The organism is Streptomyces sp. NPDC003393 (assembly GCF_053589015.1).
This window is the reverse complement of record NZ_JBSFRB010000033.1, coordinates 1-56,733: the sequence shown is the minus strand read 5'-3', so window position 1 is coordinate 56,733 and position 56,733 is coordinate 1. Positions and strand designations below refer to the sequence as shown.

47 protein-coding genes and 1 pseudogene (1 of these 48 only partly in view) are annotated in these 56,733 nt (G+C 71.3%); 21 read left to right on the top strand and 27 right to left on the bottom strand.

The genetic code is table 11. The features are described 5' to 3' along the window. The 10 genes from ACWDUZ_RS27205 to ACWDUZ_RS27160 form a co-directional block, all read right to left on the bottom strand. A protein-coding gene (locus tag ACWDUZ_RS27205; RefSeq protein WP_451634434.1) for a SpoIIE family protein phosphatase crosses the window boundary here: on the bottom strand, positions 1-1,529 show its 5' portion. 1,063 nt of this gene lie to the left of the window's left edge; 1,529 of the gene's 2,592 nt are visible here — the first part of the coding sequence; the start codon lies at positions 1,527-1,529; its stop codon lies beyond the left edge, outside the window. Positions 1,530-2,073: 544 nt separating this feature from the next. Then, positions 2,074-2,481 (bottom strand): PIN domain-containing protein, encoded by a 408-nt coding sequence (locus tag ACWDUZ_RS27200; RefSeq protein WP_451634433.1) that lies wholly within the window; start codon positions 2,479-2,481, stop codon positions 2,074-2,076. Next, positions 2,478-2,714, bottom strand: coding sequence for a type II toxin-antitoxin system VapB family antitoxin (locus ACWDUZ_RS27195; RefSeq protein WP_432940520.1), 237 nt, complete (start codon positions 2,712-2,714; stop codon positions 2,478-2,480). Before ACWDUZ_RS27195 ends, ACWDUZ_RS27200 begins: the two co-directional genes overlap by 4 nt. A 104-nt stretch (positions 2,715-2,818) precedes the next feature. Next, on the bottom strand, positions 2,819-3,052 hold the full coding sequence (locus tag ACWDUZ_RS27190; protein ID WP_451634432.1) for a hypothetical protein: 234 nt from the start codon (positions 3,050-3,052) through the stop codon (positions 2,819-2,821). A 71-nt stretch (positions 3,053-3,123) separates the two neighbouring features. After that, entirely contained in the window at positions 3,124-4,119 is a 996-nt protein-coding gene (locus tag ACWDUZ_RS27185; RefSeq protein ID WP_451634431.1) for a Gfo/Idh/MocA family protein, read from the bottom strand. Further along, positions 4,116-5,504: an NDP-hexose 2,3-dehydratase family protein gene (locus ACWDUZ_RS27180; protein WP_451634430.1), complete on the bottom strand. Its 1,389-nt coding sequence runs from the start codon at positions 5,502-5,504 to the stop codon at positions 4,116-4,118. Before ACWDUZ_RS27180 ends, ACWDUZ_RS27185 begins: the two co-directional genes overlap by 4 nt. Positions 5,505-5,549: 45 nt before the next feature. Continuing rightward, entirely contained in the window at positions 5,550-6,854 is a 1,305-nt protein-coding gene (gene rfbH, locus ACWDUZ_RS27175) for a lipopolysaccharide biosynthesis protein RfbH (protein WP_451634429.1), read from the bottom strand. After that, positions 6,851-7,846 carry a dTDP-glucose 4,6-dehydratase gene (gene rfbB, locus ACWDUZ_RS27170; RefSeq protein ID WP_451634428.1) on the bottom strand — a complete coding sequence of 332 codons (996 nt, stop codon included), beginning with the start codon at positions 7,844-7,846 and terminating at the stop codon, positions 6,851-6,853. The genes rfbH and rfbB overlap by 4 nt, the downstream gene beginning before the upstream one ends. Beyond that, a complete protein-coding gene (locus ACWDUZ_RS27165) occupies positions 7,843-8,910 on the bottom strand; it encodes a glucose-1-phosphate thymidylyltransferase (RefSeq protein ID WP_451634427.1) in 1,068 nt (355 codons plus the stop codon). Before ACWDUZ_RS27165 ends, rfbB begins: the two co-directional genes overlap by 4 nt. A gap of 31 nt (positions 8,911-8,941) precedes the next feature. Then, positions 8,942-10,231 (bottom strand): nucleotide disphospho-sugar-binding domain-containing protein, encoded by a 1,290-nt coding sequence (locus tag ACWDUZ_RS27160; RefSeq protein WP_451634426.1) that lies wholly within the window; start codon positions 10,229-10,231, stop codon positions 8,942-8,944. A 245-nt stretch (positions 10,232-10,476) separates the two neighbouring features. On the opposite strand from ACWDUZ_RS27160, the gene ACWDUZ_RS27155 reads away from it, so the two are divergent. From ACWDUZ_RS27155 to fdxA, 3 genes are read left to right on the top strand one after another with little or no spacing between them, the layout of a single operon-like run. Further along, the gene (locus ACWDUZ_RS27155; RefSeq protein ID WP_451634425.1) at positions 10,477-12,384 is read left to right on the top strand and encodes a 2-oxoacid:acceptor oxidoreductase subunit alpha; all 1,908 of its coding nucleotides are present in this window, start codon (positions 10,477-10,479) and stop codon (positions 12,382-12,384) included. Next, positions 12,377-13,471: a 2-oxoacid:ferredoxin oxidoreductase subunit beta gene (locus ACWDUZ_RS27150; RefSeq protein ID WP_451634424.1), complete on the top strand. Its 1,095-nt coding sequence runs from the start codon at positions 12,377-12,379 to the stop codon at positions 13,469-13,471. Before ACWDUZ_RS27155 ends, ACWDUZ_RS27150 begins: the two co-directional genes overlap by 8 nt. Continuing rightward, positions 13,468-13,791, top strand: coding sequence for a ferredoxin (gene fdxA, locus ACWDUZ_RS27145; RefSeq protein WP_451634423.1), 324 nt, complete (start codon positions 13,468-13,470; stop codon positions 13,789-13,791). Before ACWDUZ_RS27150 ends, fdxA begins: the two co-directional genes overlap by 4 nt. Positions 13,792-14,001: 210 nt before the next feature. Here fdxA and ACWDUZ_RS27140 read toward each other — a convergent pair whose 3' ends face one another. Together ACWDUZ_RS27140 and ACWDUZ_RS27135 are read right to left on the bottom strand one after the other, a co-directional pair. Further along, positions 14,002-15,153, bottom strand: coding sequence for a DegT/DnrJ/EryC1/StrS family aminotransferase (locus ACWDUZ_RS27140; protein WP_451634422.1), 1,152 nt, complete (start codon positions 15,151-15,153; stop codon positions 14,002-14,004). A gap of 108 nt (positions 15,154-15,261) precedes the next feature. Then, positions 15,262-17,451 (bottom strand): MMPL family transporter, encoded by a 2,190-nt coding sequence (locus tag ACWDUZ_RS27135; protein ID WP_451634421.1) that lies wholly within the window; start codon positions 17,449-17,451, stop codon positions 15,262-15,264. Between the two features lie 214 nt (positions 17,452-17,665). On the opposite strand from ACWDUZ_RS27135, the gene ACWDUZ_RS27130 reads away from it, so the two are divergent. The 13 genes from ACWDUZ_RS27130 to ACWDUZ_RS27070 all read left to right on the top strand — a co-directional run bounded on the left by ACWDUZ_RS27130 (position 17,666) and on the right by ACWDUZ_RS27070 (position 31,887). Beyond that, on the top strand, positions 17,666-19,156 hold the full coding sequence (locus ACWDUZ_RS27130) for an MFS transporter (RefSeq protein ID WP_451634420.1): 1,491 nt from the start codon (positions 17,666-17,668) through the stop codon (positions 19,154-19,156). 497 nt (positions 19,157-19,653) lie between these two features. Continuing rightward, positions 19,654-20,442 carry a thioesterase II family protein gene (locus ACWDUZ_RS27125; RefSeq protein WP_451634419.1) on the top strand — a complete coding sequence of 263 codons (789 nt, stop codon included), beginning with the start codon at positions 19,654-19,656 and terminating at the stop codon, positions 20,440-20,442. A gap of 15 nt (positions 20,443-20,457) precedes the next feature. Then, positions 20,458-22,233: a fatty acyl-AMP ligase gene (locus ACWDUZ_RS27120; RefSeq protein ID WP_451634418.1), complete on the top strand. Its 1,776-nt coding sequence runs from the start codon at positions 20,458-20,460 to the stop codon at positions 22,231-22,233. A 247-nt stretch (positions 22,234-22,480) separates the two neighbouring features. Further along, entirely contained in the window at positions 22,481-22,756 is a 276-nt protein-coding gene (locus ACWDUZ_RS27115) for an acyl carrier protein (protein WP_451634417.1), read from the top strand. Further along, entirely contained in the window at positions 22,753-23,943 is a 1,191-nt protein-coding gene (locus tag ACWDUZ_RS27110; RefSeq protein ID WP_451634416.1) for an acyl-CoA dehydrogenase family protein, read from the top strand. Before ACWDUZ_RS27115 ends, ACWDUZ_RS27110 begins: the two co-directional genes overlap by 4 nt. A 5-nt stretch (positions 23,944-23,948) precedes the next feature. After that, complete coding sequence (locus ACWDUZ_RS27105) at positions 23,949-25,151, top strand: acyl-CoA dehydrogenase family protein (protein ID WP_451634415.1); 1,203 nt, start codon at positions 23,949-23,951, stop codon at positions 25,149-25,151. Next, positions 25,151-25,912: a bifunctional 2-polyprenyl-6-hydroxyphenol methylase/3-demethylubiquinol 3-O-methyltransferase UbiG gene (ubiG, locus tag ACWDUZ_RS27100; protein WP_451634414.1), complete on the top strand. Its 762-nt coding sequence runs from the start codon at positions 25,151-25,153 to the stop codon at positions 25,910-25,912. The genes ACWDUZ_RS27105 and ubiG overlap by 1 nt, the downstream gene beginning before the upstream one ends. 14 nt (positions 25,913-25,926) lie before the next feature. Beyond that, positions 25,927-26,406, top strand: coding sequence for a hypothetical protein (locus tag ACWDUZ_RS27095; protein ID WP_451634413.1), 480 nt, complete (start codon positions 25,927-25,929; stop codon positions 26,404-26,406). Beyond that, a complete protein-coding gene (locus ACWDUZ_RS27090) occupies positions 26,403-27,518 on the top strand; it encodes a type III polyketide synthase (RefSeq protein WP_451634412.1) in 1,116 nt (371 codons plus the stop codon). Before ACWDUZ_RS27095 ends, ACWDUZ_RS27090 begins: the two co-directional genes overlap by 4 nt. A 43-nt stretch (positions 27,519-27,561) precedes the next feature. Beyond that, positions 27,562-28,458, top strand: coding sequence for a methyltransferase domain-containing protein (locus ACWDUZ_RS27085; protein ID WP_451634411.1), 897 nt, complete (start codon positions 27,562-27,564; stop codon positions 28,456-28,458). A gap of 3 nt (positions 28,459-28,461) precedes the next feature. Continuing rightward, positions 28,462-29,955 (top strand): aminotransferase class III-fold pyridoxal phosphate-dependent enzyme, encoded by a 1,494-nt coding sequence (locus tag ACWDUZ_RS27080; protein WP_451634410.1) that lies wholly within the window; start codon positions 28,462-28,464, stop codon positions 29,953-29,955. Then, positions 29,952-31,229, top strand: coding sequence for a phytoene desaturase family protein (locus ACWDUZ_RS27075; RefSeq protein ID WP_451634409.1), 1,278 nt, complete (start codon positions 29,952-29,954; stop codon positions 31,227-31,229). The genes ACWDUZ_RS27080 and ACWDUZ_RS27075 overlap by 4 nt, the downstream gene beginning before the upstream one ends. A gap of 55 nt (positions 31,230-31,284) precedes the next feature. Then, the gene (locus ACWDUZ_RS27070) at positions 31,285-31,887 is read left to right on the top strand and encodes an NADPH-dependent FMN reductase (RefSeq protein WP_451634408.1); all 603 of its coding nucleotides are present in this window, start codon (positions 31,285-31,287) and stop codon (positions 31,885-31,887) included. On the opposite strand, the gene ACWDUZ_RS27065 is transcribed toward ACWDUZ_RS27070, so the two are convergent. Further along, positions 31,849-32,058, bottom strand: coding sequence for a DUF6059 family protein (locus tag ACWDUZ_RS27065; RefSeq protein ID WP_451634407.1), 210 nt, complete (start codon positions 32,056-32,058; stop codon positions 31,849-31,851). The two genes, ACWDUZ_RS27070 and ACWDUZ_RS27065, sit on opposite strands and share 39 nt — an antisense overlap. A 541-nt stretch (positions 32,059-32,599) precedes the next feature. On the opposite strand from ACWDUZ_RS27065, the pseudogene ACWDUZ_RS27060 reads away from it, so the two are divergent. From ACWDUZ_RS27060 to ACWDUZ_RS27050, 3 genes and pseudogenes are all read left to right on the top strand, one after another. Beyond that, positions 32,600-32,824 (top strand): annotated as a pseudogene (locus ACWDUZ_RS27060) (BTAD domain-containing putative transcriptional regulator); the annotation flags it as partial. A gap of 52 nt (positions 32,825-32,876) precedes the next feature. After that, positions 32,877-33,947: an AfsA-related hotdog domain-containing protein gene (locus tag ACWDUZ_RS27055; RefSeq protein ID WP_451634406.1), complete on the top strand. Its 1,071-nt coding sequence runs from the start codon at positions 32,877-32,879 to the stop codon at positions 33,945-33,947. 41 nt (positions 33,948-33,988) lie between these two features. After that, the gene (locus ACWDUZ_RS27050) at positions 33,989-36,715 is read left to right on the top strand and encodes a BTAD domain-containing putative transcriptional regulator (protein ID WP_451634405.1); all 2,727 of its coding nucleotides are present in this window, start codon (positions 33,989-33,991) and stop codon (positions 36,713-36,715) included. Between the two features lie 72 nt (positions 36,716-36,787). Here the strand turns inward: ACWDUZ_RS27050 and ACWDUZ_RS27045 are convergent, their stop codons facing one another. The 14 genes from ACWDUZ_RS27045 to ACWDUZ_RS26980 form a co-directional block, all read right to left on the bottom strand. After that, positions 36,788-37,801: an alpha/beta fold hydrolase gene (locus tag ACWDUZ_RS27045; RefSeq protein ID WP_451634404.1), complete on the bottom strand. Its 1,014-nt coding sequence runs from the start codon at positions 37,799-37,801 to the stop codon at positions 36,788-36,790. Further along, entirely contained in the window at positions 37,798-37,980 is a 183-nt protein-coding gene (locus tag ACWDUZ_RS27040) for a hypothetical protein (RefSeq protein WP_451634403.1), read from the bottom strand. Before ACWDUZ_RS27040 ends, ACWDUZ_RS27045 begins: the two co-directional genes overlap by 4 nt. Positions 37,981-38,037: 57 nt before the next feature. After that, positions 38,038-39,084, bottom strand: coding sequence for an alpha/beta fold hydrolase (locus tag ACWDUZ_RS27035; protein ID WP_451634402.1), 1,047 nt, complete (start codon positions 39,082-39,084; stop codon positions 38,038-38,040). An 81-nt stretch (positions 39,085-39,165) separates the two neighbouring features. Continuing rightward, the gene (locus ACWDUZ_RS27030; protein WP_451634401.1) at positions 39,166-40,044 is read right to left on the bottom strand and encodes a 4'-phosphopantetheinyl transferase family protein; all 879 of its coding nucleotides are present in this window, start codon (positions 40,042-40,044) and stop codon (positions 39,166-39,168) included. Beyond that, the gene (locus ACWDUZ_RS27025; RefSeq protein WP_451634400.1) at positions 39,950-40,816 is read right to left on the bottom strand and encodes a 2-oxo acid dehydrogenase subunit E2; all 867 of its coding nucleotides are present in this window, start codon (positions 40,814-40,816) and stop codon (positions 39,950-39,952) included. The genes ACWDUZ_RS27030 and ACWDUZ_RS27025 overlap by 95 nt, the downstream gene beginning before the upstream one ends. Further along, positions 40,813-41,058, bottom strand: a complete 246-nt coding sequence (locus ACWDUZ_RS27020) for an acyl carrier protein (RefSeq protein ID WP_451634399.1) — start codon at positions 41,056-41,058, stop codon at positions 40,813-40,815. The genes ACWDUZ_RS27025 and ACWDUZ_RS27020 overlap by 4 nt, the downstream gene beginning before the upstream one ends. Then, the gene (locus ACWDUZ_RS27015; RefSeq protein ID WP_451634398.1) at positions 41,055-42,089 is read right to left on the bottom strand and encodes a 3-oxoacyl-ACP synthase III family protein; all 1,035 of its coding nucleotides are present in this window, start codon (positions 42,087-42,089) and stop codon (positions 41,055-41,057) included. Before ACWDUZ_RS27015 ends, ACWDUZ_RS27020 begins: the two co-directional genes overlap by 4 nt. Next, a complete protein-coding gene (locus tag ACWDUZ_RS27010; protein ID WP_451634397.1) occupies positions 42,086-45,103 on the bottom strand; it encodes a type I polyketide synthase in 3,018 nt (1,005 codons plus the stop codon). Before ACWDUZ_RS27010 ends, ACWDUZ_RS27015 begins: the two co-directional genes overlap by 4 nt. Next, positions 45,103-45,378, bottom strand: coding sequence for an acyl carrier protein (locus tag ACWDUZ_RS27005; RefSeq protein ID WP_451634396.1), 276 nt, complete (start codon positions 45,376-45,378; stop codon positions 45,103-45,105). The genes ACWDUZ_RS27010 and ACWDUZ_RS27005 overlap by 1 nt, the downstream gene beginning before the upstream one ends. A 57-nt stretch (positions 45,379-45,435) precedes the next feature. Next, entirely contained in the window at positions 45,436-47,220 is a 1,785-nt protein-coding gene (locus ACWDUZ_RS27000; protein ID WP_451634395.1) for an acyl-CoA dehydrogenase, read from the bottom strand. A gap of 9 nt (positions 47,221-47,229) precedes the next feature. Beyond that, entirely contained in the window at positions 47,230-49,005 is a 1,776-nt protein-coding gene (locus ACWDUZ_RS26995) for an acyl-CoA dehydrogenase family protein (protein ID WP_451634394.1), read from the bottom strand. 1 nt (position 49,006) lies between these two features. Further along, positions 49,007-50,791 (bottom strand): fatty acyl-AMP ligase, encoded by a 1,785-nt coding sequence (locus ACWDUZ_RS26990; RefSeq protein ID WP_451634393.1) that lies wholly within the window; start codon positions 50,789-50,791, stop codon positions 49,007-49,009. Between the two features lie 319 nt (positions 50,792-51,110). Beyond that, positions 51,111-53,051 (bottom strand): HAD-IIIC family phosphatase, encoded by a 1,941-nt coding sequence (locus tag ACWDUZ_RS26985; protein WP_451634392.1) that lies wholly within the window; start codon positions 53,049-53,051, stop codon positions 51,111-51,113. A gap of 56 nt (positions 53,052-53,107) precedes the next feature. Further along, a complete protein-coding gene (locus tag ACWDUZ_RS26980; protein WP_451634391.1) occupies positions 53,108-53,797 on the bottom strand; it encodes a hemerythrin domain-containing protein in 690 nt (229 codons plus the stop codon). A gap of 1,043 nt (positions 53,798-54,840) precedes the next feature. Between ACWDUZ_RS26980 and ACWDUZ_RS26975 the strand changes: the two genes are divergently transcribed. Continuing rightward, entirely contained in the window at positions 54,841-55,281 is a 441-nt protein-coding gene (locus ACWDUZ_RS26975; protein ID WP_451634390.1) for an SRPBCC family protein, read from the top strand. Between the two features lie 98 nt (positions 55,282-55,379). Continuing rightward, a complete protein-coding gene (locus ACWDUZ_RS26970) occupies positions 55,380-56,630 on the top strand; it encodes an FAD-dependent monooxygenase (protein WP_451634389.1) in 1,251 nt (416 codons plus the stop codon). Positions 56,631-56,733 lie beyond the last annotated feature (103 nt).

Here is a 56,733-nt window from a genome sequence, read left to right as displayed (position 1 = left end):
AGAGCCACCCTGGCGCCCGGCAGCTGGATGACATCGAACCAGTCGCCCCCGACACCGTGCTCCGTATCGGCCGGCACGTAGCGCGCGGCCACCTCGACCGCTACCCCGGTGCTCAGACCGTGCGGGAGCAGGTCACGCTGGAGAGCGAGGGCCTCGGTGTGCTCACAAGCGAAGTGACGGGCGTCGTCCAGCGACAGCGTCGCACGGCGGACGAGCTCTTCGGCGAGGAGCAGGTCGAACTCCTGGAACGGCACCGGGTTGTCGGTGCGCAGGAACAGGGCCACGCCCAGCAGGGCGCGCCGCGCACGGATGGGCACGATCATCACGGAGTGCACGCCGTTGTCCCGGATCACCCGCGCCCGGGCCGGATCGTCGTCGACCCATGTGCCGGGTCCGCTCTCCAGGACTGGTTCCAGATGCGGCCTGCCGGTGCTCAGGGCATCCATGAAGGGCGATGAGTCGGGGGGCGCAGGGACGGGCTCACCGCGCGCCCAGGGGGATTCCGGGACACCCTGGTGGATCGAGGTCAGGCCGGCACGGCGGAACGCGAACGGGCGCTCACCCATCCGACCGGCGCGGCGTGGGGTGCCCTCCGTGAACGGGACGGCCTGCTCGAGGTCGACGGCGGCGCAGTCGGCGAGCAATGGTACGGCGAGGTCGGTCAGTTCCTGGCTGGTCTGCATCACGTCCAGTGAACCGCCCAGCCGAGCACTGGCCTGGCTGAGCACGGCGAGGCGCTCGCACGCCTGTCGGCTCTCGGTGACATCGACGCTGATGGAACACACCCCGAGCGCTTGTCCCTCGGCGCCCTGCAGGCGGAGGAACGAAACCTCCATCGTATGCTCGCGGCGCGGATTCGCGGGGGGCCGCATCTGGTAGCGGTGGACCTTGATACTGCCGTCCTTCAGCACCTGACGCATCATCGTCTCGACCGTTTCGGCTTCGGCGTCGGGCAGCACATCACCGAGTCGGCCCCCGAGCCGTCGGCCGCGGGCGATGCCGTCGTGGTCTTCCACCGTGTCGTTCACCCACGTGCACCGCAGCTGGGGGTCACGAACGACGATGCCGATCGGTGCGCGGGTAAGGAGCGACTCCCGCACCGATCCGTGCATCGCTTCCCGGGAAAGCATGCCGATGTCGGTCACGGACACGAGCCACCGGACCGGACCATTCAGTCCTCGCAGCATCGAGATCCGCAGGTCGGCGCTGAGCATGTGGCCGTTCCGATGGCGCACCGCCGTCGTACCCGCCCAGCCGTTCCGCGTACGGGATCGCGCAAGGAGCTCCGATACCGTCGACGCCCGCTCGGAAGGGAGCAGTACGGCTGCGGCGGAGCGGCCCACCACATCCCTCGCCGCGTACCCGACCAGCCGCTCGGCGGTCTGTGTCCAAGCGAGCACCATCCCGTGCTCGTCGCACATCACTACCGCAGGCTGTGCCGCACTGTAAGCAGCTTGATCGTCGCTGAATGCAACGTTAGGGCTGGCAGTCATCGGGCCTCTGTCCTCACATGCAGAAACGGGCAGCACGGAGCATCGAAGCTCGAACCCAGGACGATTGGGGCTACGCCTGGATCGATCGAGATCACGGAGGGCAGGCACCCGGGGGTGCCGGGCGCAGATGCCCGCGCGACCTCGATCCGATTTGCACCTTTTACGTAAGAGACCGGATGATGCCGCGATCTGTGACAGGGCCGAAGCCACAACCGCCGGGTCGGTCACCAACGCCGTAGTCGACCTACGTGGCGGACGAGGTGAAACGGACAGCACTATCGCGGCAGCCGCAGGTCTGGCGCCCTTGGCCGGCGCGCCGAACTCGCACGCATCCGGCGCGGCACCCGTGGACCGGCGGGATTGGCTTGTCCGGTCGTTCGCCTTGGCGATCGAGGCGTTGCCGCCACAGGAGCTCATCAACGAACTCCTCAATGACTCGGGCACGGCAGCACGCATTGCAGGATCCGCAAAGGGTGAACAATTCCACAGGATCATGAGCACCGCCTGAGCATTTCCAGGCGATCATGAGCGCCGGCGTGGAACGGGCGGCCACGTATCGACGCGATGCGCATCGTGGGTGTCAGCGTCGTACGTCGTGCTGATCCACATCAGTCAGGACGCGGGCGACAGTCGCGAAGTCGTTGTCGCGGTGCAGGATGGTCAGGCCGTGGTGCGCGGCAGTCGCGCAGAGTACAAGGCCGATGACTCCAGCTGCCCTGTGCTGGCCGGTCTGCGTCAGCTTGTACTGTGCGCTCTCCACCCAGCGCCATACGTCCTTGGGAACGTGCACCGTACCGAACAGGTCAGCCAGGTCGGCCTCCATCGAGTCTCGGTCAGCCGGCCCGGTGGCGCTGAACAAGACCTCTGCCCGTGTGGCCTCGCACATGCCAAGGGCCCCGGTTTCTATCTCGGCCTCCCAGCGGCGCATGTCGGCCGGATGGGTGGCCAGGTGGATGTATGCGCTGGTGTCGATCAGGTAGGCGATCACTCGGCGGCCTCGGCGCGCTGCGCGGCCTTACGTGCCTCCCGTACGCGCCGGGTGGGTTCGAAATCTCCGCGTGCTCCGCGCTCGGCCAGCCGCTCGGCTGCCTGACGGCGCTTGTAGCGCTTAACAACCTCGGCGAGGGCAGCGTTGATCGTGTCCTTCTTGGTCGTGGTGCCAAGGAGCGCGGCGGCCTCGGCGAGGGCCTGGTCATCCAGGTCGACGTTGGTCACGCTCATACATGCCCCTCCGCCCATGTGGCTCAGGTGGGAAGTCAACCCATAGCTCATACATTGTAGCGCGTGTCCCCACTCAACGGCCCCTCATTCTTGCGCAGGGCCGGCTACAAGGTGGTCGAGGCCGGGCGCCCGGACCGGCGGCTGCGGCGCATGAACGGAAAGTCCGACACCCTGGACACCGAGAACGCCGCCCGCGCGGTGCTGGCCGGGTTCGCGACGGCCACGCCGAAAACCGCCGACGGCGAGGCCGAGAGGATTCGCCAGCTCAAGATCGCCCTGACCAGGCCGTTGAACAGCGTGTGGCGGCGATGGTCACCATCAAGGCGATGCTCGTCCACGCCTCGGACACCCTGCGTCGGGAGACTGCCGGCACACAGACGTGATTCCGATTCCGTTCCCGCGCCACACCTCACAGGGCGAAACGCTCAGTAAGAAAACCCGGCATCGCACCAGAGGTACTCATCCTGCTGAGGAGCTCTGACTGCCGCAGGGTGTCACCGGCATCCGGCGGGGTTCCGGCACGCACTGCGGCGGCGAAGGTCGCTACGGTGGCCGCCACCTGATCGTGTGGCTCCAGGCGGATCTCTTCGGTCTTCGCGCCGCGGTGGAGGCCGATTACGGGGACGTCCCGGGCGGGCGGGGTGAACGCCCGGTCAACGGTCAAGCTGCCCTGGCTGCCCCACAGTTCGTATGCCGAGCGGTAGGCGTGCTCCATGCCGAAGGTGATCTCGGCCGTGACGCCGCCGGGGGTGCGCAGCAATGCGGCGCCAGAGGTGTCGACCTGCCGTCCCGCCCCCCGGACGAGGCAGGCGCCGATGATGTCGAGTTCGGGGCCCAGTAAGTGCAGTGCGGCCCGCAAGGGATAGATCCCGACGTCCATCAGGGCGCCGCCACCGAACTCCGGCCTGTACCTGATGTCACCGTCCGCAAGCGGCGGGATGGTGAATGCCGCGTGAAACGAGCGCAGTTCGCCCAGCGCCCCGTCCGCGATCAGGTGCCGCACGACTTCGTGCCGGCGGTGATGGACGAACATGACGTTCTCCATGAGCACCAGGTCACGAGAGGCGGCGAGCTCGAACAGGTCACTGGTACAGCCGTATTGGATGGACACGGGCTTCTCTGCGAGTACGTGTCTGCCTGTGCGCAACGCCGCCTCGACCCACCGGGGGCGCAGGGCAGCGGGCAACGGCACGTAGACGGCATGGATGTCGTCCAGTTCCAGGAGTTCTTCATACCCGTGGACGGCGCGGCAGTCGAAACGCTCGGCGACCCGCCGCGCCTTGGCCAGGTCGCGGCTGGCCACCGCCGCGACCTCGGTGCCGGGACTGGCGGCGAAGGCGGGAAGCATCCGGCGTACCGCGATGTCCGCGCATCCGATCACTCCCACCCGGAGGGGGGCGGTCATCGGGTTCCGGTCTTCGTCGCGTTGAGACAGGCAAGCATGGTGCGGGCCTGGACGTTGAGGTAGTGGCTGTGCCGGGCCAGGGAAGTGAGCTGCGCGGGGGTGACCCAGGCGTAGCCGGGCGGAGGATCGAGCGGAACGTCCGCCTCGACGATGAGGCAACGGCTCTCGGCATTGAGGAAACGGCCTCCCTCCTCGGCATGCACGACGTCGTAGCGGACGCGGTCGCCGGCGGCTCGAAGCACCGATTCAGCGAAGGGAGGGCGCTCCTTCTCCTGAAGGTGGGCGTAGTTGTGCGGGGTGTACTGCACGGTCGGTCCCAGCTCGATGGTGTCGACGAGTCCGGGCTCGGTGCGGGCCTGCACCAGCACGTGCGGGGTGTCCTCGATCTCGCGGGTGAGGAAGGCGAGGACGCCCGGGCCGGCCGGCTCGAACAGAGGCTGGGTCCAGCCGGTCACCTCACGGTTCTCCCCTTGTGCGGACACCGCCACGACGTTGAAGTAGCGGCCCGTTTCGTGTTCGATCGCGTCGGCGCCGCGCTTCCAGCCGGGAAGGCCGCCCAGCGGGGCCGGCTCGGTGCGCACACAGTGCCGGGTGCGCTCGCCGGTGATCCACGAGAGCAGTTCGGTGTCGGACAGCAGGGCGTCGCCCGGCACGTCCCCGACGGGCAGGCACGACAGCACCGTGCGCGAGTCCATGTTGACCACGTTGTCCCGCCGCAGCAGTTCATTGATCTGTCCGAGAGTCAGCCAGCAGAAGTCGTCCAGCAGCGGCACATCGCCCGCCGCCTCCACCACCATGTTGCGGTTGGTCTTCCGGAAGAACCACGAGCCGTGCTCGGACTGACGCACGTCCACGACGACCCTGCCGCGGTCCGGCCCGACGAAGTACTCGATGTACTTGACGTCCCCGCCCTTGTGGGCCTTGGTGTAGTTGCTGCGGGTCGCCTGGACCGTGGGCGAGAGCTGGAGCAGGTTCGGGTTGCCCGGTTCCATCTTCGCCTGCATCAGAAGGTGCAGCACCCCGTCGAACTCCTTGACAAGGATGCCGAGGACACCCACTTCGTGCTGCCGCATGATGGGCTGGTACCAGTCGCTGTACAGGCCATCGCCGTAAGGCCGGCCTTCTTCCGTGAAGTGCAGCCCTTCGACGGTGAAGAAGCGGCCGCTTCGATGCACCAGGTTCCCGGTGTGCTCCTGAAACGACCAACCGTCCATGTCCGCGAACGGTATGCGGTCCACGCGGAAGGTATGGGCTGCGCGCCGTTCGGCCAGCCAGGCGTCGAAGTGCTCGATGGGCAGCTGCACTCCGTGAGTGGTTGCGGCCGATGCGGCGAGACGTGCCGGCAGGCTCTGGGCCTCACGCCGCTGGAGGACTTGGGACGGCATCGACGTAACTCCCTGGCTTTGCGGTGATGTGGACGCGGTGGGTTCTCAGCCCCGCGCGGCTACGAACTCCTTGATGGTGGCGACCACGTAGTCCAGCATTTCGTCCGTGAGCCCTGGGTAGACGCCGATCCAGAAGGTGTGCTCAGTGATGATGTCGCTGTTGGTGAGGTCGCCGACGACACGGTGAGGACGCCCGATGTAGGCCGGCTGCCGGGTGAGGTTGCCGGAGAACAGCCGCCGGGTGCCGATCTTCCGTTCCTCCAGGTGCGCGACCAGTTCGGCGCGTGTGAAGCGGGCCTCGGGGTCGACGGTGATGACGAAGCCGAACCAGCTCGGCTGGGACCGCGGGGTCGGCTCAGGAAGCAGCAGGCCCGGCAGACCGTCCAGGCCTTCGCGCAGGCGGCGCCAGTTGCGGCGGCGTGCCTCGATGAAGCTGCCGAGCTTGGCGAGCTGCGTCAGGCCGAGCGCCGCCTGGATGTCGGTGCCCTTCAGGTTGTAGCCGACGTGGGAGAAGATGTACTTGTGGTCGTACCCGGCGGGCAGGTTGCCCATCTGGTACTCGAACCGTTTGAAGCAGGTGTTGTTCTTGCCCGGTTCGCACCAGCAGTCCCGTCCCCAGTCGCGCAGCGACTCCACCACGCGGGCCAGGCGGAGGTTGTCGGTGAGGACGCAGCCGCCCTCACCCATGGTGAGGTGGTGCGCGGGGTAGAAGCTGACCGTGCTCAGGTCGCCGAAGGTGCCGGTGATCCGGCCGTCGTAGGTGGTGCCGACCGCGTCGCAGTTGTCCTCGACGAAGAAGAGGTCGTGGTCCTTGGCGAGTTGGGCCACCTCGGCCACCTCGAAGGGGTTGCCGAGCGCATGGGCGATGATGATCGCCCGTGTCTTGGGGCCGATCGCCTGTGCCACCCGGTCGGCCGTGGTGTTGTACGTCGTCAGGTCCACGTCCACGAAGACGGGTATGAGCCCGTTCTGCAGAATCGGGTTCACGGTGGTGGGGAACCCCGCCGCGACGGTGATCACCTCGTCCCCCGGCTTCAGGCGCCTGTCACCGAGCGTCTCCGAGGTCAGGGCGGAGACGGCGAGGAGGTTCGCCGACGAACCGGAGTTCGTCAGATGGGCCTTTCGCCGCTTCAGGAGCTTGGCGAAGCCGGACTCGAACTGCTTGGAGCTGGGTCCGGCGGCGATACGCAGGGTGAGTGCGGCCTCGACGACGGCGACCCGGTCCTCTTCGTCCAGAACCGCGCCCGACGGCCAGATCTCCGTCACTCCGGGCTTGAAGCCTTCGTCCGACGCGGTCTCACGGTGGTACCTGCGGACCGCGTCCAGCACGATGTCCTTGTCGGCGGTCATCGTCGTTCCCTTCCCGCACCTTCGGTTCCGTACTTGACCGACTTCCACCAGTGAGGGTTGTCGCGGTACCACTCCACCGTGGCGGCCAGGCCGTCGTCGAAGCCGGTCAGCGGCGCATAGCCCAGTTCTTCCCGGATCTTGGAATCGTCGATGGCGTACCGCAGGTCGTGCGCCTCGCGGTCGGCCACGTGGCGGATCATCTCCTGCCCCTGGCCGGTCAGATCCAGGAGGCGTTCGGTGATGGCGCGGTTGGTCCGGTCGTTGCCGCCGCCGATGTTGTAGATCTCGCCGGGCCGGCCGTTGTCGAGCACGAGATGGATGCCGCGGCAGTGGTCGTCCACGTGCAGCCATTCACGGATGTTGCGCCCGTCGCCGTACAGCGGCACCTGCTTCCCCTCGAGCAGGTTGGTCACGAACAGCGGGATGAGCTTCTCGGGGTGCTGGTACGGCCCGTAGTTGTTGGAACAGCGCGTGATGGAGAGGTTCAGGCGGTGTGTGGTCCAGTACGTGCGGGCCACCAGGTCGGAACAGGCCTTGGAGGCCGCGTAGGGGCTGTTGGGCAGGAGCGGGCAGTCCTCGGTCCAGGAGCCCTCTTCCACCGATCCGTACACCTCGTCGGTGGAGACGTGCACCACCCGCTGGACACCGCTGTCCAGCACGGCGTGGAGCAACGTCTGGGTGCCCAGGACATTGGTGCGGTAGAAGTCTCCCGGGTCGGCCAGCGAGCGGTCCACGTGGGATTCCGCGGCGAAGTGCACCACGGCGTCGTGTCCGGGCAGCAGTTCGTGCAGCAGCCTCGCGTCGCAGATGTCACCCCGGACGAACTCCAGACGCGGGTGCGCGGCCGGCAGATTGCCGCGGTTGCCCGCGTAGGTCAGCTTGTCCAGGACGGTGACCTGGGCGTTCTCCCAGCCCGCGTAGGTGTTCGCGAGGAGGTTGCGGACGAAGTTCGAACCTATGAAACCGGCTCCACCGGTGACCAGGATCTTCATGCCGCGACTTCCACTTGGGTGTGGTCTCCGACGACCAGGCGGTAGCGGTCCGTGCTCTGCGTGGTGATGCCGATGGAGGCGGAGCGGCCGACCAGGGAACTGTGCAGGCCCCGAACGCCGGTGACCGTCGCCTCGTCCAGGACGATGGAGCGCGTCAGCCGGCTGCCGACGACCGCGCAGCCGCGCCCCACGGACGTGTGCGCGCCGATGTGGCTGTCCTCCACCACGGTGCCCGCACCGATGATCGCCGGTCCTTCGATGCGGGAGCGCACGATGCGTGCCCCCTTCTCCACGACGACCGGCCCCACGAGCACGCTGGTGTCGTCGACCACGCCATCGACACAGGGACGGAAGCCGTCCAGGATGCGCGCGTTGCACGCCAGGACGTCGCCGACCTTCCCGGTGTCCTTCCAGTAGCCCTCGTACGTGCTGGCCCGTACGTCCGCGTCGTGTGCCACCAGCCACTGGATCGCATCGGTGATCTCCAGCTCGCCACGGGCACTGGGCGTGATGGCGGCGATCGCCTCGTGGATCGCGGCGGTGAAGAAGTACACCCCGATCAGGGCCAGGTCACTGCGCGGCCGCTGTGGCTTCTCCACCAGGCGCAGTACCTCACCGTCGGGCCCCAGTTCGGCCACGCCGAAGGCAGTCGGATCCTCGACCTTGCACACCACGACATGAGCTGCCGGGCGGCCGGCGATGAAGTCCTCGGCGATGTCCGATATCCCGTCGGGCAGCATGTTGTCGCCCAGATACATCACGAAGTCGTCGTCTGCGAGGAAGTCCCGGGAGATGGTGACCGTGTGAGCAAGACCGAGCGGATCCTCCTGGCGGATATAGGTCAGCTGGGCTCCGAACCGCGACCCGTCCCCGAGGGCCCGCTGGATCTCGTTGTCGTGGCCGTTGACGATGATGCCGATCTCGTGCACGCCGAGATCCAGGATGTTCCGTACGACGTATTCCAGGACCGGCGTGTTCGCTATGGGGATGAGCTGCTTGGGCATCGAGTAGCTGAAAGGCCGTAGACGGGTGCCCGATCCGCCGGCCAACACCAGGGCTTTCATAGTGGTCCTCTCCATTCGTGCGGGCTGCTTTTCAGCCACGATGCTCCGCGGTCAGCCTCTCCACTATCGGGATGACGTCCTTCGGTGCCGGGGCGGCCAGCATGTCCTCGTACAAGTCGCGGGCCCCGGCACGGAACGAGGGTTCCGTGATCAGCCGGACGAGGTCCTTTCGCATGCTGTCGACGTCGAGCGCCACGGGATCGAGGATCAGTCCCCCGCCTCGGCGGCTGATGTACTGCGCGATGACCTTCTCGTCCCACAACGGAATAGGCACGATCAGCTGCGGTACCTGGAACGCCACGCAGGCACCGGAGGTGCCGCCACCGCCGTGGTGGATGACTGCCGAGCTGGTGGGCAGGATCTGGTTGAGCGGCACGTATCCGATGGCGCGGACATTGTCCGGGAGCGCACCCACGGTGGCCAACTGGTCGCTGTTCAGCGTGGCGACCATTTCCAGGTCCAGGTCGGACACCGAGTCGAAGAACTCTCCCAGCGGGAAGCCGCCCTGCGGGCCGTCGAGGAGCCGACGGGTCTGACCCAGTGTGAACACCACCCTGGACCGCTCGGGCCGGGTGTGCAGCCACTCCGGAAGCGCGCTGCCACCGTTGTACGGGATCCAGCGGACCGGTACGTACCGAAGATCCAGCGGATACTGCATCCGCGCCGCGGTCAGATCCATGGTCCACTGGCCGAGCAGCGTCTCCTCGGTGAAGTCGAGACCGTACCGCTCGAGCACCGGCTCCAGCCACGGCAGCCACGGGTCCTGCGTCAGGCCGGAGGACGGATCGGCCAGCTCCTGCCGCGTCTTGGAACGGACCAGACCGACGTTGTCCATGCCGAACAGGAGGCGGGCGTGGGCAGCGCCGCAGGCACGCGCGGCCACCGCACCGGTCGGGGCCAGCGGGTCCCACAGCACCAGGTCCGGGCGCCAGCCCCGGGCGAACTCCACCAACGTGTCCAGGACCGGCCGGCGACCGCCGCTGACCGACTCCCGCGGATAGTGCGCGCCGAGCAGGTCGATCAGGATGTCCCGACAGGTGCGCCAGGTGTTCTCGTCGTCCGGGTCGATCTCCGCGGTACGCCGGTTGGGGCGGTTCGCATCGGCGAGCAGGGGTGCCAGCGAGTCGGCGAGTTCCTCCTTGCCGCCCAGTGGCACTGCGGTAAGGCCGGCCGAGGCGATGTTCGTGAACAACTTCGGGTCGATTCCGGCCTCAGAGGTGGCCATCACGACTTCGTGACCGGCGCTCTGCAGTGCCCATGCCAGTGGGACTACTGGATATACATGTGACGATGCCGGAAAGACGTTGAAGAGGATGCGCATCGATGACCTTCCTTGAGGTTGTCCATACGACGCTGGCGGCTGCCGTTCGCCAGCAGCGTGCAGCCCTGTTCTAAAGGTCTACTTGCGCTGTGCACCCGCCGACGGTGCCCCGCGCGGACGCGCGGTAGCGGGCCACGTGGTCGGCGGTTGCTTTGGCCAGTCACAAGTCCTCCTTCCTAACGTGCGGTGTCCGTCGGCTTCGCTGCGCGTGCGCCGTCCGCGATGTCTAGGAAAGGGGGCCGCCGGTGGTCGTTCTGGCACTGGAAGGCAAAGGGAAAGACGGAGAGGTACCTAGGAAGACAGTGCGCCGACTGGACCGGGTGATCATCCGGTTCGCGGGTGACTCCGGTGACGGTATGCAGCTGACGGGTGACCGGTTCACCTCGGAGACGGCGTCGTTCGGCAACGATCTGTCGACGCTGCCGAACTTCCCGGCCGAGATCCGCGCCCCTGCCGGCACGCTGCCGGGTGTCTCCTCGTTCCAGCTGCACTTCGCCGACCATGACATCCTCACGCCGGGCGATGCGCCGAACGTTCTGGTGGCGATGAACCCGGCGGCGTTGAAGGCGAACATCGGCGATGTGCCGCGCGGGGCCGAAGTCATCGTGAACACCGATGAGTTCACCAAGCGGGCGATGCAGAAGGTGGGCTACTCGCAGAGTCCTCTGGAGGATGGTTCGCTGGAGGCCTACAACGTGCATCAGGTGCCGTTGACGACGCTGACGGTGGAGGCGCTGAAGGAGTTCGACCTCTCGCGCAAGGAGGCCGAGCGCAGCAAGAACATGTTCGCGCTTGGCCTGTTGTCGTGGATGTATCACCGGCCCACCGAGGGCACGGAGAAGTTTCTGAAGGCCAAGTTCGCCAAGAAGCCCGAGATCATGAAGGCGAACCTGGCGGCGTTCCACGCGGGCTGGAACTTCGGCGAGACCACCGAGGACTTCGCGGCCTCGTACGAGGTGGCGCCGGCTCGCCCGGGTACGTTCCGCCAGGGCCGGTACCGCAACATCTCCGGCAACCTCGCGCTCGCCTACGGGTTAATCGCCGCGTCCCAACAGGCGGACCTGCCGCTGTACTTGGGCTCGTACCCGATCACTCCGGCCTCGGACATCCTGCACGAGCTGTCCCGGCGCAAGAACTTCGGGGTGCGGACCTTCCAGGCCGAGGACGAGATCGCCGGCATCGGCGCGGCACTCGGGGCGGCGTTCGGTGGCTCGCTGGCCGTGACGACCACATCCGGCCCCGGTATGGCGCTGAAGTCGGAGACGATCGGCCTTGCGGTCTCTCTCGAACTGCCGTTGCTGATCGTGGACATCCAGCGCGGCGGGCCCTCGACCGGCCTTCCCACCAAGACCGAGCAGGCCGATCTGTTGCAGGCCATGTACGGCCGCAACGGCGAGGCACCGGTGCCGGTGGTGGCCCCCAGGACCCCGGCGGACTGTTTCGACGCGGCACTGGAGGCGGCCCGGATCGCGCTCACCTACCGCACTCCGGTCTTCCTGCTCTCGGACGGCTATCTCGCCAACGGCTCCGAGCCGTGGCGGATCCCGGAGATCGATGAACTGCCTGATCTTCGGGTGCAGTTCGCGCAGGGCCCCAACCACACGCAGGCCGACGGCACCGAGATGTTCTGGCCCTACAAGCGTGACCCGAAGACCCTGGCGCGGCCGTGGGCGATCCCGGGCACACCAGGTCTTGAGCACCGTATCGGCGGCATCGAAAAGCAGGACGGCACCGGGAACATCTCCTACGACCCGGCCAACCACGACTTCATGGTCCGCACCCGGCAGGCCAAGATCGACGGCATCGACGTACCGGATCTGACCGTCGTCGACCCGGACGGCGATGCCAACGCCCTTGTCCTGGGCTGGGGTTCGACCTACGGACCGATCACCGCCGCCGTCCGCCGCCTGCGGACGTCCGGTGAGCGGATCGCGCAGGCCCATCTGCGCCACCTCAACCCGTTCCCCCGGAATCTGGGTGAGATCCTGAAGCGTTACGACAAGGTGGTAATTCCCGAGATGAACCTCGGTCAGCTCGCCACCCTCATCCGGGCGAAGTACCTGGTCGACGCCCACAGCTACAACCAGGTCAACGGCATGCCGTTCAAGGCTGAGCAGCTCGCCACGGCTCTCAAGGAGGCCATCGATGGCTGAGACGACCACGGAAGGAAACGGGGGCGGCAGCGTGGAGACGCTTCTCTCCCTCGTCCCCAAGGCCGAGACCAAGCAGTCCATGAAGGACTTCAAGTCCGACCAGGAAGTGCGCTGGTGCCCCGGCTGCGGTGACTACGCGGTCCTGGCCGCCGTGCAAGGGTTCTTGCCCGAACTCGGCCTGGCCAAGGAGAACATCGTCTTCGTCTCCGGTATCGGCTGCAGCTCCCGCTTCCCGTACTACATGAACACCTACGGGATGCACTCCATCCACGGCCGCGCCCCCGCCATCGCCACCGGCCTCGCCTCCTCCCGACGCGACCTGTCCGTGTGGGTCGTCACCGGTGACGGCGACGCCCTGTCCATCGGCGGCAACCACCTCATCCACGCCCTGCGCCGCAACGTCAACCTCAAGATCCTGCTGTTCAACAACCGGATCTACGGCCTCACCAAGGGCCAGTACTCCCCCACCTCCGAACTCGGCAAGATCACCAAATCGACCCCCATGGGCTCCCTCGACGCCCCCTTCAACCCGGTCTCGCTCGCGATCGGCGCGGAGGCGTCGTTCGTGGCCCGCACCGTGGACTCCGACCGCAAGCACCTCACCAGCGTGCTGCGCGCCGCCGCCGACCACCGCGGCACCGCGCTCGTGGAGATCTACCAGAACTGCAACATCTTCAACGACGGCGCCTTCGAGGTGCTGAAGGACAAGCAGCAGGCCGAGGAAGCCGTCATCCGCCTCGAACACGGCCGGCCCATCGTCTTCGGCGCCGAAGGCTCCAAGGGCGTCGTACGTGACCCAGCCACCGGCGACCTCACAGTCGTACCCGTCACCAACGACAACCGGGGCGACATCCTCGTACACGACACACACACCACCTCACCCACGACCGCCTTCGCCCTCTCCCAGCTCGCCGACCCTGACACCCTGCACCACACCCCCATCGGTGTCTTCCGCAACATCGAGCGTCCCGTCTACGACACCCTCATGGCCGACCAGCTCGACACCGCCGTCGAACAGAACGGCAAGGGCGACCTCGCCGCCCTTCTCGCCGGCAACGACACCTGGACCGTGGAGACTTCCTCATGACGTACGTGATCGCCCAGCCCTGCGTGGACCTCAAGGACAAGGCGTGCGTCGATGAGTGCCCCGTCGACTGCATCTACGAGGGACCACGCAAGATGTACATCAACCCCGACGAATGCGTGGACTGCGGCGCCTGCGAACCGGTGTGCCCCGTCGAGGCCATCTACTACGAGGACGCCCTGCCGGATGAATGGGCCGAATACGGCTCCGCCGACCAGGAGGTGTTCGCCATGGCCGACGTGGCGGGCGGCGCGTCAGCGGCCGGGCCGCTGTCCGCGGACCACCCGGTGGTCCAGGCCGAGCCGGTGAAGGAGGCCGGCTGAGTTCCACGGCACACGGGCCGGGGCCCTTCCCAGATGTCTGGGGAGGGCCCCGGCCGTAGTCGAACTATTCGAAGAAGATGCCCTCCGGGCCGTGAACTCCCGCACAAGAGTGAGTAGTTCGCCCTCGCCGCCGACACGTCGGGTGGGGTGGCCGCCCAGCCGCCCGGCCGCCCGGCCGCCCGGAGACAGATCGCGCTGGTGATCAGGATGTCACGCAGAATCCACCGCGTGCCGGTTCTCGATGGCCTTGCGCACGGCCGTCGCAACCGTGTGCACCTCACCGTCGCTCAGGCCGGGATGCAGGGGCAGGCACAGCGTCCGGTCCGCGGCCCAGTCCGAGTGAGGCAGCTGCAGGCTCTGGGAGCCAAACGCGGGGACCTTGTGCAGCGGTGCGTAACGGAAGGTCGTGTAGATGCCGTCCTCATAGAGGTTGCCGGCCAGATTGTCCCGGATCTCCGGCGCGGTCTGCACCCAGTAGAAGTAGTGCGTGGACTCGTGGCCGTCCGGCAAGGCGGGGGGAAGCAACAACCCTGGAACGTCGGCCAGTTCATGGTCGTACAGCGCACAGATCTCCTGGCGCCGGCGGATGAACTCGGGCAGTCGGCGCAGCTGTACCGCGCCGATCGCGGCGGTGAGGTCGTTGCCGATGACACGGCGGCCGGGCTCCGGGATGTCCAGCTCCCACCAGCGGGAGGAGACCTTCGCGTAGCCGAAACCGCTGGGCTGGGCCAGCCCGTGGTAGGCAAGGCGCCTGATCCGTGCGGCTCGTTCCGGGTCCTTGACGTAGATCATTCCGCCGTCACCGGTGACCAGGACCTTCATGGCGTCGAAGCTCCACATGGCAAGGTCGCCGAAGGTCCCCACAGCCCGGCCGTCCACCCGGGACGCCACCGAGCAGGCCGCGTCCTCGACCAGGGTGACACCGAGCTCCCGGCAACGGTCCGCGATGCGCACGATGTCACCCGGCGAGCCGCCGTAGTGCAGGACGATGACGGCCTTGGTGCGGGGGGTGAGCGCCTGCTCGATGTGCTCGACCGTGGGGTTGAGGGTGCGGGGGTCGACGTCGCAGAAGACCGGTCGGGCACCACAGGTGACCACGGCATTCGCGGCGGCGACGAAGCTGAGGGACGGCAGGACCACCTCGTCGCCCTCCCGCAGGTCCAGCGACTCCAGGGCGAGGAAGAGCCCTGACGTACCCGAGTTGAGGAAGACGACGTGCTCGGCGGGCACATCGATGTGCTCCGCGAACGCGGCCTCGAAGGCCAGAGTCCGCGGACCGTGTCCCAACCACTTGTCATCGAAGGTCTCGGCGACCGCGGCAAGTTCCTCCGCCCCGACTTGGGGCTGAAAGAGATTGATCATGACTACCTTTCGTGTCTCCGCCTGGCAGGTCGAGGCTGGCGTCCGGCACAACGCCGCCTTGACCGGGGACCCGCGGCGTCCGTGCCGCGGGCCCTCGGTCGTGGCGGGTCAGGTCATGCTGGTCTCTCGGTGCCGCTGCGGGGCTGTGGACGGCGGGGTGGGGCCGGCCTCTGTCACTGAGGACTCCATGCGGTCCAACCGCAGCCAGGTGTGCAGTCGGCGCAGCGGGCGAGGGGCCCACCAGTTGGCGCCGCCGAGCAGAGCCATCAGGGAGGGCACCAGCAGTGCGCGGACAAGCGTGGCGTCGATGAGTACCGCGAACGCGGTGCCCAGGCCCAGTTCCTGGACGAAGACCAGCCGGGACAGCGCGAGGGCGCCGATCGCGATGCAGAACAGCGCTGCCGCGGAGGTGACGACGGGTCCGGTCCTGGCCAGGCCCTCGGCGACCGCCTCGCGGTCGTCCAGGCCCGCGCCCTTGCCCTCCTTGATCCGCCCGAGGAGGAAGACGTTGTAGTCGGTGGACAGGCCGAAGGCGAGCGCGAAGAGGAGCACAGGGGTGGTCACCTCGATGCCGTTCTGCGCGGTGAAGCCGAGGTTGCCGTCCTGGAAGACCCAGACCAGCAGCCCCAGGGCGGCGCCCGTGGACAGCAGGTTCATCACCAGCGCTTTGATCGGCAGGACCACCGAGCCGGAGAAGGCGAACAGCAGGAGCAGGGTGATCAGGGCGAGAGCGGCCGCGGCGAGCGGCACCTTGTCGCCGATGCTCGCCTGCTGGGCCAGGAAGTCCGCGGTCACACCGGTGTAGCGGGCCTTGGCCGGTGGCGCGATGTCCTGCACCTCGGCCGCCGCGTCCTTGGCCACGGTGCCCTGCGGCTCCCCGCTCAGCACGGCTTCGATCTCCCAGTGCCCGCTGTCGAGGCGGAAGGGTTTGCTGACGGACGCCACGCCGTCGACCGCACCGATCTTCTTCGCGTACGAGGCGAGCTTCTCCCCGGACGAGGTGTCCAGGACGATCTGCAGTGGTGCGGAGGACGGCTTGGCGAAGTCCTGCGCCAAGGCCCGGGAGACCTGCCCCGCGCTGGTCGAAGCAGGCAGGGTGGAGGCGTCGGCGCCGCTGAACTTCAGGCCGGTCACGGGTGCGGCGACCAGCAGCAGCACCGCCGTCGCGGACAGCGCGACCACACCGGGCCGGCGCATCACCGCAGAGGCGATGCGGTGCCAGCGGTTGCCGGCCTCCTGGTGCGCCGTGTCCTGCCGCTGCCAGCGGCGCGGGGCGAGAGAGTTGATCCGACGGCCGAGGACGGCCAGCAGTGCGGGCAGCCCGACCAGGGCGAACAGCGCTGCCGCTGCGACCGTGAGGACGCCGGCCAGTCCCAGGGAGCGCAGGTACGGGTGCGGGAAGAACATGATCGCCGCCAGTGCCGCGGCCACCGTCAGCGCGCTGAAGAACACCGTCCGGCCGGCACTCGCCATCGTGCGCCGGAGGGCTTCGGGGCCGGGTCCGTGGACGGCCAGTTCCTCCCGGTAGCGGGAGACGATCAGCAACCCGAAGTCGACTGACAGGCCGAGCCCCAGAGCGAAGGCGAGGTTGAGGGCGCCCGAGGAGACACTCATGGTCTCGGTGGCCAGCCGCAGCCCGGCCAGCGTCAGCAGCAGGGAGACCGCGGCGCCGACCACCGGCACCAGCGCGGCCACGACGCCGCGGAAGACCAGGAAGAGCAGGATGAGGATGAACGGCAGCGCCAGCCCCTCCGCCTTGGAGAGGTCGGCGCTGGAGACCTGCTCGACCTGTGCCTGACCGGGGGTCGGGCCACCGAGCCAGGCACGTCCCTTCAGCCCCGGTGTGCCGGCGATCGCCTTCTGCAGTTCCTTCTCGGCGGCGGTGGTGTCCTTGTCCTTCATGGGCCCGACCGTGGCCAGGACCACCGTGCTGCGAAAGTCCTCGGAAATCAGGGCCGGGTTGGCGGCGTAGTCGACCACCTGCTTGACCTCGGGTCGTTCCCGCAGCACAGCGGCCGCCGCCGCCACCGCGGCGGGCGGCTTGGCCTTCGGGTCGATCGGCGCACCCATGCGCACGAGGATCGCGTAACCCTGCTGGGTATCAACCCCCGTGGCCTGCTCGATGATGCGGCGGGCCGCTACGTTGGCGCCACCGGGATCTTCGTAGTCGGACAAGCCGTTGGTGAGCCGGCTTTCGACCGTGCCGCCGAACACGGCAGCCACGACGGCCGCGAGGCCAACCAGCAACAGGCTGATGCGCCGCCCCTTGTACAGGGCGGCGCCCAGGGCAGAGAACATGGATCGTCACCTTCCGTCGGGAAGCCCACCGTGACGGCAAGGGCTTTAGCCCCGCTGAAGGCGGCCTGCCGATCCGCGCGAACGCGTGGCGCGGTCTGAGCTGCGGGCGGCCGCCGGGCCACCGCGCAAGCGGGGCTTCAGCGTGCGAGGCCAGGCTCGTCCGGGGCGCGCACCGACGCCGGCCCCGCCTGTGAGCGCGAGGAGAGGACCAGCGATGCAGTCGACGTACGACGAGGATGTGCGCACGTCCCCTCTCGCGGCCCCACCGGACCCGCGCCGCTGGGCGGTCCTCGCGGTCCTGTCCCTCGCCCTGTTCGTGATCATCCTCAACAACGGGCTGCTGAACGTTGCGCTGCCCAGCCTGATGCGGGACCTGGACATCGGCATCAGCACGACGCAGTGGATCGTCGACGGCTACGCGCTGGTCTTCGCTGCCTGCCTGCTCACCGCGGGCACCCTGTCCGACCGGTACGGCCGCAAGCGGGCCACCCTGCTCGGCGTCGCGCTGTTCGGCGTCGGCTCGCTCCTCGCCCTCGCCTCCGGCGGAGCGGGCCAACTCATCGCCGCACGAGCGGTGATGGGGGTGGCCGCGTCGCTCGTCATGCCGGGAACCCTGGCCATTTTGGTGGACGTGTTCCCCGAGCACGAGCGGCCGCGCGCCCTCGCTGTATGGGGCAGTGCGTCCGCGCTGGGAGTGGCCGTGGGACCGGTGCTCGGCGGTACCCTCGCGGGCCACTTCTGGTGGGGTTCGGTCTTCCTGGTGAACCTGCTGCCGGTCGCCGTCGTCCTGGTCGCGGGTCTGCTGTTGCTGCCGGAGTCGGCGGCCCCCGTGCCCCGGCCATGGGATCCGGTGGGCGCGGTGCTCGGCTCCGCGGTCATGGTGGGCCTGGTGTTCGGCGCCATCCACGCCTCGGGTGGGGGATGGGCATCGGCCGCCGTCCTCGGTGCGTTCGGCGGCGCGCTGGTGTGCGGCACCGGTTTTGTGGCGTGGGAACGGCGGCACCCCAGCCCGATGGTCGACTTCACGCTGCTGCGCCACCCTGTCTTCCTCGGCGCGAGCGCCGGCATCATGCTGCTCTTCTGCGGCCTGGCCGGCAGCCTCTTCGTCCTCACCCAGTTCCTTCAACTCGGCTTTGGCTACGGCCCGTTGAAAGCGGGACTCGCACTCGCCCCGGTCGCGGTCGCGGTCGGTGCCGGATCGGCCGTCGCCCCGTGGCTGGCCCGCCGCACCGGCCCGCGCGGCAGCGTCAGCACCGGTCTGGCAGCGGCCGCGGCCGGCGCCCTGACACTCGCGGCGGCCGACGGCTACCCGGACGTCCTGACCGGGCTCACGCTGATCGGCGTGGGCGTCGGCCTGGCCCTCGGACCCGCGACGGACACCGAGCTGTCCCTGGTGGCCCCCGAACGATCGGGCAACGCGGCTGCCCTCAACGACACCATGATGGAACTCGGCAACGCCATCGGCGTCGCCGTCATCGGCACCGTGCTCGCGCATGGCGCGGCCGGCACCGCGGCGCCCGGCGCCCGCGTCGAGGCCGCCGCGCCGGCGGGCTTCGTCACCGCGGCGGTCATCGTTGCGGCCGGCGCGGTGCTCGCCGCATGGCTGCTACCCGGTCCGGCCTGCCCCGCAGCACACGAAGAGACGGGCGAGTCGGTCGTCCGCACCCCGCACACGGGGAAGGATGTGCCCGTCCGGCCGGCCTGAGCCGGATCATGACGACCGATGTCCCGCGCCGCCCCACCGACGTGCCCCGGCTCAGGCCCGCCGGCCCTCACGTCCACGAGGGCGATGCCTCATCGGGCAGGACGCGCCAGGAGCGGGTCGCATATCCGGTGCGTGACACACACTGACCGGCCGTCGACTTGACGATGTGCCATATCGCGACTCCCGACGTACGGGTCGCCACCGCTTCCGCGTTCCGCTGTCACCACACCACGCGATCCTCGACGGCGAACCGGCCCTGCCTCCCCACCCGGCTGATTTGGCTGTCTTTTAGCGGTCAACCGCATGCTCGTGGTGTGCCTGCCGGGACCCGCTCCACCGTGCGTCGAGGTGTCCGGCCGGTCGGGCAGGTGCCCGTGCGCGTTCGCACACCGGGACCCGGACGTCCGCCGCCCCTCCGGTCCGTCCTCCTCGCCGCCCACGGTGCCGCGGCCCCGGCGGGCGTCCAGACCAACCGGACGAGCCCGAGGCGGAACGGAATGACGCGTTACCTGTCCCACACCTCCCCGACGGACGACGCCGAGACCGGGGTGCGGCTGTTCTGCTTCCCGTACGCGGGCGGCGGGGCGTCGGCCTACCGGCGCTGGCAGCGCGGCCTCGACATCCACGCTGCGGGCGCCCGGGTGCTGCCCGTCCAACTGCCCGGCCGCGAGGGCCGGATGGCCGAGCCGCGCTTCACCGACCTGCACGCGCTCGTCGCCGATCTCGACGAGCAGCTGGACGCGGAACTGGAGCACCCGCACCTGTTCTACGGGCACAGCATGGGCGCCCTCGTGGCGTACGCGCTGACCGCCCGGCGGCAGCGCCGCGGCGCGCCGCTGCCCATGGCGCTGGCCCTGAGTTCCTACCGGGCGCCGCACCTTCCGGCGCCGAAGATCGCCGACCCGGGAGCGAGCGACGAGGAACTCGTGGCCTCGCTCGCCGCGTTGGGCGGCATCCCCCAGGTGATCCTGGAGCACCCCGACTTCCTGGCGGCGCTGCTGCCCGTCGCCCGCGACGACCTCATGCTGTGCACGACGTCCTTCGCACCGGACACGGAGGCCGTACGGGTGCCGCTGCATCTGTTCATCGGCGCCAGGGACCGGCTCGTGTCGGTGCCCGAGGTGGCGGCCTGGCGACGCCACGCGGGACGCGGCTACGAGGTACAGGTCGTGCCGGGCGGGCACTTCTTCATCCGCGCCCACGAGGACGTCTTCCTGCAGGAGCTCGCGTCCGTGATCCGCCAGTACGACAGGGTCCCGGTGCTCGCCGACGCCCTGTCCGCCTGACCTACGGAGGTTGTGATGTCGCATCAGGAGACGTACACGGAGCGGGTGCTGGCCCGGGTACACGAGCGGGGCGGGGCCGAAGCCTTCGCGTTCGTCCGCGGCACGGGGGTGGAGCGGCTCGGCTACGCGGAACTGGACGAGCGGGCCAGAGACATCGCTTCCTGGCTCCAGGAACGCGGCTTGTCCGGCCGGCAGGTGCTGCTGCTCTACCCGTCCGACCTGTCCTTCGTGACGGCCTTCGTCGGCTGTCTCTACGCGGGCGCGGTCGCGGTCCCCGCGCCGCTGCCCACCGACCGCACCCGCCACTTCGAGCGCTTGTCCCGGATCGCGGGCGACGCCCGGGTCGGTGCGGTGCTCACCACCGCGGCGGCCGAACCGGACATCAAGTCCGGGCTGAGCGCCGTCCGGTCCGTGCCCGTCGTGGCCACGGACGCCGGCCCGGTGGGCGACGCCTCCCAGTGGCGCGCACCCGCCCTGCGCCCGGACGACCTGGCCTTCCTGCAGTACACGTCGGGCTCGACCAGTACCCCCAAGGGCGTCATGGTCTCGCACCGCAACCTCATGGCCAACGAGGCGGCGATGCAGCGCTCGCTGGGCGCCACCGGCGACTCCGTGTTCGGCAGCTGGCTGCCGCTCTACCACGACATGGGGCTCATCGGGCACGTACTGCAGCCGCTGTGGCTGGGGGCGCGGGCCGCGCTCATGGAACCGGGCGCGTTCCTGGGCCGGCCGGTGGGCTGGCTGGAGATGATCGGGGAGCACGGGGTCACCATCGGCGGCGGCCCCAACTTCGCGTACGACATGTGCGTACGGCGGGTCAAGGACGCCGATCTCGCCCGGCTCGACCTGTCCGGCTGGGAGTCCGCCTGCAACGGCGCCGAGCCGGTGCGCGCCGACACCCTGGCCGCGTTCGCCCGCCGCTTCGCGCCCGCGGGCTTCAGGCCCGAGGCGTTCTTCCCGTGCTACGGCATGGCGGAGACCACGCTGTTGGTGGCGGGGGCGCCCCGCGGGGCCGCGCCCGTCACCCGCCGCGTCGACGCGGCCGCCCTGGAACGCGGCGAGGTCGTCCCGGCCGTGGCGGACGGCTGCGCCCGCACTCTGGTGAGCAGCGGCACGGTCCGCGCCGAGGACTTCGAGGTGCGGATCGTCGACCCGGCCACGTCACGGGCCGTGCCGCAGGGGCAGGTCGGGGAGATCTGGGTGCGCGGGGCGAGCGTCGCCGGCGGGTACTGGGCGCGGGCCGAGGCCACGGCGCAGACGTTCGGGGCCCGGCTCGCCGACGAGGCCGGGCCGTCGGCCAGGGGCTGGCTGCGTACGGGGGACCTGGGTGCCGTCGTGGACGGGCAGTTGTTCGTCACCGGCAGGCTGAAGGAGATGATGCTGGTCAACGGCCGCAACATCTATCCGCACGACGTGGAGGCCGCGGCACGCGCCGCGGACCGGTCGCTGGGCACGGGCGCCGCGTTCACGGTGCCGGCCGGTCCGGAGGGCCGGGAGCGGCTGGTGCTGGTGGTCGAGGCCACGGGTCTGGACGCGGCGCCGGACATCGACGCGGCAGGCCGTGACCTGGTCGGCCGGGTCCAGGCCGCGGTCGCCGGAGAGTTCGGGATCGCGGCGGGCAGCGTCCTGCTCGTGGCGCCCGGCACGGTGCGCAGGACCACCAGCGGAAAGATCCAGCGGATGCTGATGCGCGGGCAGTTCCTCACCGGGCGGACGGCCGCGCTGCACGCCGTGGTGGAGCCCGAGGCCGAGCGCCTCGTGGACCGGTCCGCAGAACTGGTCCGGGGATGAGCGCGCCGGTTGGCGGCTGACGAACCCTGCGGACTGTGCGGCCGCCGTCGTCGCCGGGCCGGCGCCCCCGTCGGGGCGCGTACAGGTCGGCGGCGGCGCCGCGCAACCGCCGCTACAGCCGAGGCCGCCACGATGGCCGAAAGGCACCCCGCAGCCGGCGCACCACCAGGTTCTCCCGCGGTTTCGACCCAGTTTTCTCCCCAGATATCCAGGAGCGGATGTGCAGGACGACCGGGCGCAAGCCTTCATGACGACCTTGACGCAACACCTCGCCGCTGTGCGCCCCGAGACGGCCCGGCGGCAGATCACCGAGCAGTCCCGGCTCACCGGAGACCTCGGTCTGGACTCGGTCGAGCTGGCCGAGCTCTTCGAGCGCATCCGGGAGACGTACGCGGGAGTGGAGATCTCGGACTGGCTGGCGATGGCGACCCGGGCGGAGGGCGACACGGTCGGCAGCCTGGTGCGCTATCTCGCGCTCGCCGTGCCCGAGGAGCGGCCGCTGGTCACGGGGGGCGCCCGATGACCGTCACCCAGGACGCCCCCGCGCGCACCGACTTCGTCGCGCTCGCCCAGGAGCTGGCGCAGCGGTTCGCCGGCCGGGCCGCGGAGCACGACAGGGCAGGCGACTTCCCGTACGAGAACGTCGCCGAGCTGGTCTCCTGCGGCTACACCGCGATGACCGTGCCGCGCGAGCACGGCGGCGGCGGAGCGGGGCTCGAGGAGCTGTGCCGGGCGCAGGAGACCCTCGCGACCGGCTGCGCGAGCACCGCCTTCGCGGTCAACATGCACGTCCACGGCATCGCGATGATCGCGGGCATCGGCGGCCCTGCCGCCGAGCGGGCCTACCGGGCCATCGTCGACGACGGCGCGGTGATCGCGGGCGGATTCAGCGAACCCGGCGTGGGCGGCAACTGGTGGCACCCCACCACCAAGGCCGAGCCCGTGAAGGGCGGTTACCTCCTCAACGGGCGCAAGGGCTTCTTCACCGGGTTCCCGGCCGCCGACCTGCTGTTCCTGTCCGCGGCCCGCACCGACGACCGGGGCCTGCCGGAGCCGGTCGGCTTCCTGGTGCCCAAGCCGGAGCGCGGGGTGAGCGTCACCGCCGAGTGGGACGCGGCGGGCATGCGCGCCACGGGCAGCCACTCCCTGCTCCTGGACGACCTGTTCGTGGCGGACGCGCACATGGTGGGGCAGCCGGGCGCGCTGCCGCTGATGTTCATGCAGGGCGTGCACTGGGCGTGGTGCAGCTTCGCCTCCGTCTTCCTCGGGATCGCCCGCGGCGCCCTCGAGACGGTGGTCCGCGAGCAGCGCGGCCGCACCCTGCACGTCCTGGACCGCACTGTCGCCCATCTGCCGGGCGTGCAGTTCCGGGTGGCCGAGATGCGCACCAGGCTCGCGGCCGCCGAGGCGCACCTGTACCAGGCGGTGCGCGCCGACCACGACACCGCGATCGCCGAGGACCCGCTCGGCCACTACATCGAGATGAGCGTGATGAAGAACAGCGTGTGCCGCCTCGCCCACGAGGTGGTCTCGCTCGCGATGCAGGTCCAGGGCGGCTCCGCGCTGATGTCCGCGCACCCTCTGCAGCGCGCCTACCGGGACGTGGTGGCCGGGCTGCTCGTCCCGCCGAACTCCGACGTGACCGCCGAGTGGGCGGGCAAGCACGCGCTCGGAGTGCCGGTCTTCGCCGAACCCCGCTGGGAGGGCTGAACGTCATGACGACCGCCACGCCGGTCAAGGGCAGTGAACGGGCCCTGCACTGGGCCGAGTTGCAGGACCGTGCCCGCGCCCTCGCCCGCCGGTTCGAGGAGCGCGCCGAGAAGACGTACGCGTCCGGCGAGTTCGTCGGCGAGAACATCCGTGACCTGATCGACGCCGGGATCACCGCGGTCAATGTCCCCGCGGACCTGGGCGGGTTCGAGGCCACCCTGGAGGAGAACACCCGGCTGCTGCGGATCATCGCCGGGGGCTGCGGGTCCACCGCCTTCACGCTGGCCATCCACGCCGTGCTGACCGGTTCGATGCGCAGCGATCTGAGCGTGGCCGTGCGCGAGCGGATGTTCGGCGCGGTGCGCGACGGGGCGTTCGTCGTGGGCCCGTTCACCGACGAGGGCTCCGGCGGCAACTGGGTGCGGCCCTCCACGACCGCCCGCCGGGTGCCCGACGGCTTCGTCCTGGACGGGCTCAAGCACTTCGCCACCGGCTTCGACGCGGCCACCCACCTGGTGGTGACCGCGGGCCTTGACGACGCCCATCTCGAACCTCCCTTCAACCTCGCGGCGTTCTTCGTCGACAAGCCCGAGCAGGGCGTCGAGGTGGTGGCTCCCTGGAGCGGCTTCGCGCTGCCGATGACGGGCTCGCACTCCCTGAAGCTGGACGGCCTGCGGGTCGACGCCGACGACTCGGTCTTCCCCGACGGGCTCACCCCGCTGTTCGTGATGGCCCGTCAGCAGTGGGGGCACTACTGCTTCGCGGCCGTCTTCCTCGGGCTGGCCGAGCGGGCCTACGAGCTGGCCGTCGAGCGCACCCGGGGTCGCGCCACGACGGCCGTCGCCGACCTGGCCCGGCTGCCCGGCATCCAGTTCGCGGTGGCCCGGATGCGCTCCTCGCTCGCCACCATGGACGCCCTACTCACCGAGTACGCCACCCGGCACGTGGACCCGGGCGAGGACCTGCCGGCGTTCGTGGCCGACACCTGCATCCCGAAGTACCACATCACCAACGAGGCCGAGCACGTCGTCGCCACCGCCTTCGAGGTGATCGGCGGCTCCGGCATCCGGGACGGCTCCCGCATCGGCCAGATCTGGCGGGACGTCAAGGCGGGCCCGCTGCTGCCGTTCACCAACGACATGGCCCGAGAGTTCATCGGCAAGGCGACCCTCGGCATCAGCCCGGTCGAGACCCCGAGGTGGGTGTGATGTCCGCGGCGCCGACGATCGACAACGAGTACTACGAAGAGGTCGGCGACGACTGGTGGAACACCGAGGGCCCCCTGCGCGCCCTGCACGAGATGAACCCGGCCCGCACCGCGTACTTCGACCGGATCATCAAGGAACGCCACCCGGGCCGACCCGCCGGCTCGCTGCGCGTCGTCGACCTCGGCTGCGGCGGCGGGCTCGTCGCCGAGGAGCTGGCCCGCCGGGGCTACCGCGTCACCGGCATCGACCTCTCCCCCGGTACCGTCGCCGCCGCCCGCAGGCACGCGGCGGCCTCCGGTGTCGAGGTGACCTACGAGGTCGGATCGGCGTACGGCACCGGCCTTCCGGACGGCTGCGCCGACGCGGTCGTCGCCTCCGACGTCCTGGAGCACTTCCACGACCTGCCGGCCGCGCTCGCCGAGATCGATCGGCTCCTCGTGCCCGGCGGTGTGCTGCTGTTCGACACGGTCAACCGGACGGTGCGCAGCTACCTGCTGCTCATCCTCGTCGCCGAGAAGCTCCTGGGCATCATCAAGCCCGGCACACACAACTGGAAGATGTTCATCCGTCCCGCGGAACTACGGGTGCTGCTCGCGTCCGCCGGACTGCGGCTCGCCGACACCCACGGGCTCGGCCCCGCCCGGCCGCTGCCGCTGCTGCTTCCCGGTCTGCTGCGCCACCGGCGCCTGGGCGCGTTCACCCTCACCGGCGATGTCTCGGCCAGCTACATCGGTCACGCCGTCAAACGAAGCACCTCGTGAAGGACAGGACAACCATGGTCTCCATACGCTCCGCCAGCGTCGCCGGCACCGAGGTGAAGGCCGATCCGGACACCGTGCGCGCGCTCCTGCTCGACGTCGTGGGCTGCGGCCTGCTGATGCCGGGCGTGGAGAGCCTCACGGCCGAGGACGACGACGTCTACCACTACGTGCTGGCCACCATCTCCAACGGTGCCGTCAGCCACACCCCCGACCACCGCACCCGCTTCGACACCAGCGACGCCGCCCGCATCCGCTGGGAGCCGGTCGGCACCCACAACTTCCGCTCCTGGGGCGAGTTCCGCACCGCCCCCGGCAGTGAGCCGGGCACCACCTTCCTGGAGATCGACACCCGCTCCGAGGCGGACGTCGACATCGCGCCCGTGGTGCTGCCGCTGGTCGAACCGTTCGCGCGCCAGCAGAGCGACCAGGTCACCGACGGATTTCTCACCGCCATCAAGGAGCGGGTCGAGTCGGGCGCCGGGGCTGCGTCATGACGACGGTCTCCGAGGCCCCGGCGGCCGCCCGCACCCGCACTTGCGGCGTGGCGAAGCTGCTGGCGCTGCGCACCGCGGCGCCCGACACGGTCGTCCCGCAGCAGGACGCGTTCGAGACGTACTACCGCGAGCGGTACCGGGAGGTGCCCAAGGCCGAGGAGATCTTCCGCGGCTCCGGAGTGCGCACCCGCCACATGGCCTGGGACCCGCGCACCGCCTATGCCGACGGCCACCCGCCCATCAAGCCGCGCATGGCGGCCTGGGAGGAGAACGTCCTGGCGATGAGCCGCAGCACGGTGGGCGCGATCCTCGACGTCGCGGGCGCGGCGGACCGCGACCGGCTCACCGACCGGATCGGCTCGTTCGTCATGGCCAGCTGCACCGGGTACGCGGGGCCCACCCCCGACATCCTGCTGGCCAAGGAGTTCGGGCTGCGCCAGGACCTGCGGCGCACCTTCATCGGGCACATGGGCTGCAACGCCGCGTTCAACGTGCTCAAGACCGCGTTCGACGCGCTGGCCGCCCGCCCCGGCGAACTGGTCCTGGCCGGCAGCGCCGAGGTCTGCTCCGTCCACCACCGGCCCGAGTTCACCGCCGAACAGGCCGTCGTCAACGCGCTGTTCGGCGACGCGGGGGCGATGACGCTGCTGGCGGCGGACGACGGCGGGTCCACGCCGGGGCCGGTGTTCCTCGGCACCCACACCGAGACGCACCCCGAGACCACGCACGCCATGAGCTGGCACATCGAGGACCAGGCGTTCCGCATGACGCTCTCCCCGTACGTGCCGTTCTACATCGGCGAGAGCATCGAACCGTTCGTCGAGCGGCTCATCGCGCCGCACGGCCTGGGCATCGGCGACGTGCGGCACTGGGGCATCCACCCGGGCGGCCCGAAGATCATCGACTTCGTGGGCGACAAACTGGACCTGACGCCCCATCAGCTCGCGCCGTCCCGGGCGGTCCTCGCCGACCACGGCAACTGCTCATCGGCCACGATCCTGCTGATCCTCGACCGGATCCTGCGCGAGGAACGCCCTGCTCCCGGGGAGCACGCCGTGCTCATGGCCTTCGGCCCCGGCCTGACCATGGAGTCGGCGCTCGTCCGCTTCTGACCCCGCCCCGAACCGAACCATTCGAACCGAGGGACATCCCGCCATGACGATCACGACGACGAGCGCGCTCGAACCCCGCTGGACCACCCCCGACCTGCACGCCGCCATCAAGGACCACTACGACGGGCTGATCGAGCTCTACGAGGACCTGTGGGGAGAGCACATCCACCACGGGTACTGGGCCGACGGCGAGCCCGACCCCGGACGGCACGCCGCCCAGGTACGCCTGGTCGAGGAGCTCGTCGCCTTCGGCCCGGTGCCGCCGATGGCGAGGGTCCTCGACGCCGGCTGCGGCATCGGCGCCTCCGCGATCCACCTCGCCGGCCGCCTGGGCTGCACCGTCGACGGCATCACCATCAGCGCCGAGCAGATCACCCGCGCCGAGGCCAAGGCGAGCCGGGCCGGCATCAGCGATCAGACCACGTTCCGGCTGGTCGACGCGATGCACACCGACTACCCCGACGGCACCTTCGACGTGGTGTGGGCGTTGGAGAGCTGTGAACTGATGCCGGACAAGAAGGCGTTCCTCGCCGAGTGCATGCGCGTGCTCAAGCCGGGCGGCACCCTCCTGGTCGCCACCTGGTGCGCCCGCGACGAGAACCTGAATCCCGACGAGACCCGGCTGCTGCACCGCATCTACCGCGACTTCGTCGTCTCACACGTGCTGCCCCTGGAGCGTTACGCGGAGCTGGCCGGGGAGCTCGGCCTCACCGACGTGCGTACGGCCGACTGGTCGGAGCGGGTGTGGGACACCTGGAAGCTGTCCACCGACATCGTCAAGCCGGTGGTCCGCGACCCTTCGATGATCTGGAAGCTGGTCCGCGCCAAGGGCATGGACATCTTCCGGTTCCTCAACTCCGTTCCCCTGATGAAGCAGGCCTACGAGCGTGACGTCATGCGCTACGGCGTGCTGCGTGCCACCAAGCCGGCCGGGAGCTGACCCATGACGACCACCGCCCCCGCCGCGCCCGTCGAGTCGCTCGTCGCCGACCTGCTCACCCAGCCGTGGCTGATCGACCTGTTCGCCGAACTTACCGACCGCCAGAAGGCCTCGAGCGCCGCCACGGAGCAGCTGCGCGCCAAGGACGCGGCCACCCACGTCTTTTGGCCCTTCCACTCGCCGCAGTTCCCTCTGATGGTGACCGAGGCGCACGGCAGCCGCATCGTCGACGCCGACGGCAACACCTACACCGACTGCCACCTGGGCTTCGGCGCGCAGGCGCTGCACGGCCACAGCCCCCAGATGGTCGTGGACTTCGTCCGCGACCATCTGACGACCACCACCGGCAACGGTTACTGCACGCCGATCGAGGCCCAACTCGTCGATCTACTCGGCGAGTTCGTGCCGCACTGCGAGAAGTTCGCGTTTCTCAACTCGGGCACCGACGCCACCGCGGCCGCCATCCGGCTCGCCCGGGCGCACACCGGCCGCCGGATGGTTGCCAAATTCGAGGGCTCCCTGCACGGCGTGCACGACCTCGGCATGCACAACACGGCCTTCTGGTACCACGGCCACCCGACCCAGCCCTTCCCCGGCGACACCGCGGACGGCGGCATCGAGCGCCAGTCCGCGCTCACCGGCGTGCCCGTCGCCGACCCGCGCGATCTTCTGGTGCTGCCCAACGACCCGGCCCGGGCCGTGGAGTTGATCGAGCGGCACAAGGACGAGCTGGCCTGCGTCCTGACCGAGGCGGCGTCCTCGTCGTTCCCGTTCGTGGAGCACACGATCCCGCTCCTGAAGACGGTCTCCGAACGCTGCCGGGCGCTGCGCGTGCCGTTCGTCCTCGACGAGGTGCTCACCGGTTTCCGCTACGGTCCCGGCGGCGCCGCCCAGTACTTCGGCATCGAGGCCGACCTGTACTGCTACGGCAAGGTCCTCAGCGGACTGGGCATCCCGCTGTCCGCGGTCGGCGGCCGCGCCGCGCTGCTCGACCACACCCAGACCTCCGGCCTGCCGCTGACCGACATCGGCCGCAAGACCTGCGTGCAGACCACGCACGCGGGCAATCATCTGGCGTTGTGCGCGTCGTACGCGAGCCTGCGCCTGCTGCACGAGCAGCGCGACACGTACTACACCGAGACCCGCGCGAAGGTGGCCCGGGTGCAGGAGCGGCTCGCCGCGTTCCGCGCCGAGACGGCCATTCCACTGCGGCTCGTCGGGTTCGGTGACTTCATCGGCTCGTTCGGCTTCCTGGAGCAGGACTCCTACGACGACTACCGCACGTTCGCCAGCTCGGTGAACCCCATCGCGTTCTTCCTGCTGACCCTGATGCTGCGCCGCCGCGGCTTCTACACACTCAGCCTGCCGATGCTGTTCACCGGCGGCGCGCACAGCACCGAGGACCTGGACGCCCTGGTGACGGCGGTCATCGACGCCGCCCTCGAACTCGACCGTCACGGCTTCCCGTTCACCCTGCCCGGGGCCGGTCGGGCATGAGTGCCGGGGCCGACGAGCAGGCCGACGCGGTCGTCGTCGGAGCGGGGCTGACCGGCCTGGTGGCGGCGGTACGGCTGGCCACGGCCGTCGGCCGGGGGCGCCGGGTGCTGCTGCTGGAGGCCGGCGGCGAGCCGGGCGGGCGGGCCCGCACCACCGAGCACCACGGGTTCCGCCTCGGGCTCGGTCCACGCGCCCTGTACCGCACGACCCGGGGCGAGCTGCGGGCCTTGGGCGTGCGCGTCCCTGGCCGCTCCCCCGACCTTCGCGGGGCCCAGGCACTGCGGGACGGCGCGCTGCACCCGGGCTACGCGGCGGCCGGGCCGCTGCTGCGCACCCCGCTGCTCACCGTGCGCGAACGGATCGCCGTGGCCCGCCTGCTGGGCCTGGCCCGGGGCCGTGCCGACCTGGCCGGCACGGACGCCGCGCAGTGGCTGGGCGAGCGGCTGCCCACCGAGCGGGCCCGGCAGGCCGCCTTCGCCGTGCTGCGCATGAGCAGCTACACGGGCCGCCCCGACCTGATCGGCGCGGACGCGCTGTCGCTGCACTTCGCCGAGGTGCGGCGGGGGGTCGAGTACGTGGACGGCGGCTGGCGGACCCTGACCGACGCGCTGCTCGTACGGGCCCGGGAGCTGGGCGTCGAGCTGCGTACGGGGTGCCGGTGCGCCGTCGTGGAGGGCGGGGCGCGCCCGCGGATCGTGACCGCTCACGGGCAGGCGGTGCGGGCCCGCTCGGTCGTGCTCGCGGGCCTGTCGCAGCGCGCGGCGGGACAGCTGCTGGGCCTGTCCGGGCCGGGCTCGGGCGCCCCGGTCTCCAGCCCGCTGCAGACCGCCTGCCTGGACGTCGCGCTGAGCCGGCTGCCCGATCCGCGCAGCACCCTCGTCTTCGGCGTCGACGAACCCCTGTACCTGTCGGTCTTCTCCCGCACGGCCCGGCTGGCGCCGGAGGGTGGCGCCGTGCTCCACCTCGCCCGCTACGACGACGGTGCCGGGCTCGACGCGACCGAGGTCCGCAAACGGTTGTACGAGTTGCTCGACCTGAGCCAGCCCGGCTGGCGGGACGTGCTGATCCACGAGCGCTTCCTGCCGCGCATCACCACCATGACGGCCCTGCCCGAGGCACGCACCGGGGGCCTGACGGGCCGCCCCGGCGTACGGGTCACCGGCCATCAGGGGGTCTTCGTGGCAGGCGACTGGGTCGGACCACACGGTCTGCTCGCGGACGCGTGCGTGCTCAGCGGAACTCGGGCTGCCGAGGCAGCGGCCGCCCGGCTGTGAGGGCGGCCGTGCCCGCCCGCTGCCAGCCATCCCCTTCCGACACAACGGAGTTGCCATGCGTCCGATCCGTATCGCCGCTCTCGGGGGCTCGTTGCGCTCCGGCTCGGTCTCCGCGGCCGCGCTGCGGGCGTGCGCGGCGCGGGCCCGCCGGGCGGGAGCCGAGGTCACCGTGGTGTGCGGCACCGACCTCGTGCTGCCGCCCTACGACCCGGAGACGGCGGGCCGTTGCGCCGCCGAACTGCGGCTGCTGTCCGCGCTGCGCGCCGCGGACGGTGTCCTGCTCGCCAGTCCGACGTACCACGGCGGCATGTCGGGGCTGTTGAAGAACGCCCTCGACCATATTGAGGGACTGGCCGGGGACGTTCCCGTCTATCTGGACGGACGCTCCGTCGGCTGTCTGAGCGTGGCGTGGAACGAGGTGGCCGGCGGGTCCGCGCTGGCCGCGCTGCGCACCTGCGCGCAGTCGCTGCGCGGCTGGGCCGTGCCGATGGGCGTGGTGGTGCCGGCCGGCACGGAGTTCACCGCAGCCGGCGGCTGCGCGGATCCGCGCACCGCACGCCGCCTGGACATCCTCACCGACCAGGTCCTGGAGTTCGCGGCGCTGCGCCGGGGCGGCGCCTCAGCCGAGGCTGTCCAGGTCCCGCAGCTGTCGGTCTAGCGCCCGCTCGACCGGGCTCAGCGGGATGTCGGGGCGCAGCCGTTCCAGCGGATGGGAGAGGGTCGACCGCGGGTGCCCGCCGGGCAGGTAGATCCACATCTGCCCGTACGCGACCAGGCAGTGGTACGCCTCGCCCAGGAACCGGGCGACGAGCGCCATGGGCCGGAACATCGGGGCTCCTCTCAGCAGGCGCACCCATCGGCGCGGCGCGGAACCCCGATGGTCGGCTGCGGCGCTAAACCCCGGCTAGGGCCCCTCATGCCCGGTGTGTGAAGCGGCTCCTACCCCTTCACTCAAAACCGCGTACTCGGTTTGTTGACGAGGACGGCCGAGCCGCCTTCGGCTGGTCGCCCGGCAGCACGAGCGCCATCCTCGGGTCTCACTTCGCTCAAAGCAGACCGCAGAGTACGCAATAAGGAGTAGGCGGCCGGGCGATCCGAGTGACTCTGGCAGATTCACAGACCCCCATATGTCGCCGTTTTAGCTATTCTTTCGGCCTGAAGCGATACGTACGGCTAGGGCTCGGTCGAGCGCAAACAGCGCGCCCGGTTTGGTATTGACAAACCAGGCGCGCTGTTTTTTACTCGCCTCCGAGGCCTTGAGGTGTACCCGATGAGCCTCGGCCCGGAAGGCGCATCACTGGGGGAGATCGCATGGGCATCGATGTACTGGTGGCGTTCGCCGTCCGGGAGAATGAGGTCTCCAGCACGCCCGGGAGGCGCTCGAGGAGAGCCGGCTGTGCGTACTCGACCAGCTCATCGACGTCGGTCTGCGCCGTGGACGCCACCGTGAGCTGCTCGGTGAGCCGACCGTCCTGGTCGGTCGACACCTCACCCACCGAACCCGGCACGGCCGGCTGATGGCGGCGCTACACCGCTCCGGCCGCCGCAGCGAGGCACTCGAGGTCCACCAGCGGCTGCGCACCGAAGTGAGCTGACCGCCGACGTCACCGCGCGCCATCGACAGGACTCCGTCGCAGAGGACTCTCCATGAATCTCCCCTACTCACCATCCACCGGTTCGCTGCCCACCACCAAAGGAGGCGGCACGGTCACGGACGCCGGACCGCTGCAGGTGCCCCCGCCCGCAGCGGCGTTCCTCGGCCCGCACCATCTGGTCCACCGGCCCGACACCCCGGAGGGCTTCCTGCACTCCGCCACGCCCCCCGGCCGGCACCGCTTCGGCTTCTCCGCCCAACTCCCCGACCACCACCCGCTGTTCGCCGACTCCACCGCCCCGTTCCACGACGTGCTGTACCCGATGGAGTCACTGCGGCAGATGGCGGTCTTCACGGCGGTCCGCTACTTCCGGGTGCCCGGGAACCGGCGGATCCTGCTGGCCGACTGCGCATTCTCGCTCACCGCCCTGCACTCCTGGCAGCGCGACGCGCCCACCGGTGCCAGGCTCTCGCTCGACCTTGACCTGACACCGGCCGACGTGGTCAAGGGAGTGCCCCGGTCGATGGAGTGCGGTGCGACGATCAGCATCGACGACGAGCCGTGCGGGACGGCGCGGGCACGCCTGGTGTTCCTGATGCCGGGTGTCTACCGCAAACACCGGGCGCACAGCCGCCGGGAGAGCGAGCGCACGGCGGGCAGGAACAGCGGCCTGCCGCTGGGGCACGGCATCCCCGGCGCCGAACTCGTCGGCCGTTGCAGCGCCCGCAACGTGCTGATCGGTCTGCCGCTGGAGGAGGACGGCGAGTTCCTGACCTTTCCCGTGAACATCCCCGCCGCGCGCGAAGTGCTGCCCGACTCGGGGCCCGAGGTGCCGGCCGCACTGTTCCTCGAAGCCTCCCGGCAGGCTGCCCTGTTCGGGGTCGGCGAGCTGTACGGGCTCGCCCCGGGGCACGCCGTGCTCACCCGGTGGGAGGCCGCCTTCCACGGGTTCGCCGAGCCGGGACTGCCGCTCCTGTGCTCCGTGCGGCCGCGCCGCCGGGGTGCTCCCGGAGAGGTGCTGCGGGACTCCGCGGGGCGCCCCTTCGCCGAGCTCACGCTCGTCTTCACGCAGGGCATCCGGGTCGTGGCGGAGATGACCACATCCGTCCTGCAGATCTGCTGACGACCGCGCACCGGCCGGGGCGGCACACACAAGGAGCAATGATGCGCTTTCAGGTACTGGGCCCGGTGCGGATGTCCCCGCGCACCCCGACGGCGGCCAAGCCGCGCGTGGTCCTCGCGACCCTGCTGGTGAAGAACAACAGCGTCGTCTCCGCGCACAGCCTGATCGACGAACTGTGGGGGACGACGCCGCCGCGCACCGCGTCGACGACGCTGCAGGTCTACGTGTCCCATCTGCGCAAGGCGCTTGCGGGCACCGCCGGCGAACCGGCCGGCGGCACAAATTCCGGACCGCTGGTGACGCAGCCGCCGGGCTACGTGATGCGGGTGGCGCCCGACGAACTCGACCTCGTCCTCTTCGAGTTGCTGCGCTCCCAGGGGCGGGCCGCGTTCGACGAACGGGACTACGCAAGCGCGTCGCGGCTTCTGGGCGAGTCCCTCGGCCTGTGGCGGGGCCCCGCCCTCTCCGGTATTCCGCACGGCCCCTCGCTCCAGTCCACGGCGATCCGCCTCGACGAGCTGCGCTCGGAGACGCTGGAGCAGCGCATCAGCGCCGACCTGAAACTGGGCCGCCATCACGAGCTGATCGGCGAACTGATGGCGCTGGCCCATGAGTTCCCGATGCGGGAGAGTCTGCACGGCCTGCTCATGGTGGCCCTGTACCGGGCCGGGCGGCAGTCGGACGCCGTACAGGCCTACCACCGGGTGCGGCGCACCCTGGTGGACGAGCTCGGCGTCGAGCCCGACGCCTCCCTCAAGCGCATCCTGGCCCGGCTGCTCGCCTCCGATCCGGCGCTCGCCTGGCGTCCGGCCGGAAGCACCCCGAAGACGCCCGAGCCGACGGGCCGTTTCCGCGCCCGGTCCGTCGCGCCCACGCCACCGGCCGACCCCCAGCCCCCGCTGTGGCTGCCGCCGCCGCTGGCCGACTTCACCGGCCGCGCCGACGAGCTCGCCCACGGCGCGGGGCTGCTCACGGCGACGTCGGCCCCTCGTGTCGTGGCCGTCTCCGGGCGGCCCGGTGTGGGCAAGACCGCCCTGGCGGTCCAGCTGGCCCGCCAGGTAGAGGGGTTCGCCGCGGGCCGGATCCTGGTACACCTGCGGGACCCGGCGGGACGCGCGCTGACCGCCGAGGCCGCGGTGACCGCGCTGCTGCGCCACCTGCTGCCCCCGGGACCCTCGGGGCCCACGGCGCTCCCCTCCGACCTCGGTGAGCTGACCGATCTGCTCCAGCACGCCACCCGCTCCCGCGAGTTGCTGCTCGTCCTCGACGACGCGGTGTCGGAGGCCCAGATACGTCCGCTGCTCGCCGCGGTGCCGGACGCGGCGGTGGTGGTCACCGGGCGCCGTCCGCTGGCCGCCCTGGAGCACGCGCGGCATCTCGTGCTCGACGTGCTCGGACAGGCGGAGGCGGAGTCGCTGCTGCTCGCCACCGGCGGGCCCCGGATGGCGGAGGACCGGGCGGCCGTGGCCCGCATCGCCCGGCTGTGCGGGCGGCTGCCGCTGGCGCTGCGGATCGCGGCCGGCGGCACGGCGGTGCAGCCGCACTGGACCGCGGGCGGGCTCGCGCGCCGGCTGGCGGACGAGCGCACCCGGCTCGCCGCGCTCTCCCTCGGTGACCTGGACGTGCGCAGCAGCCTGCTCACGGCGTACCACGAGGTGTCGGAGGCGGGCCGGCACGCGTTCCGCAGGCTGGGGCTCGCGCCCCTGCCCGACTTCCCGGTGTGGGCCGCGCAGTCGCTGCTCGGGACGTCCCCGCAGGCCACGGAGGAACTCCTGAACGCCCTGGTGCGCGCCCAGCTCCTCGACGTACGGCAGGAGTCGGGCGCGCCCGGCGGAGCCGCCCGGTACAGCTATCACACGCTGCTACGCTCGCTGGCCCGGGAGATGCTGGCCGAGGTCGACGGCGAGGACGCCGTGACCGAGACCGTCGGCAGACTCGGCCGTGCCTTCCTGCTGCGCGCCCGGGCGGCCGACGCGCGCCTGGCTCCCGGACGGGACCGGCTGGCCGGCGTCCTGGAGGCAGCCTCCGGTGCCCTGCCGGCCGACGACCGGGCCGTGGCCACCCCGCTGCGCTGGTTCCGGGCGGAGTCGGCGGGCCTGCCGGAGATGGTGCGCCGGCTGCACGGGGCCGGGCTGTGGGACCTGACGTGCGCGCTGGCCTCGGCGACGAGCGGCTACTACGAGGCGTGCGGGGTGTGGGAGGACTGGCAGGCCAGCCATGAGCTGGCCCTCGACGCGGCCCGCCGCTCGGGCAACGCGCTTGCGGAGGCCACCCTGCTGCGTTCGCTGGGCGACCTGGCCTGGCAGCGCAGGGACACCGCCCGTGCGGTGGACTGCCACCGGCACGCGGCGCGGCTGTTCGCGCTGAGCGACGACGGCGTCGGTGCGGCCCGCTGCGCCACCGGTGAGGCCGATGTCCTGCTCGGGCAGGGCGAGTTCGGGCGGGCCGACGCGCTGTACCGGCGGGCCCTGGAGCGGGCCAGGGCGGAGGGCGACACCCGGGGGTACACGGAGGCCGAGCGCGGCCTGGCGCTCACCGCGCTTCTGGCCGGCCGGCCCGCTGACTGCCTGGCCTCGCTCGCCGCGTGCGCAAGCGCGGCGAGCGCGCTGGGCGACGCCCGCTGGCGCGGCTACGCCCGCCGCTTCGCCGAGCAGGTCCGCGCCGGACGCGGTGCGGTCCCCGTCGCCTGGCCGCACCTCGAAGTGCGCCCGGGGGTGTGGCTGATGAGCGAGGTGCCCACCGCGGAGGGCACGCTGCCCGTCGGGTGAGCCGGAACGGACGGCGGCCCCGTCGCGTCCGCGAGGACGTGGCGAGGCCCTGTGCCGCTGGGGTGTCCCCGGTCAGGCCGGGCGCAGCGCGCGCAGGGTGGCCGGGTCGAGGTCGGGATCGCCGGGGCGGCGGGGCGCCGGGCGGCGGTTGCGGAGCATCTGGCGCCACTGCTCGGGGCTGAAGCTCGCCGGTTCGGTCGTGTCGATGAAGTCGCGCAGCACCGACAGGAAGCGGTCGGGGTCGCTGCGGAACGGGAAGTGGCCCGCTTCCTCGAAGATCTCCAGGCGGCTGCCCGGCATCGAGACGTGCCCGAGGCCCGCGTGCAGCGCCGGGACGACCCGGTCACGGCCGCCCCAGATCAGCATGGTGGGCATGCCCTGCGCCAGATAGCACCGGTCGAGCATGGTGCCGACCTGTCCCCGCCAGTCGACGACGGCCCGCAGGGTGCGCACGAAGGCGTTGCGCGAGGTGGCGTCCGGCAGCGCGTCCACCACCCGCAGCAGGTCGGGCGCGTCGACGGCGAGGTCGGTGCGCAGCCACTGCAGGGCCTTGACGGCGACGCCCACCTGCCAGCGCATGGTGGGCAGTTGCAGCATCTGCAGGACGAGCTCGGCACCGGGCAGCGAGGCGGCGCGCAGCAGCGGGGTGACGTGCCGGCTGATCCCGCCGGTACCGACCAGGACCAGGCGCTCGCACCGTTCGGGGAACTGGTACGCGAACTGCATGGCGACCGCGCCGCCGAGCGAGTGCCCCACGATGGTGGCCCGCTCGACGCCGAGCACGCTGAGCAGGTCCCGCATGCCGTTGGCGTACGCGGCCAGGGAGTAGTCGGCCCGCGGCTTGTCGGAGTGCCCGTGCCCGAGCAGGTCGGGGGCGATGACGCGATGGCTCTTGGCGAGCCCGGGCATGATGTCCCGCCAGGTGTCGGACGAGTCCCCGATGCCGTGGATCAGCAGGACGGCGTCGCCCTTGCCGGCCATCCGGAAGGCCCGGCGATGGCCGTGCACCGTGCGGTGGCGTAGCCGGATGCCCGCGCCGCGGGGGCCGCGGGGCGCGTACTGAGCAAACAAGGACACGGACGTCATGCCTCCTCGCGCCGTCCGTGGCGGCGGGTGCGGCCCGGTCGGCCGTCGGTGGCGAACAGCACCGGGGCGGGCCGGTGCCGTGTGGTCGTCAGGTCGCTCTCGATCACACCGAGCGAGGCGAGCGACTGCCAGGGACGTACGGTCCCGGTCGTGGCCCTGGGCGTCGGTCCATCGGTCATGGCTGTGTCTCCTCGGCTCGTGTACGGGGTCAGGGGCTGGACAGGTGTCCTCTTCGGTCAGTGGCGGCGGCCGGTGAGCCGGGACAGCAGGAGCTGGGAGAAGATCCAGCGCCGCATCGCCCCGAGGTGGCCGGGCGAGCCGTGCACGTCGTCGAACGTCTTCACGCGCAGGTCGGGCAGGGCGGCCAGCAGCTCGCGCTCGGCGGCCGGGATGATCTCGTCGCGGCCGCTGGCGACGTACCGGACCGGCACGTGGACCTGCCGCAACCGGTCCGCGCCGAGGGCGTGTCCGGGCAGCTCGGACCAGAGGGCGTCGTGGTCGGCGGCCCCCGTCAGGCGGCACAGCGTGTCGACGGTGATCCGCGGGATCCGGGGCCGCCAGTCGGTGTCGGTGAAGAAGGCGCCGACGGGGGCGCCCACGGTCAGCACCCGCCGGATGCGCGGGTCCTCGGCGGCGGCGCTCAGCGCGAGGTGGCCGCTGAAGCTGAGGTTGAGCAGGGAGGTGTCGGCGACGTTCGCCCGGTCGGCCAGCCGGTCGAGCAGGTGCGGCAGCAGCTCCCAGGAGTCGGGCCGGTAGGTGAGGGTGTTCTCGCCGACGCCGGGGAACTCCGTGACCACGGCGGCGAACCCGAGTCGGCCCAGCAGGGGCAGGAGCGGCGCCCACTGTTCCTTGACGCTGACGATGCCCCCCATGACGACCAGCAGCGGGCGCCGCCGGGCCGGGTGGAGTCCGGTGGTCCAGCAGGCCAGCGTGCCGTCCTGGAACGGGATCTCCAGGCGCTCGATGCCGCGGCCGCGCCGCCACTTGTCGAAGGTCTCCACGCCGAGCTTGCCCGCGGCCGCGCGCACCGGGTCTGCGTGGTACGGGAAGCGGGCGAGCGCGAAGTGGGCGCAGGCCTCCAGGTGGCGCCCGCGCAGCGCGGCGGCGCGGCCGGCCCGGGTCCAGGTGACGGCCCACGACTCGGGGTCGCCACGCCGGTCGTTGGTGATCCGGGACAGGATGCGAGCGGCCGTGCCCGGTGCCATGCCCTGGCCCCGGGCGTGCAGGAGAGCGAACTCCTTGAGCTCCGAGAGGTGATGCTCCGTCAGGTGCTGTTGGTCCATGATGGCTCCCCGCTGTGTGCGATCAGTGTCCGGGCCCCCGCTTGCGGGCCGGTTGTACGGCCGCCGGCCGGGGTGGGCGGCTCACCACCAGTCATCGCCGCCGCGGCGGTCGTCCTCCTCGGCGCCGAGCGCCTCGGACAGGGCGTCGACGATGCCCGCGTCGAGCATGGTGTGCGCCTGGGTGTCCGTGGTGACGCCGAAGCCGGAGTCCCCCACAGCCACGCTGACCGTGTACTGGTCGAGCAGCGCGTAGGTGCGGAAGGACCATTCGCTGCCGGTGCCCGGGGTGCCGTCCGGGCGGCGTACCCCGGTGGGAGTGCCATCGGTCTCGAACCCGAAGTCCGTGAACCGGAACTGCATGCCGAGCCCGATGGCCTTGCTGTACGCCTCCTTGAGCGTCCACAGCCGCACCATCGCCGGATCCCGGTCCTCGGCCGCCATGGCCTCGATCAGTTCGGCCTCGCGCGGGGTGCACAGATGCCGTCCGAGTCCCGCCCCGTACAGCGACCGGTCGGCACGTTCGGCGTCCACGCCGATGACCGCGCCGGTGGCGAGACCCACAAGCAGCAGGTCCTCGGTGTGGCTGAGACTGATCTGCACGCCGTCGTAGCCGTGCAGATACGGGCGCCCCGAGGGGGTGTAGCCCAGTTCCACCGACTGGGGCGGCACGTGCAGCGCGGCGCCCGCGGCGAACTTCAACAGCACACGGGACGAGGCGAACCGGGTGCGCACCTGCGGGTGCGTCAGGTCCAGGTAGCGGGCCCAGTCCCGGCCGAGCAGCGTGCGCAGCCGCGGCCCGCCGGCCCGCTCGGGACGCCAGTCGTCCAGGCGTGCGTAGAGGATCGCGGTGGCGTGGGTGGCGAGGTCACGTCGGACTCTGTTCCAGTCCCCGCGCGGTCCGGTGATCACGATCGGCTCGCCGAACGTTCGGCTCGGGGAGGGTTTCCCTGGAGCCGTCATCGAAGTCCTCCATGGTCTGCCGGAGATCGCCGAGCAGGTCGGCGGCGGCCGCCCCGTCGATCACCCGGTGGTCGAAAGTGAGCCCGAGCCGCATGACCGGCGCCGCCACGACCCGCCCGTCCCGTACGACGGCGCGGTCCAGGACGCGCCCCGCGCACAGGGTGACGGCGGTGCCGCCCGCGGAGTGGAAGCCGTCGACCGCTCCGTGGCCCAGGGAGCTGACCGAGACGGTGCCGAAGACTTTGGGGCGGCGGCGGGGGTCGCGCAGGGCCGCCGCGAAGGCCGCCCGGCCGAGCGGGACGGGCAACCGCCCCAGCATCCGCACCCCTGTGAACTCCGGGAGTTCGGCGGTGTGTTCGCCCCGGTAGCGGTCCACCTGCTCCTGCACCTGGTCGAGCGAGAGCTGCTCCACTCCGGCCACCAGGGCGGACAGCACGGTGCGTTCGCCGTCCACGGTGCGGTCCAGGGCCAGCTTCGCGGTCACCGAGTCGAACCGTACGGTCCGGGGGCGGCGCAGCGCCGACGGCCAGCCGGGCGCCATGACCGCGTTGGCCTCGGGGTGCCGGGCCAGGGCGCGCCCGGTCGCGTGGAGCAGATAGCTGACGATGGAGTAGCGGATGCCGTCGGCGCGGGCGGCGGCCCGGTGCGCCTGGATCCGGGTCATGTCGATCTCGGTGTCCAGGTGCACGGGCCGCTGTGCGGCCGCCCACTCCAGGAAGTACAAGGTGTGGCGGCGGCGCCGTTCCAGGTGCCGCCGCGGCGCGGTCGTCATGCGGGGACCGCCAGTTCGTAGAACTGCCGCAGGCTGCGGGCCTCCAGGACGCGGCCGACCGGGATGGTGAGGCCGGTGGCCCCCTCCACCGCGGTGACGAGCTTGAGCAGGTGCAGCGAGTCCCACTCGGGCAGTTCGTCGAAGTCGGCGGCGACCTGCTCGTCGGTGACAGGCAGACCCAGTTCGTCGCGGACGGTCGTGACGAAGTCGGCCAGGCTGTAGGCGGGGCGGGTGGTGGTCATATTCTCTCCAGGGCGAAACCGGCCTTGATCCACTTGCTGGACTCGATGGCGACGGCAAGAGCCTTCTGGCCGGCCGACATCTTCTCCAGGAGCCGCTCGATCTGCAGGAACGGCAGCGCGTTGCCGTTGTTGCCGGTGTCGGCGACGCAGGAGATCTCGGTGGCCGTGGGCACGTCGAGCTGTTCGGTGATCTTGCGGGTCATCCGGCCGGACAGTTGCGGCGGCAGGATGTAGTCCAACTCGTCCTGGCGCCAGTCGAGTTCGCCGAGCAGCTCCCAGAGGATCTCCACGGCCATCACCGGGACGTGCTCCTCGATGGCCTTGTAGTCCTCGGTGAGGGCCTGCCGGTCGTCGTAGCGGTCGGCGAGGCCGAACCACTCGATGACCTGGCCGGGCGGGCGGCCCAGGCCGGTGAAGCGGTTCAGGACGTGGCGCAGCACGACTCGGGCGCCGAGCGGTTCGTCGGTGAGCACGGCGGCGCCCGCGCCGTCGCCGAACAGCACGAAGTTGACCAGGTCGCTGGGGGCCGCCTTGGCGAGGTCGCGGTCGACGTCGAGGTGCTTGCTGCACACGTCGCCGCCGACGACCAGGCCGGTACGGTACTCACCGGACGCGATGAGGGTGCGGCCCAGGCTGAGCGCCTGCACCGCGCCCGCGCAGCCGGACTGCAGCTGGAACGTGGGCACCTGGTCGAGGCCGAGCAGGTCGACGACGTTGTTGACGGTGGCCGGCATCAGGGTGTCCGGGGTGGCGGTGCCCAGGACGACGAAGTCGATGTCGCCCGGGTCCGCCTCGGCGGCGGCGATGGCGCGCTCCCCCGCCTGCGCGCACAGGTCGGCCAGCGACCAGCGCACCGCGCCGGTCTTCAGGTCCCGGGCGAAGTGCCGGGTCCTGGTGCCGATGAACATCTCGATCCATTCCTCGTTGGCGCCCAGCACCCGGGCCAGTTCGGCGTTGCCGACCGGGTTGCCGGGCAGGGCGGTGCCGACGGCGGCGAGATGGACCTGACGGTCGTGCGGATGGTCGCTCATGCTGTCCTCTCCTGGGTGCTGTCGGACGCGGGGGCGCAGTACTCCCGCAGGAAGTCCACGAGGTCGCCGACCGACGCGAGGCGGGGCAGCATGTCCTGCACCGTCAGGGCCGCGAGGGCGGGCAGGCGTTCCTCCAGGCGCTTCTTCAGCTCCATGACCATCACGGAGTCGAAGCCCAGGTCCTCGTAGAGCCGCAGCAGCGGGCCGAGTTCGGAGACCTCGTAGCCGCCGACCTGTCCGATGGCGGTGAGGGCGGTCTCGGTCACCGGGTCCGTCGGCGCGGGTCGCTCCAGGACGAGCACCGCGGTGTCCGCGGCGCCCTCCGCCGCCCGGGCCGGCGTCTCGGCCGCGACGCCGGTCAGCGGCGCGCCGGGGCGGCGGGCCGGGCCCGCGGTCCAATACCGGTGCTCGTCGTTGAAGGCGTACGGGCTGAGCCGGTACGGCGTCTGGTCGCGGGCCGGGTAGAGGGCGTCCCACCGCGGGTCCAGGCCGCCCCGATACAGCGCGGCGACGGTGTCCGCCAGGTCCTCGCCGCCGGATTCCGCTCCCCGCACCGGCGCGGTGACCACCGGCCGGGTCCCTGAGGCCGGGGGCGGCAGTTTGCGGGTCAGCGAGGAGAGCACCGGTGACGGGCCGACTTCCACGGTGTGGCTGGGCCCGGCCTCCCCCAGGGCGGTGAACGCGTCGGCGAACAGCACCGGGCGGCGGATGTGCGCCACCCAGTAGTCGGCGTCCATCGCCTCGCCGTCCAGGAGCCTGCCGTACAGCGTGGAGTACAGCGGCACCTGCGGCACTCCCCCGCCGACCTCGCGGGCGACCTCGGCGAAGTCATCCAGCATGGGGTCCATCAGATGCGAGTGGAAGGCGTGCGAGACGCGCAGCGTCCGGGTGCGGATGCCGTCCCGCTCGAACTCCTTGGCCAGACGGTGCAGCGCCTCGGCGTCGCCGGACAGCACGGTGGCGCGCGGCCCGTTGACGGCGGCGATGCCGACCTCCGGCTCGTCCGCGAGGTGCTCGGCGAACTCGTCGCGATCGGCCAGGACCGCCAGCATGCCGCCGCCGTCGGGCAGTTGCTGCATCAGCGCGCCACGGGCCGCGATCAGCCGCGCGGCCGCGTCCAGCGGGAACACTCCGGCCAGGCAGGCCGCCGCGTACTCGCCGACGCTGTGGCCGAGCAGCAGGGAGGGCTGCACGCCTAGTTCCTGGAGCGTGCGGCCGAGTGCGTAGCCGACGGCGAACAGCGCGGGCTGGGCCCACCGCGTGAGGTGCACCGACTCGTCCCCGGTCAGGACGAGGTCGCGCACCGAGCGCCCGGTGTGCGGCCGGAGCGCGGCGTCGGCCTCGTCGAGGAAGTGCCGGTACAGCGGCGAGTCCTGGTGCAGGCCCGCCATCATCCGCGGGTACTGGGAGCCCTGCCCGGTGAAGAGGAACGCGGTGCGCGGGGCGGTGCCGGCCTCCCCGGTGAGCGCGGCGAACAGGGCGGGGTCGGCGGCCGCCGCCCGCAGCCGCTGCACCAGCGTCGCGGTGTCCGGGGCGCTGACCGCGAAGCGGTGCCGGTGACCGGCCTTGACCCGGTGGGAGGTCCAGCCGACGGGGCCGACGGGGGACCGCCGGGCGCCCAGCGCGTCGGCCTGCGCGTGCAGGTTGCGGCGCAGGGCCTGCGGGCTGGGGGCGGTCAGGGTGAACAGCGCGCTGCCGATCCCCCGGGGCCGCTCGTCGCCCTCGGCCGCGGGGCGCACGGCGGTCGGCGGCGCGGACTCCAGGACGGCGTGGGCGTTGGTGCCGCCCATGCCGAAGCTGCTGAGCCCGGCCACGCTGGTGCCACGGGGCAGCCGCAGCGGGGCCTTGAGCAGCCGCAGCCCCTTGCCGCGCAGGTCGAGGCGCTCGTTCTCCTTGGCCGCGAACCGGCTTGCGGGCACGGTGCGGTGGTGCAGGGACAGCGCCACCTTGATGAGTCCGGCGATGCCGGCCGCGCCCTCCGTGTGCCCGAAGTTGCCCTTGACGGAGCCGAGGGCCATGGGCCGTCCTGCGCGCCCGGCGTGGTGGTGGCCCAGTGCTGATACCTCCATCATGTCGCCGAGCACGGTGCCGGTGCCGTGCCCCTCGGTGAAGTCCACCTGGTCCGGATCGACCCCGGCCCTGCGGTAGGCGGCGCCGATGACCTCCTGCTGGGACCAGCGGTTGGGCGCGGTGATGCCGTTGCTGCGGCCGTCCTGGTTGACGGCGCTACCGCGGATGACGGCGTACACCTGCTGGCCGTCGGCGAGCGCGTCCTCGAGGCGGCGCAGCACGACGGCGCCGACGCCCTCGCCGCGGCCGATGCCGTCCGCCTGGGCGCTGAACGGCTTGCACCGGCCGTCCGGCGCGGACAGTCCGGCCTGGTTGTAGAAGATGGACAGGGCGGGAGTGAGCGCCACGTTGACGCCCGCCGCGATGGCGTAGTCGCACTCGCCGGACAGCAGGGCGTTGCCGGCCAGGTGCACGGCGACGAGCGACGAGGAGCAGGCCGTGTCCACGGCGAGGCTCGGGCCCTTGAGGTCCAGGTGGTAGGAGACCCGGTTGGCCGTCATGCAGTAGCCGTTGCCGGAGCCGACCTGGGCGCTGACCCGGTCGTAGTCGGTGAGGTGCAGCTGGGCCCACTCGTTGCCCATGATGCCGACGTAGACACCGGTGGAGGTGCCGGCGAGCTGCTTGGGGGCGATCCCCGCGTCCTCGACGGCACGCCAGGCGCACTGCAGGAGCAGCCGCTGCTGCGGGTCCATGGCGGCCGCCTCACGGGGTGAGACGGTGAAGAACTCGTTGTCGAAGGCGTCCGGGTCGTCGATGAACCCGCCCTCGGTGGTGTTGGCGCGTCCTTCCGCCGGGGTCGGCGAGTGGAAGTCCGCGGCGTCCCACCGCTGTGCGGGGACCCGGGAGACCCCGTCCCCCGAGCGCATCAGCAGGTCCCAGAAGGCGCCCGCGTCGGGCGCCCCCGGGAACCTGCAGTCGAGACCGACGATGGCGATCCGGTCCATCAGCCCGCCGCCGGCTCGGCCAGGCTCTGTGCCAGATGGGTGGCGAGGGCCTGGACCGTCGGGTAGTCCCAGGCGACCGTCGGTTCCAGGATCAGGTCGAAGTCCTCCTCGATGTCGCCGCACAGGCTGAGGGCGGCGACGGAGTCGAGGCCGTACTCGGCCAGCGGCACGCTCGGGTCGATCTCCTGAGGCCTGCGCTTGAGGTAGAGGGCGATGCGGTCGGACAGCCACACGGTCAGTTCTTCGGTGGTGCGTCCGGCGGTGGGAACGGGCATTCTGCGCTCCTCGGAAGGGTTCCTCGGTCGGTCAACTCGGCTGGCCAAAGCGGTGGTTCAGCCTGCCAGCGGGGTGTTGTAGAGGTCGTAGCTACGGGCGTCGCGGAAGCGGCGCAGCACCTCGTCGTGCAGCCGCGTCTCACAGGCGGCCGGCAGGTCGGGCAGGGTGTGGCCCAGGCGTCGGCCGAGGCGGTGCAGTGCCGCGGCGAGCCAGGCCGGATCGGCGAGGAAGTCGTCCTGACCGCCCTGCGCCTGCTGCCACACGCCGATCACCGAGGCGGCGGCGAGCAGCACCGCGTACCGGTCGGCGAGGGCGAAGGTGGCCGGGCTGGCCAGGGCCGTGCGGTCCTGTGGAGCGAGGTCGAGGCTCTGCTCCTGGATCTGGCGCAGTTCGTCCATGAGGCGCAGCGCGGCGCCGTGCGCCGCCCGCTCCTGCGGGCTCGAGCTGGGCAGCCGGTCGACGGCGGCGACCAGGGAGGCGCTCAGGCCGTCCCGGCCGCTGGCGAGGGTGAGCCGGTCGAAGGCGACGTCGGGCAGGTCCTCGCGCGGCCGGAACAGACTCGCGGGCGCCGGGTCGTCCTTGAACCAGGACCGGCGGGCGAGCCGGGACAGCTGCGGGATGATCGTGGCCTGGCAGGCGGCGGAGCCGGCGTGCCCGAGGCTGAGCACCGGCAGGTCACGCACGTGCTTCTGGAAGATCCCGAACTCGCCCTCGCGGGTGTAGAACCGGGCCCCCAGTACGATCGAGAGGTCGTACATGGCGTCGGTGAGCATCTTGGGGACCAGGTACTTGACCACGGCCGCGTAGACGCTGGTCTCCTCGGGCAGCACGTGGACGGCGCGGGTCGCGGCCAGCGAGAGGCTGTCGCAGATCAGCAGGTCGAGGAAGGTCGTCGACAGGGTCGCCTTGGCGTGCGGGATGTCCATCACCGACTTGCGATACAGCTGCCGGCCGAGGGCGAAGCCGGTGACGGTGCGCAGGGCGGTGTCGGTCGCGCCGAGCGCCATGCCGGGCACCGCGCTGCGGGTCACCTGGAAGGCGCGCAGGGCCAGTTCGACGCCCTTGCCCTCCTCGCCGACGAGCGCCGATGCCGGCACCGGGCAGTCCGCGAAGTCCAGGCCCGACAGATGGCAGCCGCGCACCCCGACCGCGTCGTAGCGCGGCAGGACCTGGAACCGGTCCTGGTCCAGGGTGTCCCGCTCGGCCAGGACGACGGAGTGGCTGCGGCTGCCGGGTACCGGGCTGGTCCGGCTGAACAGCACCCAGGCCGCGGCCCGGTCGGCGTTGTTGATGACCTGCTTGGCGCCGTTGAGGAGGTAGCCGCCGTCCACCGGGCGGGCCTGGAACTCATTGCGCACGAAGTCGTTGCCGTGCGCGAGTTCGTGGTAGGCCACCGACACCTTCTTGCCGTCGAGCAGCAGCTCGGCGAGGCGTCGTTGCTGCTGTTCGGTACCGGAGCTCCACACGTTGACGGCCGCCATGAAGGAGGTGACGCCGTAGCCGAGACCGAGGGCGATGTCGCGGCGGAAGACCTGGCGCATCACCCGGACCAGAGTGTCGATCCGCTCCAGGCGTCCGCCATGGTGGACCGGCACGAACTCGGCGTTGAGCCTCAGCTCGTCGAGGGCGCGCTCGCCCGGCTCGGACAGCTCCCCGCGCTCGTCGTCCGCGAGCAGTGCCGCGTACGAGATCTCCCCCCGCTCGTCGGTGGGGTCACCGAGGCGCTGTTCCAGCTCGGCGACGCGGGCGACGGCCCGGCCTTCCTGGCCGCCGGGCGGGCGGGTTCCCTGTGCTCCGGCGGACGCTCCGTGCGGCCCCTTGGCCGCGGTACCGATCAGCATGGCGTCCTCTCAGTTGCATGCGTTGGGCGCGTCGGCCACCGGCTCGGCCGGCGTTCCCGGCAGTCGGTGGGGGTACAGCGAGAAGAGCTCGCCTGCACGCCGGGCGGTGATCATGTAGTCGAGCAGCGCGTCGTACGCCTCGTCGTCCGCGCCGCCGCCTTCGCCGAGGCGGTCCAGGATCCGGTCGAGGGCCGCTCGCAGCCACAGCCCGTCCCGCCACAGCGGTTCGGTGGCGGTGCCCGCGAACTGCGCCGCGCTGTGCGTCCACAGGCCGAGGCAGACCGCCGCGGCATGGCACAGGGCGTAGCGGCGGGCCACCTCAAAGGCGGCGGGAGGCACGTCACCGACGAGCCCCTGCCACTGCTCCATCTCCTGGTGGACCCGGTCGACGATGTCCGCGACACGGCGGGCCGCCGCGGCGGCCAAAGCCAGCGCGGGCCGTTCGCCGGCCAGCCCTTCGAGCCGGGCCACGCACGGCTCGAAGCCGGCCAGGACACCGCTGCCGCGGCGCGCGACCAGGGACAGCCGCCCGGGGTCGAGCCGGGGCAATGGCGTGGACAGGTCGTAGGCGGCCGCGGCACCGGCCACGTCGCCGGTGCCGCGCTGCCGTCCGCGTACCAGTGCACGGAACTGGTTGACCAGGGAGTTGAGGTTCACCAGCGTGTTGCCGTCGAACATGCCGACGATGCGGTGATCGCGCTCCACCTTCTGGAACATGCCGTGCGCGTGCACGCCCTTGAGGAAGGCGCGGGCGCCGAGCACCCGGGTGAGCCGGAAGAGCACGTCCTCGGTGCCGCTGGGCAGCAGGTACTTGGTGACGGCCGCGGTCACGCTCATCTCGTCGGTCTGGGTGTGCACCAGACGGGAGGCGGCGATGCCCAGTGCCTCGTGCAGCAGCACGTCGGCCGCGGCGGTGCCCAGCACCTGGCGGGCCTGCGGCAGCTCGACGAGACGTCGGCCATACAGCCCGCGGTCGAGAGCGAAGTCGAGGACGATGCGCAGACCGTGGTCAGCGGCGCCCAGGGACAGGGCCGCGCACATGGTCCGGGTGAGCTGCAGCGCCTTGAGGACGATCTCCAGGCCCGCGCCCTGGGTGCCGACGAGCGCGGACCGGTCGACGGCCGCGCCCTCGAAGGCGATGCCGGAGATGTCCGCGCCCCGGATGCCGTGGGTGCGCACCTTGGGCAGATGGCGGTACATGGCCGGGTCCAGCTCGCGCTTGTCGACGAGCAGGATGCTGAAGCCTCGCGGTCCGCCGGCCGGGTCGGTCCGGGTGAGCAGGGACAGCAGGCTGCCCCTGGTCGCGTTGTTGATCAGCCACTTCTCACCGTCGACCAGCCAGCCCCGCTCGCTGGGCGTGCCGTGTACCTCGCCGGCGAGCAGGTCGCTGCCGTGGGCGCGCTCGGTCAGGCCGAGCGAGACGGGTACCCCGGCGCGGATGTCCGCGCCGAGCGCGGCGGCCTGCTCGGGGGTGCCGGCCACCCAGACGCAGATACCGCCCAGGTAGGTCTTGCCGTGCCCGATCGCCACGGTGAGGTCGCGGCGGGCGACGGCGCGCATGACCTGGAGCAGCGTCGCGTAGTCGGTCAGCCTTCCGCCGTGTTCGACCGGTACGTAGTGACCGGGGAGCCCCCAGTCGTCGAGGCGGCGGCAGATGTCGGCCGGGAACGCTTCCTTGTCGTCGAGCTCCACGCATCGCTTGTACGAGAACCAGCCGCCGGGGGCATCGGGGTCGCCGAGGAACGCGTCGAGTTCCTCGGCGACCGACACTGTGGGCTCGGCCATGTCAGGCCGTCGCGGCCAGGGCGGGACCGGAGGCGTCCGCGACGATCTGGCGGACGGCCGGCTCCAGCACCTCGTACAGGGGGGTGAGCGCACCTTGCAGGAACAGCTTGCGCATCAGGGTGCGCTGAATCTTCCCGCTGGTGGTCTTGCGGATGGTGCCGGGCCGGACCAGGAGCACGTTGCCCGCCGGGACGTTGAGCTGCTGCCCGATGTGGCTCTGGATGGTCGTGGCCAGGCTGCGCAGGTCGCCGTCGACGGCGCTGATCCGGACCTCCTGCACCACGACGAGGTGCTCGCGGTCGGTCTCGACGGTGAACACCGCGCCGGAGCCGACGCCCAGGGCCTTGTCGGTGGCCTGCACCGCCCGCTCGACGTCCTGCGGGTAGAGGTTGCGCCCGGAGAAGATGATCAGCTCCTTGAGACGACCGGTGACGTAGAGCTCGCCGTCCTCCAGGGCGCCGAGGTCGCCCGTACGCAGCCAGCCGCCCGCATCCTCGCCGCCGTCGCCGTCGGTGATGTGCGCGTCGAAGATCTCCACGTTGGTCAGCGGGCGCTTCCAGTAGCCGCAGGCCACACTGTCGCCCTTGACCCAGATCTCGCCGACCGAGCCCTCCGGGCGTTCGATCCGGGTGTCGGGGTCGACGATCTTTACCGTGAAGTCGTGGATGACGCCGCTGCTGACCAGTTCCCGGCGCCGTCCTTCGGCCACCGGGTCGGTGAGCGTGCCCTGTTCGAGGGCGGCCACGTCGACGGTACGCACGGCGGGGCGGCGGTCCTTGGGGGTACCGGAGACGAGCAGGGTGGTCTCCGCCATGCCATAGCAGGGGAAGAACGACTCGGGCTTGAAGCCGACGGGCGCGAAGCGCTGGGTGAATGCCTCGATGGTCTCGCGGCGAATCGGTTCTGCACCGTTGGCGGCGCACGCCCAGGTGGACAGGTCGAGTTCGGCGAACTGTGCGTCGGTCACCCGCCGCACGCACAGGTCGAACGCGAAGTTGGGGCCGCCGCCGATGGTGACGCCGTAGTCGCCGATGGCCTTCAGCCAGCGGTGCGGGCGGCGCAGGAAGGACGTCGGGGAGAGCAGCACGGCGGAGCCGCCGATGTACAGCGGGTGCAGGATGTGCCCGATGAGACCCATGTCGTGGTAGAAGGGCAGCCATCCGCCGAACCGGGTCTGCCCGTCGGTTCCGGCGGCGTTCTGGATCGCGGCCTCGTTGGCCAGCAGATTGCGGTGCGAGACCATGACGCCCTTGGGGTCGCTGGTCGAGCCGGAGGTGTACTGCAGGAACGCGAGGTGCTCGGGGGTGAGGTCCGGCACCCGGTAGGCGCTCGCGTCACTGTAGTCCGCGGTGTCGGTGGCCAGGCACAGCACGTCGGTGAAGCCCTCGGAGGCGAGCCAGGCGGATATCTCGGGCGCGTTCGCCGAGTCGGTCAGCACCGCGCAGACCTGGGCGTCGCGCAGGATGCCGGACACCCGGGTGAAGTGCTGGCCCTGCTCGGTGGGCAGCGGGGCGGGCACGGCGACGGAACCGGCGTACAGGCAGCCCGTGAACGCCTTGATGAAGTCGGTGCCCGAGGGGTACAGCAGGAGCACCTGTCCGCCCGCGGCGCCGTTCGCCTGCAGCCAGGCGGCGATCCGCCGGGCGTCCCGGTCGAGCCCCGCGTACGACAGGTGCTCGGGGACCGAGCCGTTGGCATCGTCCGGCAGAAAGATGAAGGCGTCCTCGGCACCGAGCTCGGCCGCACGGTCCAGAACCAGTTCCGTGAAGGTTCGGAAGCTTGTCAACGTCTTTGCCTGACCTCTCCGAGATCCGCAGGCGTGGTGCCGGCGAGGGCTGTCTGGGACGTGTCCGAGCCTCGCCCGCTGCCCTAAGGCGCCGCTTGTGCTGCCCGGCCGGGTTCCGCCGGCCCTCGGGCGGGCGGACATGCGGCTGCCGCCCGCCAGAGGGGGGGCTGGCGAGCGGCAGTCGGCACGCGCCGCACGCCAGGGGCGTACGGCTCCCGGCTCCGGGCGGACCGGCCGGCCCCGGGCGCGGCGGGGGATGGTGACGCGCCGGGACGATGCCGGTCCCCGGCCGGAGCCGGGATGTCTGCGGGGTACGGGGTCAGACGGCGGGCGTCACGGGTGGTGTGAAGGCCGCATGGAGCGTGACGTGGCCGGGCCGCGGCGGCAGCCGGGTGAGGTCGTGGCGGAAGTCGAGGGAGCCGTCGTCGCCCCTGCGCACGGTCTCGAAGCCCAGCGACGGGTACAGGTCGCGGACCTTGCCGTTCTTGGCGGTGGGCCGGTACGAGGCGACGACGGCCGGTGCCGCGGTGTCCCGGGCGTGGGCCAGCAGCGCGGCCAGGACGGCCTGTTCGATGCCGCGGGCGAAGACCCGGCAGCTGAGCAGGACGTTGTCGATGCGCAGCGCGTCCGGCCCGCGCTCGGCGAACACCGCCCCGACCAGTCCGTTGTCGCCGAAGCGGTCCGCGGACCGGACGGCCAGGACCAGATGGCGCGGCGAGTTGAGCAGGGCCCGCACCTCGTCGGTGCCCAGCCGCCGGGTGGTGAGGTTGAACTGGTTGGTGCGCAGGGTGATCTGGGAGATTCGGGGCACGTCCGCCTCGGTCACCGGTGCGACGGTGACCCGGACGTCCAGGGCCTGGAGATACTCCTCCATCGACGCGGCGCCGTCCAGGAGTTCCAGGCGTCCGGCGTCGGCCCGGTACTGGCCGGCCCGGCCCCGGTCCGCCTCGGTCAGTTCGCGGACGTCGAACCAGCCGTCGGCGAGCAGCCGATCGATGTGCAGGGCGGGCTCCTCGTCGAGGCGGACCACGGCGATCTCGGGCACGGAGGTGGCGACGAGTCCGCACTCGAAGGGCGAGTCGTCGACGAACACGAAACTGTCCGTGCCGAGGTTGAGCCGTGCGGCCATCTCCCGCAGATTGCCGTCCTTGTGCTGCCAGTTGGCGGTGATCCGCACGAAATCGTCCGGCCGCAGCACCATGTCGGGGTGGTCGGCGAGTACCCGCTCCACGGGCTCCTGGTCGTTCTTGCTGCACACGCAGAGCAGAACGCCCTGGGAGCCCAGCTGGCGCACCACCTTCTGGAAGGCTTTGAAGGCCTCGCCCCGGTAGGTCCCGGCGACGGCGATGCCATCGGGGCCGTCGTCGCCGAGGATGCCGTCCCACAGGGTGTGGTCCAGGTCGACGACGAGCACCTTCTTGGTGCGGCCGCGCAGCGCCCGGGCCAGGTGCGCGACCTCCCGGGCGTACCGGCCGAGCAGTTCACCGCCGAGGTGTTCCTTGGTGTAGACGGCGAGCCTGCTGTCGCGGGCCGGGCCCGACTCCGCGGTCAGCGGATCGAGGTCGACGACGTGCACCCGGGGGTGGGCCAGCGCGATGCGCAGGATTCCGGTGTTGAACTCCCGCCACAGCACCGACAGTTCGGTGCGCGAGCGGTGGTCGACGAGCTGGCGCAGGTGCCCGGGCAGCAGCGGCAGGGTGTTGAGCACGAGGGTTCCCGAGCCGTCGCTCACGTACGTCTCGGCGAGCCGCTCGAGCAGGCCCAGCTTGGCCGCGACCGAGTCGGCGACGTCCGACACCCGCCAGGGCTGCGGGAGTTCGTCGAAGACGATCTGGGCGTCGAGCACGACGAGCGACAGGTCGGTGTCGTCGGCGTACAGCGGTCCCGCGGTGTCCTGCAGATCGCGCCGCCAGCCGTCGTACTCGCCGTGGGTGGCGCGCAGCGGGATGCCGTGGCGGGCCAGCTCGGCGGTGAGCGGGCCGGTGAGCGCGTCCAGCGTGCCGTGTCCCGACACCGTGACGTTCAGCGGCCGGGCGACGGGGTGGGCGGCGTGGATGCGGGCGGGGTCGACCCGGGCGAGCAGCCGGCCGGCGCGGGCCAGGTCGGCCGCGGCCGCGGGCCCCTGGGCGAGTGCGGCCAGCAGGGCGCCCACCGCGGGGAACTCCTCGGCGAGCCGCCCCTCGGTGTGCAGGGTACGGATGCGGTCCAGCGCCTCGGCACGGTCGGCGGGAGCGGGCCTGGTCGTCACGGGTGCGCTCACGGACTCTTCCTCACTTCGCTGCTCGCTTGTCTGACGGTCGGCCGGCGCCGCGGCGCTCAGGCCGCGGCCACGCGGTCCTCGGTACGGCCGCCGCTGAGGCGGTCCCAGGTGCGGCGGCGCAGCCGGCGACCGGCCACCCGGTACAGCAGGCGGACGGGCCCGGGCAGCCGCCCCAGGAACTCGTCCCTGCGGTCGGTCCCGGCGGCCTCGCCCAGCGCGGCGAGCATGTACAGGCGGTGTGCCCGGGGCACGGCGGCCCGGCCGCGCTCGCTCAGCCGCGCCCACTGCGCCGCGGTGAACCGGCCCGGCACCAGCGGCAGGATGTGCCGCTCCTCGTCGCCGAGGTGCTCCTCCAGGGCGGGCAGCAGGGCGGCGCAGGCGTCCGCCACCTCGCCCCTGAGGTCCGGCTCGGCCCGGGCGCCCCACTGCGGCAGGGCCCGTTCGAGACGGCCGAGGGCGTCGGCGATCCGCTCGTGCTGTTCCTCCATCCGGGCCACGAGCCCCGCGTCGACGGCCGGATCGGCCGCGAGCCGCGGCCACACCAGCTCGTCCTCGGCGAGGTGATGCTCCGTCAGCATCTGGCCGAGCGCCGCCAGATGGTCGGCGACGAAGGCGGCACGCGCCGTGTCGCCGGCGGCCACCGCCCGGACCACCGCCGGCGCCGCCGCGTACTCCTGGAGGAACAGGCGGTGCACGACCACCATCTCCCCGGTGTCCGGCGCACCCCGTCCGTTGCTGGCCGACATCCTTCTCACCCTGGCCTTCGTGGTCGGTACGTTGCCGCCGGATCGTGTCCGGCCGGCCTTAAGCGCTTCTTGCGCCCGCATTTTCGCTACATACGTTTCGTTATTCACGGTACGCGGGTCTCCTGCGATTACGCAACGCGCGTTTCGTAATTGGCTCGGACCGGCGGCCCAGCGGGGCCCCGCTTGAGCCGCGCCGGCGCCGGAGCGGTTGGTGGGTGCGGGTGCCGGTGGCCTCGGGCGGCGTCCGCCGCCGGAGGCCACCGCCGTCCCGGCCCAACGGGGGGGACGCGCATGCGCCGCGTCTCTTTGCGACGTCCCCGTCGACGCGCCCCGGCCAGGTGGGGGCCCGCCTGACCGATTTCGAGCGCGCACACGCCTGGAACCCGTTCCTGGTCGAGGCCTCGGGACAGGCCAACCCGGGTACCCGCCCCGCGTTGCGCTTCTGGCGGCCGGACAGCGGCCGGGAGACGGTCGCCCGCCGTCCCGGACAGCGAACCCGGCCGCTGCTGCGGTGGCGCGGCCGGCCGGGCGTCCCGGCCCTGTCCGCGGGAGCGGTGGCGGCGGGCACGGACACGACGGCGTCGGCCGCGCACTGCTCCGGGTCGTACACCCCCGGCTCCACGGCCGACCGGGCGGAGTCGGGTTCACCCCGCCAGAGCCTGCCCGCCACGTGCACGTCGTCCCCGGCATGGTGTCTCCTCACTGGTGGCGATACGCACCCGGAGCCTGCCGCCGATCCGTGTGGCGCACGACCGCAAGCGGCGCTTTAGCCGGGCCCCGCAGGCTCCCGGTGACCATCACGTCCGTGGAGAGGCAGGGGCTGTGGGCAGGAACACGCCGCCCGGCTCGTCCCGGCGCTCTCCGCCGAACCGTCGGTGGACTGCGCCGGCCCGCTGAAGGTCCCTCCCGGTGCATGACTGCCGCCAGAGCGCGGCCAAGGGGGCGCTCCGGCACGCCATGAGAACCGGGCTGTCCTGGCCACCGTGGATTTCCGATTCCCCTGTGAACGGTTCCCGACGGGGCCGTGGAAGGAGCGCAACGCCATGCGCCGCATCTCCTCCGAGGTCCAGATCGACGCCAGCGCCGAAGAGGTGTGGTCCACTCTGACCGACTTCTCGCGGTTCCATGAATGGAACCCCTTCCTCGTGGAGGCCTCAGGCCGGGCACTTGTCGGCCAGCGCCTCAGCCTGCGGTTCCGCCTGCCGAACGGCGGCCGCGAGATGGTGTTCAAACCGACCGTGCTCGTCAGTGAACCAGGACGCCTGCTGCGCTGGCGCGGCCGCCTCGGCGCTCCGGGAGTCTTCGATGGCCTGCACAGCTTCGTGCTGACGCCCCGTGACGGGGGCACGCACGTCCTGCAGACAGAGACGTTCACCGGCGTGCTCGTGCCCGTCACCGGCCCGCTCATCCGGCAGAGCGAAGTGGGCTTCACCCGGCTCACCGACGCGCTGAAGACGCGGGTCGAGGCGCGGGCCACCGTCTGAGGCCCCGTCTTTGCGGAGAAGGTCCGCAAGAGCCTCTTTAGTCCGCGTCGGGACGATCCGGCCCACCGTGCTCCTCCTCCGGAAAGGCAGCAGTGACGATGGCTAATGAGCTGACCGCGCAGGTGTGCGTAGTCGGAGGAGGGCCCGCGGGTCTCACGCTCGCCGTGGAGCTCGCCAAACGTTCGGTCTCCGTCGTGGTCCTGGAGCAGAGCGGCCACTTCGACCGGTCGTTCCGCGGCGAGTCCGTCTCCCCCGACTCGGTGTGGCTCCTGGACCGGCTGGGTCTCCTCGACCGTCTCGACGGCGCCTACCAGCAGATGCACCGCATGGAGATCGTGGACGCGGGCAGCACGGTGCTGCGCGCCGACTTCACCCGCTTCCCCTACCCGCACCCCTACCCGGTGGAGCTGCCCCAGCCCGCGCTGCTTTCAACCCTCGCCGGCATGGGCGAGGAGCACGCGGAGCACTTCGCCCTGGTGCGCAGGGCCACGGCGACCAGCCTGGTGGAGGAGGACGACGGGACCGTGTCCGGGGTGCGGGCCCGAACCCCGGACGGCGAGGTGACCGTGCGGGCCGCCCTCACGGTGGCGGCGGACGGCCGGTTCAGCAAGGTACGGGAGATGTCCAAACTCCCCTACACCCGCGTCCCGTTGGAGCGGGACGTCGTGTGGCTGAAGCTGCCCTTCCCCAAGGAGTGGGACAACCGTACGTACCGCATCCGCATCCGGGGCGACCAGCACGGGCTGTTCATCCCCACGCACCCGGACAGCGTGCGGGTCGGCTTCAACATCCCCAAGGGCGGCCTCAAGGAGCTGCGCGCCCAGGGACTGCCCGCCCTGTACGGGCGCCTGGACCGGCTGGCCCCCGAGCTCTCCGACGCGGTGCGCTCGGAGATACGGAGCTGGTCCGACACCTCCATGCTGGACATCTTCACCACGCTGGTGCCGCGCTGGCACCGCCCCGGGCTCGTCCTGACCGGCGACGCGGCGCACACCCTGACCCCCATCCTGGGCCAAGGCGTCAACCACGCCATCATCGACGCGGTGACGCTGGCACCGCTGGTGCAGTCGGCCTTCCGGGCCGGCGGCACGCCCGAGCAGCTGACGCACGCGGCCGAGCGGTTCCAGCACGCGCGCGAGACCTCGGTGGGCAAGTCCCGCGGGCTCCAGCTGCGCCAGGAGCGGCTCTTCGCGCTGCACGGCGCGGGCGGGATCCTGCGGCGCGCCCTCTACCGCGTGGTGGACCACAGCCAGTCGCTGAAGCAGCGGGTGCTCGCCGGCGCCTACTTCCAGCTGCAGAAGCCGGGCCCGCACAAGGCGGCCGCCCAGCGCCCGGCCAGCCGGGTGTGACCCGGCCGCACAGCATTTGTCCCGCCGCCCCGGAAGGGGCGGGGCGGCCAATTGAGGGCGGAGCCGCGCCCGACGCCGCCCGGGCCCCCGCGCCGGGGCCACC

Excerpts from the sequence above, each read along its gene's own strand:
- ACWDUZ_RS27005 (WP_451634396.1), bottom strand. The coding sequence starts at position 45,378 with ATGCCCGTTCCCACCGCCGGACGCACCACCGAAGAACTGACCGTGTGG.
- ACWDUZ_RS27000 (WP_451634395.1), bottom strand. The coding sequence starts at position 47,220 with ATGCTGATCGGTACCGCGGCCAAGGGGCCGCACGGAGCGTCCGCCGGA.
- ACWDUZ_RS27110 (WP_451634416.1), top strand. The coding sequence starts at position 22,753 with ATGACCGTCACCCAGGACGCCCCCGCGCGCACCGACTTCGTCGCGCTC.
- ACWDUZ_RS27070 (WP_451634408.1), top strand. The coding sequence starts at position 31,285 with ATGCGTCCGATCCGTATCGCCGCTCTCGGGGGCTCGTTGCGCTCCGGC.
- ACWDUZ_RS27195 (WP_432940520.1), bottom strand. The coding sequence starts at position 2,714 with ATGAGCGTGACCAACGTCGACCTGGATGACCAGGCCCTCGCCGAGGCC.
- ACWDUZ_RS27180 (WP_451634430.1), bottom strand. The coding sequence starts at position 5,504 with ATGCCGTCCCAAGTCCTCCAGCGGCGTGAGGCCCAGAGCCTGCCGGCA.
- ACWDUZ_RS26970 (WP_451634389.1), top strand. The coding sequence starts at position 55,380 with ATGGCTAATGAGCTGACCGCGCAGGTGTGCGTAGTCGGAGGAGGGCCC.
- ACWDUZ_RS27075 (WP_451634409.1), top strand. The coding sequence starts at position 29,952 with ATGAGTGCCGGGGCCGACGAGCAGGCCGACGCGGTCGTCGTCGGAGCG.
- ACWDUZ_RS27160 (WP_451634426.1), bottom strand. The coding sequence starts at position 10,231 with ATGCGCATCCTCTTCAACGTCTTTCCGGCATCGTCACATGTATATCCA.
- fdxA (WP_451634423.1), top strand. The coding sequence starts at position 13,468 with ATGACGTACGTGATCGCCCAGCCCTGCGTGGACCTCAAGGACAAGGCG.
- ubiG (WP_451634414.1), top strand. The coding sequence starts at position 25,151 with ATGTCCGCGGCGCCGACGATCGACAACGAGTACTACGAAGAGGTCGGC.
- ACWDUZ_RS27150 (WP_451634424.1), top strand. The coding sequence starts at position 12,377 with ATGGCTGAGACGACCACGGAAGGAAACGGGGGCGGCAGCGTGGAGACG.
- ACWDUZ_RS27055 (WP_451634406.1), top strand. The coding sequence starts at position 32,877 with ATGAATCTCCCCTACTCACCATCCACCGGTTCGCTGCCCACCACCAAA.
- rfbB (WP_451634428.1), bottom strand. The coding sequence starts at position 7,846 with ATGAAGATCCTGGTCACCGGTGGAGCCGGTTTCATAGGTTCGAACTTC.
- ACWDUZ_RS26975 (WP_451634390.1), top strand. The coding sequence starts at position 54,841 with ATGCGCCGCATCTCCTCCGAGGTCCAGATCGACGCCAGCGCCGAAGAG.
- ACWDUZ_RS27015 (WP_451634398.1), bottom strand. The coding sequence starts at position 42,089 with ATGAGCGACCATCCGCACGACCGTCAGGTCCATCTCGCCGCCGTCGGC.
- ACWDUZ_RS27035 (WP_451634402.1), bottom strand. The coding sequence starts at position 39,084 with ATGGACCAACAGCACCTGACGGAGCATCACCTCTCGGAGCTCAAGGAG.
- ACWDUZ_RS27065 (WP_451634407.1), bottom strand. The coding sequence starts at position 32,058 with ATGTTCCGGCCCATGGCGCTCGTCGCCCGGTTCCTGGGCGAGGCGTAC.
- ACWDUZ_RS27045 (WP_451634404.1), bottom strand. The coding sequence starts at position 37,801 with ATGACGTCCGTGTCCTTGTTTGCTCAGTACGCGCCCCGCGGCCCCCGC.
- ACWDUZ_RS27095 (WP_451634413.1), top strand. The coding sequence starts at position 25,927 with ATGGTCTCCATACGCTCCGCCAGCGTCGCCGGCACCGAGGTGAAGGCC.
- ACWDUZ_RS27105 (WP_451634415.1), top strand. The coding sequence starts at position 23,949 with ATGACGACCGCCACGCCGGTCAAGGGCAGTGAACGGGCCCTGCACTGG.
- ACWDUZ_RS27090 (WP_451634412.1), top strand. The coding sequence starts at position 26,403 with ATGACGACGGTCTCCGAGGCCCCGGCGGCCGCCCGCACCCGCACTTGC.
- rfbH (WP_451634429.1), bottom strand. The coding sequence starts at position 6,854 with ATGACCGCCGACAAGGACATCGTGCTGGACGCGGTCCGCAGGTACCAC.
- ACWDUZ_RS27030 (WP_451634401.1), bottom strand. The coding sequence starts at position 40,044 with ATGACGGCTCCAGGGAAACCCTCCCCGAGCCGAACGTTCGGCGAGCCG.
- ACWDUZ_RS27080 (WP_451634410.1), top strand. The coding sequence starts at position 28,462 with ATGACGACCACCGCCCCCGCCGCGCCCGTCGAGTCGCTCGTCGCCGAC.
- ACWDUZ_RS27040 (WP_451634403.1), bottom strand. The coding sequence starts at position 37,980 with ATGACCGATGGACCGACGCCCAGGGCCACGACCGGGACCGTACGTCCC.
- ACWDUZ_RS27115 (WP_451634417.1), top strand. The coding sequence starts at position 22,481 with ATGACGACCTTGACGCAACACCTCGCCGCTGTGCGCCCCGAGACGGCC.
- ACWDUZ_RS27120 (WP_451634418.1), top strand. The coding sequence starts at position 20,458 with ATGTCGCATCAGGAGACGTACACGGAGCGGGTGCTGGCCCGGGTACAC.
- ACWDUZ_RS27020 (WP_451634399.1), bottom strand. The coding sequence starts at position 41,058 with ATGACCACCACCCGCCCCGCCTACAGCCTGGCCGACTTCGTCACGACC.
- ACWDUZ_RS27165 (WP_451634427.1), bottom strand. The coding sequence starts at position 8,910 with ATGAAAGCCCTGGTGTTGGCCGGCGGATCGGGCACCCGTCTACGGCCT.
- ACWDUZ_RS27130 (WP_451634420.1), top strand. The coding sequence starts at position 17,666 with ATGCAGTCGACGTACGACGAGGATGTGCGCACGTCCCCTCTCGCGGCC.
- ACWDUZ_RS27025 (WP_451634400.1), bottom strand. The coding sequence starts at position 40,816 with ATGACGACCGCGCCGCGGCGGCACCTGGAACGGCGCCGCCGCCACACC.
- ACWDUZ_RS27140 (WP_451634422.1), bottom strand. The coding sequence starts at position 15,153 with ATGATCAATCTCTTTCAGCCCCAAGTCGGGGCGGAGGAACTTGCCGCG.
- ACWDUZ_RS26980 (WP_451634391.1), bottom strand. The coding sequence starts at position 53,797 with ATGTCGGCCAGCAACGGACGGGGTGCGCCGGACACCGGGGAGATGGTG.
- ACWDUZ_RS26995 (WP_451634394.1), bottom strand. The coding sequence starts at position 49,005 with ATGGCCGAGCCCACAGTGTCGGTCGCCGAGGAACTCGACGCGTTCCTC.
- ACWDUZ_RS27125 (WP_451634419.1), top strand. The coding sequence starts at position 19,654 with ATGACGCGTTACCTGTCCCACACCTCCCCGACGGACGACGCCGAGACC.
- ACWDUZ_RS27050 (WP_451634405.1), top strand. The coding sequence starts at position 33,989 with ATGCGCTTTCAGGTACTGGGCCCGGTGCGGATGTCCCCGCGCACCCCG.
- ACWDUZ_RS27010 (WP_451634397.1), bottom strand. The coding sequence starts at position 45,103 with ATGGACCGGATCGCCATCGTCGGTCTCGACTGCAGGTTCCCGGGGGCG.
- ACWDUZ_RS27185 (WP_451634431.1), bottom strand. The coding sequence starts at position 4,119 with ATGACCGCCCCCCTCCGGGTGGGAGTGATCGGATGCGCGGACATCGCG.
- ACWDUZ_RS27135 (WP_451634421.1), bottom strand. The coding sequence starts at position 17,451 with ATGTTCTCTGCCCTGGGCGCCGCCCTGTACAAGGGGCGGCGCATCAGC.
- ACWDUZ_RS27085 (WP_451634411.1), top strand. The coding sequence starts at position 27,562 with ATGACGATCACGACGACGAGCGCGCTCGAACCCCGCTGGACCACCCCC.